At 57.6% G+C, this 57,243-nt stretch carries 52 protein-coding genes and 5 pseudogenes (1 of these 57 only partly in view); 29 read left to right on the top strand and 28 right to left on the bottom strand.

The genetic code is table 11. From position 1 onward, the window contains the following. On the top strand, positions 1-504 hold the end of the coding sequence (locus RGR602_RS21240; RefSeq protein WP_040114121.1) for an NACHT domain-containing protein. It extends 687 nt beyond the left edge of the window; 504 of the gene's 1,191 nt are visible here — the last part of the coding sequence; its start codon lies beyond the left edge, outside the window; the stop codon is at positions 502-504. Between the two features lie 68 nt (positions 505-572). On the opposite strand, the gene RGR602_RS37425 is transcribed toward RGR602_RS21240, so the two are convergent. Beyond that, positions 573-989 carry a hypothetical protein gene (locus tag RGR602_RS37425; RefSeq protein ID WP_133938057.1) on the bottom strand — a complete coding sequence of 139 codons (417 nt, stop codon included), beginning with the start codon at positions 987-989 and terminating at the stop codon, positions 573-575. Positions 990-1,098: 109 nt separating this feature from the next. Here RGR602_RS37425 and RGR602_RS37420 point away from each other — a divergent pair, with 109 nt between their 5' ends. The 3 genes and pseudogenes from RGR602_RS37420 to RGR602_RS21230 all read left to right on the top strand — a co-directional run. After that, positions 1,099-1,236: a hypothetical protein gene (locus tag RGR602_RS37420; RefSeq protein ID WP_166677343.1), complete on the top strand. Its 138-nt coding sequence runs from the start codon at positions 1,099-1,101 to the stop codon at positions 1,234-1,236. 99 nt (positions 1,237-1,335) lie between these two features. Further along, complete coding sequence (locus RGR602_RS37415) at positions 1,336-1,497, top strand: hypothetical protein (protein WP_166677342.1); 162 nt, start codon at positions 1,336-1,338, stop codon at positions 1,495-1,497. Between the two features lie 349 nt (positions 1,498-1,846). Then, positions 1,847-2,759: pseudogene (locus RGR602_RS21230) on the top strand (transposase); the annotation flags it as partial. Between the two features lie 27 nt (positions 2,760-2,786). Here the strand turns inward: RGR602_RS21230 and RGR602_RS36015 are convergent. Further along, a complete protein-coding gene (locus RGR602_RS36015) occupies positions 2,787-3,311 on the bottom strand; it encodes a winged helix-turn-helix domain-containing protein (RefSeq protein WP_223844057.1) in 525 nt (174 codons plus the stop codon). 154 nt (positions 3,312-3,465) lie between these two features. Continuing rightward, entirely contained in the window at positions 3,466-3,633 is a 168-nt protein-coding gene (locus RGR602_RS37410) for a hypothetical protein (RefSeq protein ID WP_166677340.1), read from the bottom strand. A gap of 553 nt (positions 3,634-4,186) precedes the next feature. Between RGR602_RS37410 and RGR602_RS39780 the strand changes: the two genes are divergently transcribed. The 7 genes and pseudogenes from RGR602_RS39780 (at position 4,187) to RGR602_RS36000 (ending at position 11,038) form a co-directional block, all read left to right on the top strand. Further along, entirely contained in the window at positions 4,187-4,459 is a 273-nt protein-coding gene (locus RGR602_RS39780; protein ID WP_040114119.1) for a transglycosylase SLT domain-containing protein, read from the top strand. A gap of 127 nt (positions 4,460-4,586) precedes the next feature. After that, a complete protein-coding gene (locus tag RGR602_RS21215) occupies positions 4,587-5,420 on the top strand; it encodes a hypothetical protein (RefSeq protein WP_133938055.1) in 834 nt (277 codons plus the stop codon). A 50-nt stretch (positions 5,421-5,470) separates the two neighbouring features. Then, positions 5,471-6,545 (top strand): annotated as a pseudogene (locus tag RGR602_RS38570) (DUF3616 domain-containing protein). A 217-nt stretch (positions 6,546-6,762) separates the two neighbouring features. Further along, positions 6,763-7,386: a hypothetical protein gene (locus RGR602_RS21205; RefSeq protein WP_040114116.1), complete on the top strand. Its 624-nt coding sequence runs from the start codon at positions 6,763-6,765 to the stop codon at positions 7,384-7,386. A gap of 63 nt (positions 7,387-7,449) precedes the next feature. Further along, positions 7,450-9,327 carry a gluzincin family metallopeptidase gene (locus tag RGR602_RS21200; RefSeq protein WP_052451683.1) on the top strand — a complete coding sequence of 626 codons (1,878 nt, stop codon included), beginning with the start codon at positions 7,450-7,452 and terminating at the stop codon, positions 9,325-9,327. Between the two features lie 42 nt (positions 9,328-9,369). Further along, complete coding sequence (locus RGR602_RS21195; protein ID WP_133938053.1) at positions 9,370-10,602, top strand: ComEC/Rec2 family competence protein; 1,233 nt, start codon at positions 9,370-9,372, stop codon at positions 10,600-10,602. A gap of 130 nt (positions 10,603-10,732) precedes the next feature. Next, the gene (locus RGR602_RS36000) at positions 10,733-11,038 is read left to right on the top strand and encodes an NADAR family protein (RefSeq protein WP_082046628.1); all 306 of its coding nucleotides are present in this window, start codon (positions 10,733-10,735) and stop codon (positions 11,036-11,038) included. A gap of 219 nt (positions 11,039-11,257) precedes the next feature. Here RGR602_RS36000 and RGR602_RS35995 read toward each other — a convergent pair whose 3' ends face one another. From RGR602_RS35995 to RGR602_RS21185, 4 genes are all read right to left on the bottom strand, one after another. Beyond that, a complete protein-coding gene (locus RGR602_RS35995; protein ID WP_082046627.1) occupies positions 11,258-11,620 on the bottom strand; it encodes a hypothetical protein in 363 nt (120 codons plus the stop codon). Between the two features lie 33 nt (positions 11,621-11,653). Beyond that, the gene (locus tag RGR602_RS39775; protein WP_223844056.1) at positions 11,654-11,935 is read right to left on the bottom strand and encodes a helix-turn-helix domain-containing protein; all 282 of its coding nucleotides are present in this window, start codon (positions 11,933-11,935) and stop codon (positions 11,654-11,656) included. A 714-nt stretch (positions 11,936-12,649) separates the two neighbouring features. After that, positions 12,650-16,432, bottom strand: coding sequence for a hypothetical protein (locus tag RGR602_RS21190; RefSeq protein ID WP_170250969.1), 3,783 nt, complete (start codon positions 16,430-16,432; stop codon positions 12,650-12,652). 113 nt (positions 16,433-16,545) lie between these two features. Further along, the gene (locus RGR602_RS21185; protein ID WP_203226217.1) at positions 16,546-18,126 is read right to left on the bottom strand and encodes a hypothetical protein; all 1,581 of its coding nucleotides are present in this window, start codon (positions 18,124-18,126) and stop codon (positions 16,546-16,548) included. Positions 18,127-18,189: 63 nt separating this feature from the next. Here RGR602_RS21185 and RGR602_RS39770 point away from each other — a divergent pair. The 6 genes and pseudogenes from RGR602_RS39770 to RGR602_RS21160 form a co-directional block, all read left to right on the top strand. Next, positions 18,190-18,600, top strand: a pseudogene (locus RGR602_RS39770) (tyrosine-type recombinase/integrase); the annotation flags it as partial. A gap of 19 nt (positions 18,601-18,619) precedes the next feature. Further along, on the top strand, positions 18,620-18,760 hold the full coding sequence (locus RGR602_RS38560) for a hypothetical protein (protein ID WP_170251188.1): 141 nt from the start codon (positions 18,620-18,622) through the stop codon (positions 18,758-18,760). A 156-nt stretch (positions 18,761-18,916) separates the two neighbouring features. After that, the gene (locus tag RGR602_RS21175; protein WP_052451681.1) at positions 18,917-19,165 is read left to right on the top strand and encodes a helix-turn-helix transcriptional regulator; all 249 of its coding nucleotides are present in this window, start codon (positions 18,917-18,919) and stop codon (positions 19,163-19,165) included. Positions 19,166-19,339: 174 nt separating this feature from the next. Next, a complete protein-coding gene (locus RGR602_RS21170) occupies positions 19,340-19,600 on the top strand; it encodes a hypothetical protein (protein WP_133938049.1) in 261 nt (86 codons plus the stop codon). A 189-nt stretch (positions 19,601-19,789) separates the two neighbouring features. Continuing rightward, complete coding sequence (locus RGR602_RS21165; protein ID WP_052451680.1) at positions 19,790-20,677, top strand: hypothetical protein; 888 nt, start codon at positions 19,790-19,792, stop codon at positions 20,675-20,677. Between the two features lie 89 nt (positions 20,678-20,766). Further along, positions 20,767-21,213, top strand: coding sequence for a hypothetical protein (locus RGR602_RS21160; protein ID WP_133938047.1), 447 nt, complete (start codon positions 20,767-20,769; stop codon positions 21,211-21,213). Positions 21,214-21,230: 17 nt separating this feature from the next. Here the strand turns inward: RGR602_RS21160 and RGR602_RS21155 are convergent, their stop codons facing one another. Then, a complete protein-coding gene (locus RGR602_RS21155; protein ID WP_040114110.1) occupies positions 21,231-21,677 on the bottom strand; it encodes a very short patch repair endonuclease in 447 nt (148 codons plus the stop codon). A 59-nt stretch (positions 21,678-21,736) separates the two neighbouring features. On the opposite strand from RGR602_RS21155, the gene RGR602_RS21150 reads away from it, so the two are divergent. Continuing rightward, the gene (locus RGR602_RS21150; RefSeq protein WP_082046625.1) at positions 21,737-23,866 is read left to right on the top strand and encodes a Z1 domain-containing protein; all 2,130 of its coding nucleotides are present in this window, start codon (positions 21,737-21,739) and stop codon (positions 23,864-23,866) included. A 31-nt stretch (positions 23,867-23,897) separates the two neighbouring features. Here RGR602_RS21150 and RGR602_RS21145 read toward each other — a convergent pair whose 3' ends face one another. After that, entirely contained in the window at positions 23,898-24,953 is a 1,056-nt protein-coding gene (locus tag RGR602_RS21145) for a DNA cytosine methyltransferase (protein WP_040114108.1), read from the bottom strand. A gap of 269 nt (positions 24,954-25,222) precedes the next feature. Here RGR602_RS21145 and RGR602_RS21140 point away from each other — a divergent pair, with 269 nt between their 5' ends. The 3 genes from RGR602_RS21140 (at position 25,223) to RGR602_RS21130 (ending at position 27,411) form a co-directional block, all read left to right on the top strand. Further along, positions 25,223-25,879 carry a hypothetical protein gene (locus RGR602_RS21140; protein WP_133938045.1) on the top strand — a complete coding sequence of 219 codons (657 nt, stop codon included), beginning with the start codon at positions 25,223-25,225 and terminating at the stop codon, positions 25,877-25,879. Between the two features lie 152 nt (positions 25,880-26,031). Beyond that, the gene (locus RGR602_RS21135; RefSeq protein ID WP_207647049.1) at positions 26,032-26,793 is read left to right on the top strand and encodes a hypothetical protein; all 762 of its coding nucleotides are present in this window, start codon (positions 26,032-26,034) and stop codon (positions 26,791-26,793) included. 9 nt (positions 26,794-26,802) lie between these two features. Next, entirely contained in the window at positions 26,803-27,411 is a 609-nt protein-coding gene (locus RGR602_RS21130) for a hypothetical protein (RefSeq protein ID WP_040114105.1), read from the top strand. Positions 27,412-27,697: 286 nt separating this feature from the next. Here the strand turns inward: RGR602_RS21130 and RGR602_RS38555 are convergent, their stop codons facing one another. The 3 genes from RGR602_RS38555 to RGR602_RS21115 all read right to left on the bottom strand — a co-directional run bounded on the left by RGR602_RS38555 (position 27,698) and on the right by RGR602_RS21115 (position 32,307). Further along, a complete protein-coding gene (locus RGR602_RS38555; RefSeq protein WP_223844055.1) occupies positions 27,698-27,865 on the bottom strand; it encodes a hypothetical protein in 168 nt (55 codons plus the stop codon). A gap of 509 nt (positions 27,866-28,374) precedes the next feature. Next, the gene (locus RGR602_RS21120) at positions 28,375-31,401 is read right to left on the bottom strand and encodes a DEAD/DEAH box helicase (RefSeq protein WP_082046624.1); all 3,027 of its coding nucleotides are present in this window, start codon (positions 31,399-31,401) and stop codon (positions 28,375-28,377) included. 609 nt (positions 31,402-32,010) lie between these two features. Next, complete coding sequence (locus RGR602_RS21115; protein WP_040114103.1) at positions 32,011-32,307, bottom strand: hypothetical protein; 297 nt, start codon at positions 32,305-32,307, stop codon at positions 32,011-32,013. Here RGR602_RS21115 and RGR602_RS34965 point away from each other — a divergent pair. The 3 genes from RGR602_RS34965 to RGR602_RS21100 are packed head-to-tail and all read left to right on the top strand — an operon-like array spanning position 32,306 to position 35,644. Continuing rightward, a complete protein-coding gene (locus RGR602_RS34965) occupies positions 32,306-33,559 on the top strand; it encodes a tyrosinase family protein (protein ID WP_052451679.1) in 1,254 nt (417 codons plus the stop codon). The genes RGR602_RS21115 and RGR602_RS34965 overlap by 2 nt on opposite strands. 7 nt (positions 33,560-33,566) lie before the next feature. Beyond that, positions 33,567-34,442, top strand: a complete 876-nt coding sequence (locus RGR602_RS21105; RefSeq protein WP_166677336.1) for a HEAT repeat domain-containing protein — start codon at positions 33,567-33,569, stop codon at positions 34,440-34,442. 5 nt (positions 34,443-34,447) lie between these two features. Beyond that, on the top strand, positions 34,448-35,644 hold the full coding sequence (locus tag RGR602_RS21100; RefSeq protein ID WP_040114101.1) for an SCO family protein: 1,197 nt from the start codon (positions 34,448-34,450) through the stop codon (positions 35,642-35,644). Positions 35,645-36,314: 670 nt separating this feature from the next. Here RGR602_RS21100 and RGR602_RS21095 read toward each other — a convergent pair. From RGR602_RS21095 to RGR602_RS21045, 12 genes are all read right to left on the bottom strand, one after another. Continuing rightward, a complete protein-coding gene (locus RGR602_RS21095; RefSeq protein WP_040114100.1) occupies positions 36,315-37,442 on the bottom strand; it encodes a hypothetical protein in 1,128 nt (375 codons plus the stop codon). Positions 37,443-37,869: 427 nt separating this feature from the next. Further along, positions 37,870-38,172 (bottom strand): phospholipase C/P1 nuclease family protein, encoded by a 303-nt coding sequence (locus RGR602_RS37400; protein WP_133938043.1) that lies wholly within the window; start codon positions 38,170-38,172, stop codon positions 37,870-37,872. 379 nt (positions 38,173-38,551) lie between these two features. After that, positions 38,552-39,763, bottom strand: coding sequence for a T6SS phospholipase effector Tle1-like catalytic domain-containing protein (locus tag RGR602_RS21085; RefSeq protein ID WP_052451678.1), 1,212 nt, complete (start codon positions 39,761-39,763; stop codon positions 38,552-38,554). Positions 39,764-39,827: 64 nt separating this feature from the next. Then, positions 39,828-41,420, bottom strand: a complete 1,593-nt coding sequence (locus RGR602_RS21080; RefSeq protein WP_040114098.1) for an MBL fold metallo-hydrolase — start codon at positions 41,418-41,420, stop codon at positions 39,828-39,830. A 1-nt stretch (position 41,421) separates the two neighbouring features. Further along, on the bottom strand, positions 41,422-43,347 hold the full coding sequence (locus RGR602_RS21075; protein WP_040114097.1) for a gluzincin family metallopeptidase: 1,926 nt from the start codon (positions 43,345-43,347) through the stop codon (positions 41,422-41,424). A 41-nt stretch (positions 43,348-43,388) separates the two neighbouring features. Further along, positions 43,389-43,727 (bottom strand): hypothetical protein, encoded by a 339-nt coding sequence (locus RGR602_RS21070; protein ID WP_040114096.1) that lies wholly within the window; start codon positions 43,725-43,727, stop codon positions 43,389-43,391. 9 nt (positions 43,728-43,736) lie between these two features. Next, entirely contained in the window at positions 43,737-44,792 is a 1,056-nt protein-coding gene (locus RGR602_RS21065) for a hypothetical protein (protein ID WP_052451677.1), read from the bottom strand. 490 nt (positions 44,793-45,282) lie between these two features. After that, positions 45,283-45,489 (bottom strand): hypothetical protein, encoded by a 207-nt coding sequence (locus tag RGR602_RS21060; RefSeq protein WP_133938041.1) that lies wholly within the window; start codon positions 45,487-45,489, stop codon positions 45,283-45,285. A gap of 331 nt (positions 45,490-45,820) precedes the next feature. Continuing rightward, a complete protein-coding gene (locus tag RGR602_RS34955) occupies positions 45,821-46,381 on the bottom strand; it encodes an SDH family Clp fold serine proteinase (protein ID WP_166677335.1) in 561 nt (186 codons plus the stop codon). 81 nt (positions 46,382-46,462) lie between these two features. Further along, positions 46,463-46,642 carry a DUF6527 family protein gene (locus tag RGR602_RS39450; protein WP_237362010.1) on the bottom strand — a complete coding sequence of 60 codons (180 nt, stop codon included), beginning with the start codon at positions 46,640-46,642 and terminating at the stop codon, positions 46,463-46,465. A 158-nt stretch (positions 46,643-46,800) separates the two neighbouring features. Next, complete coding sequence (locus RGR602_RS21050) at positions 46,801-48,192, bottom strand: ThiF family adenylyltransferase (RefSeq protein WP_040114094.1); 1,392 nt, start codon at positions 48,190-48,192, stop codon at positions 46,801-46,803. After that, positions 48,189-49,307 carry a multiubiquitin domain-containing protein gene (locus RGR602_RS21045; RefSeq protein WP_223844054.1) on the bottom strand — a complete coding sequence of 373 codons (1,119 nt, stop codon included), beginning with the start codon at positions 49,305-49,307 and terminating at the stop codon, positions 48,189-48,191. Before RGR602_RS21045 ends, RGR602_RS21050 begins: the two co-directional genes overlap by 4 nt. Positions 49,308-49,384: 77 nt before the next feature. Here RGR602_RS21045 and RGR602_RS21040 point away from each other — a divergent pair, with 77 nt between their 5' ends. The 3 genes from RGR602_RS21040 to RGR602_RS21035 are packed head-to-tail and all read left to right on the top strand — an operon-like array spanning position 49,385 to position 50,582. After that, positions 49,385-49,750, top strand: a complete 366-nt coding sequence (locus tag RGR602_RS21040) for a helix-turn-helix domain-containing protein (protein WP_040114093.1) — start codon at positions 49,385-49,387, stop codon at positions 49,748-49,750. A gap of 14 nt (positions 49,751-49,764) precedes the next feature. Then, on the top strand, positions 49,765-49,938 hold the full coding sequence (locus RGR602_RS37395; RefSeq protein ID WP_166677334.1) for a hypothetical protein: 174 nt from the start codon (positions 49,765-49,767) through the stop codon (positions 49,936-49,938). Beyond that, on the top strand, positions 49,935-50,582 hold the full coding sequence (locus tag RGR602_RS21035) for a hypothetical protein (RefSeq protein ID WP_040114092.1): 648 nt from the start codon (positions 49,935-49,937) through the stop codon (positions 50,580-50,582). The genes RGR602_RS37395 and RGR602_RS21035 overlap by 4 nt, the downstream gene beginning before the upstream one ends. A gap of 153 nt (positions 50,583-50,735) precedes the next feature. Here the strand turns inward: RGR602_RS21035 and RGR602_RS21030 are convergent, their stop codons facing one another. Further along, a complete protein-coding gene (locus tag RGR602_RS21030) occupies positions 50,736-51,977 on the bottom strand; it encodes a hypothetical protein (RefSeq protein WP_040114091.1) in 1,242 nt (413 codons plus the stop codon). A gap of 208 nt (positions 51,978-52,185) precedes the next feature. Then, positions 52,186-53,205, bottom strand: a pseudogene (locus tag RGR602_RS21025) (RHE_PE00001 family protein); the annotation flags it as partial. A 499-nt stretch (positions 53,206-53,704) separates the two neighbouring features. Between RGR602_RS21025 and RGR602_RS21020 the strand changes: the two are divergent. Continuing rightward, a complete protein-coding gene (locus tag RGR602_RS21020; RefSeq protein WP_040114090.1) occupies positions 53,705-54,622 on the top strand; it encodes a recombinase family protein in 918 nt (305 codons plus the stop codon). Between the two features lie 230 nt (positions 54,623-54,852). Then, positions 54,853-55,323, top strand: coding sequence for a ProQ/FINO family protein (locus RGR602_RS21015; RefSeq protein ID WP_040114089.1), 471 nt, complete (start codon positions 54,853-54,855; stop codon positions 55,321-55,323). Positions 55,324-55,647: 324 nt separating this feature from the next. Here the strand turns inward: RGR602_RS21015 and repC are convergent. Continuing rightward, positions 55,648-55,972: pseudogene (gene repC, locus RGR602_RS35980) on the bottom strand (replication initiation protein RepC); the annotation flags it as partial. 74 nt (positions 55,973-56,046) lie between these two features. After that, positions 56,047-56,781 carry an NYN domain-containing protein gene (locus RGR602_RS21010; RefSeq protein ID WP_040114088.1) on the bottom strand — a complete coding sequence of 245 codons (735 nt, stop codon included), beginning with the start codon at positions 56,779-56,781 and terminating at the stop codon, positions 56,047-56,049. Positions 56,782-57,243 lie beyond the last annotated feature (462 nt).

Below are 57,243 nucleotides of genomic sequence, written 5' to 3'. Positions count from 1 at the left end.
TTGCTCAAGATGATAGTCATCCTGATCATCAAGGGTGGGCTCAACGTGAACTCCGACAAGAAGCATGTCGGCCCGGCAACGCTTTATTCAGCCTATACCTGGATGTGTGCCAAACGGGATACGCGCAAGGGTGAAGCTGACGAGCGCAGCTTGCAGCTTTTGACCGACAGCGAAAGGCTGAGCAATTGCCGCGAGCTCGCCATGACCATGCTCGAAAAAGGGTCAATCGAGCTCGGACATGCCGATATCGTCGAGGCGGTGACGGACTTTGCCCAGGCGAAAGCCAAAGGGAAAAAGCCGGCCGAACGCACTCTGTTGCTCAACCGCATTGTCACCGACACCCGCGTCTGCTCCTTTATCTCCAATACCGATGAAAGCACCTTCCGGTTCACGCACAAGTCCTTCTTCGAGTTCTTTGTGGCCCACGCCATCATCCGAAACCTGACGAAGTATAGAAGTTTCCGGCGGTCGCAGAACAGCGAAAACTTACCCGAGAAATCATGATCTTCCTGGGGAGCTTCGTCCGAGATTATCCGGAGCATATTTCCAGGATGGAACTCTGCTTTCGCAATTCAAACATATCGGGCCCAACGCGTGGCAGCCTCGCAGGCATCTGCCTTGCGTCCGGCGTCCTCCTCGAAACCCTGCAGCTGGCCGCGACCCAGATCTACGACGTCGAGCTCAAGCGTTACCGTGGCGAACACGCTTACTTCAACAACGTCAAATTCAGTCGCGTCAATATTGAAGATGTGCATGCTAACGATTGGCACCTGACGAGCTGCGAAGCGACTTCGTCGAGCTTTAAAGCCTGCAGCTTCCGGCAATCCAAATTCGATCTCGACCTGACCGAGACGACGTTGGAACGATGCAGCTTCGATGCCTGCGACGGCAAGCTTTCCGCCTCCAAATCGAATATCGACCAGCTTTCGCTCACGAGCGGCACGATCTTGATGACCGAGGGTGGCCACTATCGCGACACGAAATTCCATGCCGTTCGAGATGTCCACTTTGCCGGCGACGCGACGGAATTCGTAATGGACGGCAATAGCCGCTTGTCGCAGTGCAAGGTTCGTTCGGCGGAGCTCAGGAGATGGTATCATGACCGAAGCAGAATATCCTTTGATGACTGCATCTTCCTCGGGCTCTACGTCGATTACTATGATCTTTCAAAGCTCGCTGGCCTGCATCAATCAAACAAGCGTGGCCCGCTGCAAATCCGGACGTGTTCAGGCGTGATCTTTACGGACGATCCATCGCGAACCCTGTCCGAGGAGGAAGACGGTGCCGTGAAACAGCGCCTGCCGGATATATTTATCGCAGTTGGGTCTCGTCAGGATGGCGCTCGGCGAAGCTGCAGGCGATGTCACGCCAAGCGCCTCTGACCTCGAGGCGGCGAAAAAATTGATCAAGGATCTGGCGCTGTTCGTCTCGTCAAGACCGTCGATGGCGGCCGTTGAGAACAGCATACTTGCAAAAATACTGAAGCTTTCACGATAGGACGGGCGGGGTCAAGGCAAAGCGAGGGAAGCTCCAGCGGACGACGCGGCCAGCCTTCCGGATCGTACGGGACTTTCAGAAGAATTGATCTCACCGCCAGGTCCTTGAGAGCGGACGAAGACAGGCGAAATGTTCGCATTGGCCGCCCCTCGGTTTTGCTGCGGTCTGAACCGCCAGTCGTGCCTTGATTGGCACGAGTTGATCCTAGCTAGTGCCCGTCCATAAACGGTAAATCACTGAAATTATTGGAGGAATCGCGATATTGCCGCAGGTAAAGCCCGGCGGTTTCAGGTATACTTTAGATCAAGCTACTGCTTCTAAAGACAAACCGTAACCGCCGGAGCCGACAATGCGCCAAGAACGCACCGTCCAATCCAGTATATTCGATCTTTTTGCCGGACACGAGATCGGCCGTGAACTGAAAGCCATGTCTGAGTGGCTGGATGAGCATGGCGATCTGCTCGGGCTGGTGGCGCGCGACCTTGCGCCGGCATGGTCTCAGACAGACCGGCCGCGAGGGGCTACCAGCCGAGGCTGTGCTGCGCTGCGCGCTGCTCAAGCAACATCGCCAGTTGAGTTACCAGGAACTGGCCTTCCATCTCGAAGACTCCGCCTCGTTCCGCGCCTTTGCTCGGCTGCCGTGGGGATGGAATCCGAAGAAGTCGGTCTTGCACAAGACGATCAGCGCGATCCGGGCGCAAACCTTTGAAGAGATCAACCGGGTGCTGCTGGCGAGCGCCCGGCAGGAGAAGCTGGAAAGTGGCAAGGTCGTGCGCGTGGACAGACCGTCACCGCCGCACTGATCCATGAGCCGAGCGACAGCAGCCTGTTATGGGACCCTGTCCGGGTGACGGTGCGGCTGTTGCAGCAGGCCGGCGGTTGAACTCTAGCAGGCGCAGCTCCGCCACTACCGGCCGCTGATCGGGCAGATCATCGCCCAGACCGAACGGCGGGTCCTGGCCGGGGAGCCGGTCCCGGCCGGCGAGAAGCTGGTGAGCCTCTTCGAGCCGCATGCCGACATCATCGTCAAGGGCAGCCGCGACGTCGACTACGGCCACAAACTCAATCTGACCACCGGCAGAAGTGGACTGATCCTCGACCTCGTCATCGAAGCCGGCAACCCGACCGACAGCGAGCGCTTCTTGCCGATGCTGGAACGCCACATCGCATTTTACGGCGAGCCGCCGCGTCAGGCCGCGGCCGACGGCGGCTATGCCAGCCGCGACAATCTGAGTGGAGCCAAAGCCTGCGGCATTGCAGAAAAACAGGCGTTTATGGACGGGCACTAGCTAAAAAGTTGCAGGATTAAAGAAAGGCACGCTTAAACTCCGCATGGAATCTACTTTCCCGTGCGTTGCTGTGCGCAAACTGGATAGATGTTCGCGAATTGTATCTCCCCGACCGATGAAGTAGTGTCGCACGAGGGCATGACAATGCCTGCACCCTTTCCCTTCTTCGGGCAGATCGCCCGAATATGTAGGTCCATAGCGTTCGCTGATCGTGGGGGCCGATGGTCGCGTTCCCCTTTGCGCCCATTGCCGCGTCATCTTGTTCTTTTGCCCGATGCGGGCTTTTCTTGCTATCACAGCTCTATTTCTGTGCCCGGAGTGAAGGTCTTGCTGATCGCGCGGATCTCTTCCGGGAAACTTTTTAAAATCCTCCACCGCCAATTCGTTCTGGGCATAGTGGCGAGGATGGGCAGACAGCTTGGCAAAGCCCATGGCCTTCAACTCACGTCCCACGCTGCTTTCCTCCAGCGATATCCGATAGTCCTCGAATATCAACCGTGCCAGGTCCTTCAACCGCCAGCGCACAACGCCGTCGATCGCCGGGATGGCCCCTTCTTCACAAGACGACGAAGCTCCCGGCGTTGATCGTCGTTGAGTTTCGGACGCTTGCCCGGAGCCTTCACGTTTAAAAGCCCCTCAAAGCCTTGCGCGTTAAAGCGCTCGACCCGTCCCGCACAATCTACACGGTCACGCCGCCAACTCTGGCGGCCTCGTCGCGCGTCGCTCCATCATAAATCTGCGCAAGAGCCAGAAGTCGCCGCGTCTGGGCGGCACCTTTCGATAGCCGCGCCGCCTTGCGTAGGTCATCGCCAACGTAATCCGTCCGAAGCCGAAGTGCTGATCCCATCGCAAACCTCCCGTTTGCACGATGGATTCAGATTCATCGCGCTTTGTGAACCCTCAAGAGTCAGCAGCAATACCGATTGGTATGACATCTTCAAAAGGCTGAAGCTGGACAGCTGCAGGACGGCCGAACACGAAAATGTCCAGTGAACGCATGGGTCTGCGAACCTCGTCTGCGCCGAGTATCTCGTTAAGGATGATTTTATCGCCCAGCACGCAGTGGCCCTCAGCTCGGTTTCCCGATAGGCGGGAGTGGCGCTTCTTTCTTCAACGTTTGTAAAGGTGTTGATATGGAACGATGGTATCCACCACCTTGGCTAAAGCAACCGTGCTCGCCCGATGATTGCATCGGCCTTTTCCCACTTCGCTCCGGCAGAGCTGACGTGTGATGCGCAGTTTCCCACTCAACCCACGCTATAATTTCCATTGTGGTACGCATAAAAATCGTTAGTGTGTAAGCCGGGGACAAACTTCATCGATGTATTGGAGGGCTTGGCGTGCGTTTGCGTGTCTTGTGGCGATGACCGCCTTTCAACGGCACATATTCGGCGGGTCCAATGCAATGCCTTGCCACTTCCGTGCGTGAGCTTATCGTCAAGAAAGGACAAACAGGTCTTGCTTCCGATGCGTTCACGATCGCGCCGGCCATCAAAACCAAGCCCAGTACCTCTCCCGCGTCACATCCCCTCTACGATCCGACGACGTCAATTGATATCGGAGCGGCCGAAATCAGGTGGCGCTGGTCGCAGACTGGCGACGATCCAATTCTTGTCGCCGCCGCCTACAATGCAGGCGGTTTCTATGAAACGACCCACTCCCCGTGCTTATGACGACCACCTCGACCGGGCCGCCAAATGGTACGGCGACGCTTGCGTCGTCCTTTCGGAAGCCGGCGTTCTCTAGCGGGAGCCGCCTGAAAAGAAAACAAGTAATCGATCGTTACGAGGGAGCACCATCTTGGTTAAATTGCCCACGCTCAAGTGCATCCTTCTTACCGCGCTTTTCGCGCTGGCCTTTTCTCAAGGCGCCTTCGCGCAAACCGATACACGGCCTGTCGGTATCTCGGACTTCGTGTACTCGGCTTCCGGCAAATCGCTAACGATTCTTTTCGTCACTGCAGTCGTTCTCGAAAGCGCGTTCGCCATCATCTTTAACTGGCGAGTGTTTTTGGCCTACTTCGCTGCGAAAGGCGTCAAGACAATCATCATGATCGGCGTGTCGTTGCTGGTCGTTTGGATTTTCAATCTCGACGTAGTGGCAAGTCTAGTCGCGGCATACACGCTTCCAGCCACCGGTGCAGACCAGACAGCACTTGCGGCGGAAGTCGCCAAGACCACAGGCCCCATTTCGAAATTGATAACGGCCTTTGTATTGGCTGGAGGCAGCAGTGGCATTCACAACATGATGTATGCTCTCGGTTTCCGCTCGAGCCGCGACGCTGACGTGACCCCAAAGCCGCCGCAAGATGAGGCATGGGTATCCGTCAGAGTGAAGCGGGTAAATGCAGTCGCACCAGTCCAGGTGGCACTGTCGAAAGTGGATGCGGCCCCAGAAAATGTCATTCCGCCGGCGTTGGCCGGGACAATCCGTTTTCGACGGCCAGCCCTTGCAGAGCTGCTGTTTCGCAATGTGGACCGCTTTCCGCAGAACGGCGGTTATGTGGTCGAGCCAAACCAGATCTATCGGATCCAGATCGAGGCGCGCGACGCGAAAGGCACGCTGCTTGACAGGTTTGATCGATATTACAAATTTGCGCCTCGCGCGATCGTTGACTTCGACGTGGAGATCTAAATTTTTCTTGCGGCGCACGTCAGCCGACAAGGGTAGTGGAGGATGGCGGCATGAAAACAGGCACAAATGCTCGCGCTCGCGGGATTCAAAAAGTGGTCGGAACATCCTGCCGAGCTCGTCTTTCTGGAACCATTGGCCTGATCATCCTTGGTCTCGCCGATTCCCATGGCCATCAGGCCCAGGCGGGTGATTTGACGCTCAAGCCGACACAATTCCTGCAGATCAGTCCCGACCTTTCTGTGGACGGCAAGGAAGCGACCAACGTGACCGGCGCTGCCTGTGCCGACGTGGATGGAAATAGGATGTCGTGTTTGCTCGTCGGCGATGAGGTGAAATACGCTCGGTCCTTTTCCCTCTCGGATCAACATCTGATCCCGGGCCGGCAGCTTTACCTGTTGCCGAAGCGCAACCAAACGGGGGAGAAGTTTGACGAAACGGATGCCGAAGGAGTTGCGTTCTACAAAGGAGCCTATTTTCTTGCTGGCTCCCATAGCCTCAACAAAGGTAGTCAAAAACAACAGTCTCGTTATTTCATATATCGCGTTGCGATCGATGGTTCGACGGGACAGGTTGCGGATTTCGGCACGAAGGACACAGCCTCCTCTCAGGTCGAAAAAAATGCAAATTTCGAAAAAATACTTGCCGCCGATCCGAAGCTAGGGCCGCACATGGCGCAAATACCGGACGATGGCGGTGTCAACATCGAGGGCATCGCGATCTCTGGTGATGCTCTATGTCGGGTTTCGAGGCCCCTTGCTGGATGGTCAAGCCGTCATAGCCTCGATACCGCTTCAAGCCGCCTTCGACGACCCCAACGCTGGGCTGACGCTCTACCCGGTTGATCTAGGAGCCGGCCAAGGTATCCGCGATCTCGCAGCGGTTGACGGCGGGCTGCTTGTCCTTTCGGGACCTCAAAAGGACATGACCGGAGCGGCGAACGTATCATTTTGGAAGCCGGGAATGAACAAACCATCGTCCTACAACATCGAAAAGGCAGGACTCGCAGACAGCAAGCCCGAGGCTTTAACTGTCCTCAAGGCAGCGGATGATCGTTACTCGGTGCTGGTCGTGTCAGACGGCCCGCAAAACGGGGCTCCCGCGCTATACGACATTCCGCGTCAATAATTCGTTTTGCCGCTTTCACCTCACTCGTTTCATTTGTCCGCGTTGGTAAAAAGTTGGAAAAGTCGCACTACATACAACCAGAATGAGGCTGTTTGCGTATGTTGAAGACGGCGTAAGCGCCAAGCATATTTATGGGATAGGACGATATGTGGAAGTTTGACAGGGCTCTGGAACCTCCGCCAGAAGCTCTGCGCGGCCAAGCCGCAATCACTTTCGCATGAGACTGCGCGAGTTCCTCTTGGTTGAAGCTTCCCGGCGCTCGCAATCCAGCGCGCCGGTCGAAGTCTCGCATATTCACGATACATCCGTCTCGGATGCCCTCGCACACCTCTTCCATGGCAAATGCGCTTTTTGCGAAAGTCGCGTAGCGTGCCGGCCCTACCAGTTCCGGCCGGCCGCCGAGGCGATCCCACCCGCCGCCGTCGATCCCCACCTCTTTTACACTTGGTTAGCGGATGCGTGGGAGAACCTTTACCCGATCTGCGACCGTTGCCAACCGCGTGAACCAGCCTACTTTCCCATCGCGGGCCAACGCATGCGGGTTCCGAGCCGAGCTCTTCTCAATCGCTTCGCGCGGAACTCGAGCGGATTGTCCTGGCGTGGCGATCGTCCGCAGGAAAAACAACTGCTGCTCGATCCATGCGAGAAAAGTGACCTAACCCAACACCTCGTGGTGCAGTTGGATGGAGTACTCAAGGCCAAGTCCAGGCGGGCGGCCGAGACGATTGAACATTTTTCCCTCAATCGAAGCGAGTTGATAGAAATAAGGAGGCGGTTCTTCTCTGATCGTGTCAGGATGCTTCGAATCGGCATCGCTAACCTGTGGGACGACGCAGATTGACTTAGCGCCAGCAAATGTCATTATCGCGCGAGCAGTCCGTTGGTCAGTCTTCTGGGGGATCGCATGAAGCGCTTCGTGAGTGATTACGCGACGAGGGCTGCGGAGAAGCGAAAACTTCGGATCTATGCCACCGATCCGATGAGCGGCCGGCGGGCTCCCTACAGGATAACAGTCGAGGTTGATAATGAACCGGAGCTTTCCCCAGGCCCTGTCGGGGAGATCGTCGAGGTTATAGACTACGATGGTTGGAACAAGAAATTCTACGGCGCTGTCGATCTCAATGATCCCGCGTTGCTGATGGAGTCGGGGTTAGCGCCCAGCGAATCCGATCCGAGATTTCATCAGCAGATGGTCTATGCGGTGGCCATGAAGGTCGTCGAAAGTGCGAGACGCGCGCTCGGCAGGCCGATCAACTTCAGGAAAAGCTCCACGCGAACGAAGCTTCGTCTCGTCCCCCATGCATTTTGCGGAAAGAACGCCTTTTTCGATCCCGACCTCAACGCGATCATGTTTGGCTATTTCCAGGCGGACGCCGTCTCGCCCGGTCCGAATATACCAAGCCAGACTGTCTTCACTTGTCTGTCGCACGACATCATCGCGCATGAGATGACCCATGCCATCGTCCACCGCCTTCGACCCTATTTCATCGAGCCGAGCAACATCGACGTCCTGGCGTTTCATGAGGCTTTTTCGGACATCGTCGCCCTCTTCCAGCGCTTTTCATATCGAGAGCTTCTCGCTGAGCACATTCAAACGTCGCAAGGGATGTTGCAGAAGTCCGAGATGCTTGTCGAACTCGCCCAGCAGTTCGGTTATGCGGCCGGCAGGGGCAAGGCCCTGCGGTCTGCCATCGGCAAAAGCCCGAAACTGGCAGAAACGCACGAGCCGCACGACCGTGGCGCAATCCTGGTCAGCGCGGTGTTTGGAGGATATTTCGATGCTTATCAGAAGCGTATCGCCGACCTGCTTCGTATCGCGACAGGCGGGTCCGGACAGTTACCAACCGGCAGGTTGCACCCCGATCTCGTGAATCGCCTTGCAGGTGAAGCGTCGCAACTTGCGGAACGCTTTTTGCGGATGTGCTTTAGAGCCTTCGACTATATGCCGCCCGTCGATGTGACCTTCGGGGATTTCCTTCGAGCCCTGGTGACGTCCGACTTCGAACTCAATCCCCAAGACAGCGACGAGGTGCGGTTTTCCATCATCGAGGCCTTTCGCGAACGCGGTATCTATCCCGCAGGCGTGGTCTCGCTCGCGGAGGAATCGCTGCTTTGGCCGAGCCAGATCAACGGCCAGCCACCGCCCGTCGACGCTGGACTGCTCGAGGATGCTCGACGGTTCCTCAACTATTCAGCAACGGCCCTGGACCAGGGTCGTATTGCGCGCCGAAGCAGGTCGCGTAACAAAAGTGAAAGCGCGACCTCCGCTTACGAGAGTACCGTGATCGAGACGGATGAGGCCGAGGCAGAGGTCGGAGGCGACCGACTGTTGCGCGACGGGCTTTTTAGCGCTTTGACGCACTATGCACGGTTCAATCTGGACATTTTCGGGCTTGACCCAAATCTCAAGGTCGCAGTCGTCGGGTTTCACGCGGTCCACCGCATTACATCGGATCAGCGGTTGGTGATCGAGTTCGTCGCGCAGTTCATGCAGATCGATGAACAGACCAGGGAGCGGTTTAGAGGCATTCCGTTCAGAGGCGGCGCAACAGTTATTTTCGGCAGCGAAGGCGAGGTTCGTTATATAGCGTCTAAGCCGATGAAAAGTGAAAACCTGCCGCCGGAATTTCGAAAGGCCGCAACCGCCCGTCTTCACGCCACTGACCTCTGTCTCGAAGAGCTCGATCGGCGGGATCCTATGATGGCTTTCGCTGACGAGGAGTACCTGGAAAATCGTATGAAGCTGCGCGCGCAGTTCCGCGCCCTCCACGGCGAAGGATGAACGCGCATGGCTAAGCTGAAAATCACGAAACCCAAGCCCAAAGTGGACGAGCCGGTTGGCGAGCCCCAGCAGGCAAAGATCCGTGTGCGCATGTACAATGTAGGCTTCGGTGACTGTTTCCTTCTGCAGATCCCTGGCGATCCGCGTCCGAAGCGAGTGGTAATCGACTGCGGTTCGCTGAAAAACAAGCACTATAACATCCAGCAAATTTCCGATCAGCTTATCGCCGATGTCACAGATGACGACGGCGTTGCTCGGATAGACCTGCTTGTCATGTCCCATCGGCATGCTGATCATATTTCCGGATTTGCGAACAAGAAATGGGCGGCGGTCGAGGTTGGCGAAGTTTGGATGCCCTGGATCGAATCGCCTACCGATCCCGAAGCAAAGAAGCTCTGGAAAAAGCAGAAGGAGCGCGCAAAAGCGCTGCAATTTGCAGTTGAGAAGCAGGCGACTTTGGGCTTGGCACTTGACCCGCTCCTCGCCGACGTCGCCGCGGCCGCCCTGTCGAACGAGGACTGTCTTGCCGTATTGCATGACGGCTTTGCAAAGAAGGTCGTGCCGAAATTTTACCCTCAGGGAGACAAGGTCGTCGAAAAGATCGAATGCGTGGTTCTACCCGGTGTCGATATCTTCGTTCTCGGTCCTCCTCGATCGCGGGGTGCCCTGAACCAAGCCGACCCGCCAACCAATCAAATCCTCCTTGATGGTTTCAATATCGATATAGATGGCAACAGGGAGAAGGTCCGCCCGTTCGGAGAAGACTGGGTGGATGAGAGCGCCTTCTGGCCCGGCTTTGACCACCAGGCCATTGACGAAGCGGCTTCGCAGAAGCGGCTTTATGAGGCGGTTGCTGCTGAGCTCGATGCCGAATTGAACAACACGAGCCTAATCCTGATCTTTAAGATCGGCGAGGATTATCTTCTGTTTCCGGGCGATGCCCAATGGGGGCCATGGGAACGCGTATTCGCCGACGAACAGGCTGTGAGCCTGCTGAGCAAGGTCACCTTCCTCAAGATTGGACATCATGCCAGCCACAATGCGACCCCGGCAACATTGCTGCGAGATCTGGTGGGCAAGGAGAACAGACACGACGGTAAGGTTCGTGCGATGATCTCAATGACCCCCTACTCTCGTTGGAAAGGTATCCCGCATCCTGCTCTTTTGGCAGAGCTGATAAAACGCGAGGATCCGTTCGTCATCAGCGACGCTCCAACCCCGGTCGACGGGGTTACTCAACAAGGCGACTACTGGCTGGAGTTCGAAATTGGTTAATGACAACCAGTCTCATCTATCCGCCTGAACGGCCATTATATCTGATGAACGTAGCAGCTGGTGTCGTGAGTTCGGGAAAGTTGATGCTGCGCCCTGCTGGAGCCGTCACGTCTTTATCCGATCCTTGGGCATGCGCGCTCGAGTAGTCACGAGGGGCAATAATGGCGAAGCGGCCTGGATCTCTTTCAAAAGAGCGGGGAACCGAAGGCGGTCAGATCATCGAGCGGACAGATGTTGGTGCCTACGCGTGAAGTTAGTTCAGAACCGAGGGAAATTTTCCAATCTGCTGCTCGCAACGGGAGATCGACCGATTGTCGAAGATTCCCGAAAAGATGAGTATTGGGGTGCAAGGGTCAATGACACAGGTGAGTTTTTTGGCAAAAACATTCTCGGTCGCTTGTTAGGAGCTACGCCAGCAACTGCGCGACCAACCTGAAATGTTCGAGGAGGTGCATCCACTGCGGTTTGAAAATTTCACACTTTATGGTCGTCAATCCCTGTCGTATCTAAGGATCAGCTCGCGTTCTTCCAAAGAAAATGCAATTGACCGAATTGCGGATGAAGATGGAGCGCCATTGTTTGCGCGCCTGTGAGAGGCTCACACCTTCGTCGATTTTGGAAAACAAGAGCAAGGCGGCCTGAAACGATGGGGCGGCTAAAACACCGCTCTCTTTTTGCTGCGTCTTGGCAAGTCATCCTCCGGGTTACCGCTTTCGTATTCGAGAAGCAGCCGATCCGCGCGTCCTTGATCGTCTATAGAGACGCGGCGGCGTATAACCTTGCTCCTAAAGGCCGCATCGATGATCTCGGCCTCTGACATTCCCAGATGAGCAACGAGATGAAGTAGTGTCCGGTGGCCCTGATCTCCAACGGGGCGTTCTTCACGAAGATGATTTTCGAGGCGCAGCCGTCTTTGGCGCTGTACCCATAAATAGCGACCGTATGCCCATACCGCGACGATTGCCGTGAGAATGGCGGCAACATTAGCGAAAACCTCAAGCGGGTTTTCTACATTCATTACGACACCATGCTGAATTTGAGCTCAATGCGATCAGCCGTAGTATGGAGGACGCGGGCCAATTCGGCTTTTGCAGAGTTCAGCACCTCGTCCACAGTCATGCCCATTGAAACACCCCCCTTCGCCCTCTTCCAGAAACCGCTGCGTGACCCCTAAAGCCGTTGCTAGAGCCACCATATTGGCAGGCCGTGGATAGGTATTATCATTTTCCCAATTGTGGATACACGTTTGCGATGTCCCAACGGCATGGGCAAGATCGGTCTGCGACAAATCCCTAGACTGCCTGGAAACACGGACTCTAGCCCCAAAACTCACAGCTTCCTTCCTCCGTATGAGATCAACAGGAAAAATTGGATATTCTTAAAAAAATAAATTACAACAAAATTATCATTCTCTATTTTCAACGGGCTTCTTTAGATAATCCCAAACAGCTCAGCGAACTCGGTAAACCGGAAAGTTTGGCTGGCATCGGCTACTACTGATTTGGAGATATTAGCCAAAAGGCCGGGATATTCAAAATACTGACTACTATTGCTCCGTTTCTCTGAACAAGAGCGCCGAATGTTCCGTCCTATCAATATCATACCGAAGACTTATTCGGACGCTACGCGGCCCGAGGGCCTCCGTCCTCTGGAGGCTTTCTATTCTGCGGCTTTTCAGTTAACCAACGCCGGCGCCATGCATCCGAAATGGCGGCGGCGGATTCGCTCTGAACCTTGTCGGTGTAAGAGTGTTCGGGATCTTGAAGGGACTCGAACCAGTGATCCTGAGGAAAAAAGCTAAGCTATTCAAATCCATCTTTTCGTTAAGAAGGCGCATTTAGAGTCAAGTCATTGATATATAACCTCTATTCCCGCAGGATGTAATTGCAACTATCTATCTAATTTAGTCGAGCGAACGACGCGTGCTCCATGCCAGCGTTACATCACATCGCCGACATATGATTAGAAACCCGAGCTCCACTGTGATTCTGTGAACACCTAGCCCTAAAAGATGCCGCGGACGCGGCAATCAGAGGCAGACCATGTTCTATAGCCCGATCTCGCGGTCGTGCTGAGCTTCGCGCTCGATCCTGCTCTCGAGACGACGATGCTGGTCTTTTGCCCAGGTCGCAAGCGCTTGGATTTTATGTTTTGACCAACTTGCGAGGGGATCCAAATAAACTTCAAGAAGAGGAACGATAGATCCGGACCAGGATTTGGGTCGGATCCTGTCGGCCACGGCCGCTCGGAATTCCCTCGCCTTACCATAGCGCGCTGCAAGTTCCTCGAAAGCCGGATCCCATGCCGAACCATCCTCCCCGATCGTGAGAGTCGGAAAAAATTCCACGAGGAAAGCCTGGTGGTCTGGAACTCCATCCGCCCAACTGAAGAGACGATCCTTGGATATGCCGTAAAGAGGTCCGGCCTCCGTGTGAGCTGACTTTTCGAACCGATCAGAATTCGGCCCGATCAAACGATGAAGCCGGTCGCGCTCTATCGGCGTCGCGTTGTCATAAAAGCGTATTATGTGAGCCCAGAGGACGTCCGGTTGATCTTCGCGCAAAACAGAGACGAGATCGCGCATTGGCGCGCTCAGCGTCGAAAATATCTCCCACTCCTCCGAGCCAGCAAGTCGCTCGATCTGCTGGGCCAGTCCGTCGGCGAGCTCGGCGTCGACACCGATCGCATTGCGAACTTGCTTGGTCAGATCTTCGAAAAGATGCGCATCGCGATTGCTGTCGCGATTTCCAGCTATCAATGCTGGATTGCATAACAGTTTTCCAATTTCAGCAGCAAATTCAGGAAAGAGTGGTTGGCCATGACGATACATCATTGCAATCTCAAGGGCAGTCCACGCACCGTCGCTTCCATGATTGACGAGCTCATCCAGCAATCGCGAGACGCTGGAAGCGGAACGTTCGTCCAAGCCGCGCCCGTATGACAGATACGCGCATTCGACGGGCTTGATCCTCCCCGCCTGAAGTTCCGCAACCACCCTGTCGATGCGAGAATCATCAATCGTCAGGGCGGAATAAAAATCAATCAGCGGAACGGTTACAGGGAGCGTTTCGACAGCTTTCTTCAGGCACTCATCAGCAAGGGAGTGATCCTCAAGATCAATCCCACGCAGAATGCCTCGCAACATCCTCATCCCGGTGCCGCCTTCATCGACAAGTTCCAGAGCTGTATCGAAAACATTCTTGCGCTGGCGAGCCCGCCTGGACAGCCTTTCTGCGAAAGGACCAACCGTCTTCAGGTCGAGTGGCATCATCCGGCCGATTGCCTCGAGTGTCATCTCATCATTCTGAGCGATTTCATCGGCCAACGCCTCTGCTGCCCGTTCGGAGTACCGGAAATCGTTGTCGCTCTCCCTGTAGATCGCATCGGGGTCTCGAATGTCGGCGCTCCAGAACTTGGTAAAAAGTATCGCCTTGTCGATCGGGTCTTCTGGAAAAAGCCGTGTGTAGAGATCCCGTATATAACGCGAACGTTTGGCCTTAGCGCCTTTTCTGTCGAAATACAGCCAGTGACCAACGCTTTCGATTGCTTCGGGCCAACCACCTTTTTCCTTGGCGATCTCGACGAGCGCCTCGCCGTGCTGGCGATAAATCCCTGTGTTCAGCACCCGGCGTGTGGCGCGGGTGATGATGGTTTCACATCGATCCGCTAGTTCGGGACGGCCTTTCCGGATCTCCAGCAGACGTTTCAGTCCCTCGACATGGAACTCGTCGACCTCGTCCCACGTGGTAGGGGACCAATCCTTCAGGGGCTCGCCCGATCCAATCTCATCCGTCGCCCCGAATCTCGAAAAATGACTTGTAAATACGCTTCCCAGGGCGTCGACGCAGAGCGCGACCGTTGCCTCATCTTCGCTATCGAGACCCTCGTCAAGAATGGCGAAACGCTCAGCCGGCGATACTTCCGTACCGCTGAGCTGAAGTTGGTAGAGCTGTTTGAAGAGACCTGTGGCGTTGTTGGCCCACTCCTCGGTTTCGGCTGCGGCAAGTTTCATGAGCAGACGCGCGGCGGTATTGAACGACCGCGACCGAAACATCAACTTTGAAAGCGCCTCCACGATTGAGCGCCGCGCTTCCTTTGCATCCGCCAGGACCTGGTTCGAGCAGGGCAAAATCAGGTGGTGAAGGCGATCTGCCACCTTGTCCGGAATGATATGGACCAGGGCATCGAGGATCGCCGAGCCTCTAGCTGTCAACACGGCGCCGGGGGTCGACAGATGCCCATCGGCAATTGCGGAAGCAGCGTCACGGATAAGTTGTGATGCGTCCATGAAGCGCCAACGCCGAAGCAACGAAAGAACAAGCTCGTCCGGGGCGCCCAGCACGAATTTTTCCAGCAGCGACGGTCTTACCAGCTTTAAACGGCGATGAGCCAAGTGTTCCGCAATCGGTCGGGGCTGTGCTGCAAACTGATCGCGGTAGCGCCCAACGAGATCGTGATCCTGAGCTTTTGAGAGGTGTTCATACATCTCATCGCCAGACATCCGGGCGAAATCTTTAGCGACCAGATCGAGCGGATTGCCTTCACCTTCGATCGACAGTCGGTCAAACATTGCCAAGCATTCAAGAGCCCTGATCTCTTCGGTCCCAGTGACTGACGACCCTCTCAACACACGGTTGACGATATCGTCAATCGTCTCAAACGCGACGGTGGAAAGATCCCAGGTGGCGGCGACGAGAACAGCGAACTTTGGGTAACCACCGCAGACATCGCGCAAGCGGGAGATGGTTGCTTCAGTTACATCCGGGTTCTTCGAGCGGATAATTGCGCCGATCAAATCCCCATCACTCGGCAATACCGAAAGATGCAGGGTAGCCTTGTCCAGCGGGCGATCATCGGTATCGATGGTAATGACTCGAAGCCGACTTGGGCCAGCTCCCGCAAGTTGTCCGAGCTCGATTGCGGCTTCCCTTGGGCACTCATCGACGACAAGGAGGATGTCATGGTGTCCATCCGCCAGTTGCGCCGCGATTGGAAGCAGAGTGTTAGAGACCACGCGATAATCGGCGAAGATCGTGCTATTGCTGACGATGTCAGCCACAATCGACGAACTCGATCTGAGCGACTCGTAGACAAATCGGCTTTTGCCCAATCCAGATGCACCGGAGATCCGCACCGACTGACCCGGGAACGTCACGTGCTCTAAAACCTTGGCCCAGGCGGCCTTCGCGGATGTGCTGTTGTCCGAGCCGTTGAGTTCGCGGGTTCGCGTCGTACCGATAATGTAGCGGTTGTCGCCATCGTCGGCATAGGGCTGGTCAACAAAGTCACCGCGTTGGCCCCAGGCCTCAACCGTTCTAAAACCGCCGAGTGTCTGGCGATGCGCAATCTCTCCGAGCCAGATCGCGACGGAAGGGTGCGACGTCGCCCAGGCAGCAATTTCGTTGCTGCCATAGAGCTTTATCGACCCGAGCCTATTCGGATCTCCACCGGCCTCGGTGATCCCCTCTTCGATCGCGGCGGCATAATCGTCGATCTTTTGACCCGTCAGCGCTTCGGTCGTGAAGCCGACATAGTGCCCATTCACTGCCGAGATGGATTTCAGGGCCGGTGCGAGGACACGCGTTGTGCCTCTACGTCTACTCGACTTGGTCCAGCACTCCTTTTTCCATCCGTCCCTTCCGAAATTGCTCGCCTTGCATTGAAAAAAGTTCTGACGCCCTGGAAGATAGTTGGTCGAGTCACGTCCGTTCTTCCAAACGATTCTCCCGTCCTCACCACCGTCAGGGATGGTAATCTGCAGAGGAACATTGATGTTTCCCAACGGCACGTCAGCGGCCTGCGCTTCGGCATGAAGCAGGCGGCCGAGCAATTGGACGAGTTGCAGACTGGTAAGGCTATCTATTTGTCCTGGATTGACGTCAAACATCATAAACTCGCCGAAATGAAAGTTCTAAAGCAATGTGTGCCGGCAAGAACGGAAGCTTATCCTCCCCAATCCAGCCGTTCGGCTTGTTCGTCCTCGCGTCTGGCGTCTTGCTCGTAATAGTCAGCAAGCCGGATCAAAGCGTTGGCTGCGCGGGGATAATCAAAAATGATCGCATCAGCCGAGTTACGATAGCGCGCTTCTTCCCGTCGCTCCAGCAATCCTCCGTCGCGAGGCATACGGGTCGTCACGCCGCGGCGGTTCATCTTGCCCACGACAACGCCGTCGATCATTTCCTTGCTGTGGAACAGATCAATCACCTCTCGAACGGCCTCGGCTGGCCAATTTCCATCCTTGCCGTCTGGTGAAGAGGAGAGCATGTGCCCAATGCGGCTATCGCCGATATCCAGGCGGCCCGCCTCGCGGGCAAGCTTCCTCGCCTCTTTGATCCATTCGGTCAGTCTGACCGGATCGATTGAGCCATCGTTCTGTGTCCCGGGAATTCTGTTCCAGTGTCCGAGCAATGCATAAGCCCGGCTCGCCACTGCTTTCGCCATTTCCGGTGTTCCGGGCACAGGGTCGTCCGCGTCACTGTCTTCATCATCACTTTTTCGATAGACCGCTTTCAGGAGATCGACAAAAAGCTTTGGTTGCTCCGACAGCTCGGCGAGAAGCGCTTTTGCTGGTCGCTGGGAATGCTCCAGGACTTCAAGATAGTTCCATTCAAGAGTCGCGAGCGCGTCCCGTTCGACATCATCGCGATTGTCCAGGATCTGCATGAGCTCCGCAACATGATGGCGGAACATGCCGAGTTCATTATGGTCTACATCGCCAGTGAAGGGTTGCTTTGCTGCCTCGCGCAGTACCTCGATGACAAGGTCCGAAGGAAGATCGGACTTCCGCATCCGGCCAGCGAGCCCGACCGCTCGCAGCGGCACGCCCATCTGAATGAGCTTGCGGACCGCATAGACGATGTCATCCTCGCGATCATCAATCCACATGACCCGCGCAGTCCGCCAGTATGTCGTCTCGATAGAGCCGCCGATTTCGGAGACGCGCTCCCAGACCCAGCGCTCGGCAGGCATGGCGCGAAGCAATGTGAGAAGCGCCTCCTCGTTCCAGTTCTCAGCAACTGCTTTTTCGATCAGGCCCTCGAACCATTCTTTCTCGCGTTCACGAGACGCGGTGACCACAATACCGTGCGCGACATCCCGCTCCGAGGGATCCTCGGCTTTGAGGAAAAACTCAAGCAGGCTATCGAACTCGGTTGAAGGCAGACCTGCATCGTAGAGCGCTTTGCCAATATAACCTGCAGCTTCTGCTCGTCGTGCGAGCTTTTGGATCGCCAGAATTCCTCCTGCTTCGTATACTGCCGCCGCTGCTCGCTTGCGCGCTTCCTCAATATCGCGCGCCTCCGTTTCCCAGCCGGCAGAAGCGCGGTCAGGGAGTTCCACAGTCTGGTCGAAAAGCCATGCCACCCGCTCGATCGGATCGGCAGGAGCAAACCGATGGTAGAGTTCTTCCAAGGTGATCAAAACAGGCTCGTCCAGCGACCAATCTGCATCGGGGAATTGCCGATGTCTGTGAAGCGTTGAACGAAGCTTGCGCCACAGAACAGAGCGGGAGTCCTCGTCAGTCATCTTCGCCTCGGCGACGGCAAGATTCACGACCTGCCGCCGAACCCCGTCTCGCGGGCCGTGCGGATGAACAAGGAGCGCCCGCGCCAGTGGGCCCTTGGACCCGAGGGCCTGCCCGAGACTTGGCGGCGCCTGGACGCTATGGAGGACCGCATCCGGGCGACCTGCTGGATGCTGATGCTCCTGACGGGGCTCCGCTCTCACGACGCCCGCTCGATGCGTTGGGAGCATTTGGACGACGACGGCGTGCTGCTGGTCCCTTCGCCCAAGGGCGGGAAGGACAGGGCGTTCAAGCTGCCCCTGCCGCGCTACCTCCTCCAGAACCTTGAGATGGTGCGGCAGCAGACCAAGGGCCTCGCTAGCCCGTTCGCCTTCCCGTCGCTGAACAGCGAGTCCGGCCACGTCGAGGAGATGCGGCGGACGAACGAGTTTCCCTACGCCCCGCATCAGATGCGGCACACTTACAGGACGGCGGCTTTGGAGGCAGGGGGTGGACATGCAGACTATCACGCTCCTGATGAACCACAGGCCCGCGGGCGTGACCTGGGGCTACATCACCCGCGCCCACCTCGTCGGAACGATGCGGGAGTCTCAGGAGCTGATCTGCTCGGCCATGCCCCGATTTCGCGGTCAATAGCCCAGCAAGGCTCAGCGAGAATAGGCTATTTTCTCTTTTCGCTGAGTTACCTTTTGTCCGTTGAGGCGCCCGCAGGCTGAAAACGCCTGCGGATACAGCGAGCAAGAGAGAGATTGCGCCCCGACACCCATCTTCAACGATAGGAGTGCCGACGGCATGGAAAGCTTGTTTACAGAGGTGATCGATCGCCTCGCCCGCATCGAGGCAACGCTCGCTTCCCCGCGGAAAGAATACCTGACGGTCGAAGACGCGGCAGACTTCATCAGCATCTCGAAGGTGCTACTGGACGAATGGCGCTGCAAGGGCGGCGGCCCCGCCTATCACAAGATCGGACGCCGCGTCGTCTATTCCGTCGCTGACCTGCGTGCGTTCGCGTCCGCCTCAAGAGTTGAGGCCCTGCGATGAGCGATTTCTCAGAAAGAAACGGGCGCACCGTGGACATCGATGCGCCCGAGAGCAGCTCAGGGACAAGGACCGGACATTTGCATTCCAGTACTGAAGTGAACTCTGCCGCGCGCACCGCGCCCAAGGTGCCATCGCTTGAGGCAAGCGCGCTTGCTCTTCATCTCAAGGGCGGTCATGAACTCATCCCGCTTCACTCTCCAGACGACTTCGACCCGAAAGGTCGACCTCAAGATTGCCGCAGCTCTACTCGCCGTCTTGGAAGAGATCGAGATTTACCACCAGTCCTTGGCGGATTTCGTCGGCGCCCTGATCATGAAGGCCGGCGACGGCAATTCGTGGAGCAAGAGCATCGAGGAGCACGTTCGACAAAAGTGGAAGGAAAACTCGCCGCCTCGAAAGAAGACGACGAAGGCGCCGCTTGCGGCTAACGCATAGCCACGCGGCCGGTCACTCCGCCGTCGCACCTTCTGTGCTGGTTCGTTCTGCGAACCCACCGCGGCAGGATGTGACGGTCTTGGGCATACTGGTGCCCTTCACCTCGCTGGAGGAGACGACCGCCCTTTGCCGGGTTCCGTGGTCACCTCCAGTGGGCTTCTCTTCTCCTTAGCTCCCCGGAGGTTTTCCATGAGCAACATTAATCCACTCAGCAACGACTACTTCTCGACGGTCTCCAATAAGTGGATGGCCATCAACGATCTGCGCGCGTCGTTGCAGCGCGCCAAGTCGCTCTCCACGCAGCACAGCAATCTCCTCGCCAAGCTCGAAGGCCAGATCAAGAGCCATGCAGACTCCATCGAGGCGTCAGCGAAGTATCTCAATGCGGCCGAGCGCTCGACCGTCATAACTCGCGCAGTCGCCGCAAAGCGTCACGAGTTGGTCAACGGCAGCTCGCCCGAGCGTATCGACCTCCTTCGGAAGATCGACGCCGAGGATGCGGCGATCATGGCGGCCAGCATCCACTACGATTCAGCCGTCCAGATACTTATGCGGTCTTCCATCGGCTCCGAGAAGCGCACGCTCATCGCCGGCCAGATCGCACAGGCCGGCAACGCGGAGCTGCTTTCACTCGCCCACCTGGCGGCTGCGACGAATGACCAGGCGATGGGTGCAGCCCTGGTCTCGCGGGTGTCGACCATTCCCCCCGGCAAACGTCCCTTCAGCTCGCAGTCCTTGGCGAACGTGCTCGTCGGCGAGACGCTCGCGGAAGCCCAGCTGATCTTCGGTGAGATGGAGGCACTGCTCGTCGGCGCGCTGGCCACCGGCAAGGCCTTCGAGACCGGACAGATCGACACGCTTGGCAAGATCAAGGCTGCACTTCTCAAGCGCAACAACGCCGAGAAGCAGGCCCGACTGGCCGTCGCCCGAGGCGTTGAACCTGACCCGGTCGAGCGGATAAGCGTCCAGCTCGACAAGGACAAGCCGACCAGCTTCAAGATCCAGGGCACGACGCTTCCGGACGGGAAGGGCGTGCCGGAGACCCCGGCAGGCGCCGAAGCGAGAGGGAACGGTTGAACATGGCCCGTGAACCTTCCGAAGACCTTCGCCGGCTGGAGACGAGGCCCATGCTGGTTTTGCGTGGGCGAATGCGGCAGAATCGCCCCATGACCCAGCACCTCGTAGACCTGTTCAATTCTCGCCTCGAAGCATACAACGCTCTGCTGGACGCGAAGATCGCGGCCACCAGCGTCGGCGCGGATCGGCGCGCCTTCGCCAGCAAAAAATTCGAGCCGATAGTCGTCGGCGAAGTCAGCGAGGACGAGCTCCGCCGCCGACTCAGGATGCAGCGGCTGCGCCTAGGAAGCGTCCTTAAGGCAAGGGCAGTCGAGCTGCTCCGGTACATCGAGCCGGGGGAGCTTCTCCTCGGGCGCTACACGCGGGAGTTCCCGGAGACCCAAGTCTCATCGGCATGCCTCCGGTGGTACATCAGCCGGATCAACGAAGAAGCTCGCGACCTCGGACTGGCCGAAACCGGCCTTCCCCAGTATCGACCAAGGTCGAGAGATACCGCGTATTCAAAAGTCAAACAGCCATGGCCCGGCGAGCACTAGAGAATACGCTATTTTGATCACAAGGAAACGTTCTGCTTAATCCCCGCGGTTTTTGCACTCTGCAAGAATTCGCTAATCACCTGCGCAATCCTGACGGTGTCGTGCGCCTCGCATTCCCAGATCGTCAGTACGCCCCAGCCGGCGCTCTTAAGCAGCACCTCTTTCTGGCGGTCACGAGCAACATTTCTCTGAAATTTTGCGTTCCAGAACTCCACGTTTGTACTTGGCGTGGAAGCCCGGCGGCATCCCGCGTGACGATGCCAAAAGCAACCATGAACAAAGATCACTTTCCTTCGTGACGGAAAGACGAGATCTGGACTTCCTGGAAGGCCCTTTACGTGAAGGCGGTACCTATAGCCAAGGCGATGCGCGGTGCTTCGCACGGTCATTTCAGGCCGCGTATTCTTCGCTTTTACCTTGCGCATCAATACCGATCGATGCTGGGGATTTAGCTGGTCGGCCATTTGACTCTATACCTCATTTATCGCCTGATGGTTGTGGTGCGAATCATCAGAGAGAAAACATGCCAATCAAGCGTAATGGGCCCGTTACCACTGGAACGAAGCAAAATCTTGTCGAAGGAGTACAGTCCTCTCCGATGAGTCCGTCAGCCGTTGACGCGGTGATGGATCAGGTCGTGGTCTTCGCCGATCAGCTTGTTGATACCTATTCGATACAAGTTGCTGCCGGAGAGGTTGGATCGGACGGATCTGGTACAGCTTCGGAGGAGCCGATCATTGGTGCACGAGCTCCCCGAGCATTACTTTACGGTCGGATCCAGAGCGGCAAGACCGTTTCGATGATTTTGACCTCCGCGCTCGCCCTGGATAACGGGTTTCGCGTCGTTGTTGTTCTCACGACCGACAACGTCGCCCTGGTGAGGCAAACAGCAAGCCGCTTTAAAGACCTTGATGGCCCCCGTGTTTTTGCAGCGGTCAAAGAAGGGTCCTCGTATGAGTGGCAGGGCCAGGAAGGAGAGCTTCGGGACACCGTGTCGGCGGAAGGCCTAGTCCTCGTTTGCGCAAAAAACCACATCAATCTTCCTGAAGTGATCAGGTTCCTCCAGCAACTCGATGCCTCGAACTATCCGGTTCTTGTATTAGACGACGAAGCTGACGCCGCGACTCCCGATACCACTCTTGCCGCTCGCTCCACTGGGAAAGCGAACGCCCCGCAGTATAGGAGCAAAATGAATCGCCTTGTTGTCGCAAATGACCGGCCGGAAGAAGCTGGTTTCTCCCTGGGTGAAGAGCTGCCACACAGCCTTTATGTTCAGGTGACTGCAACACCTTACGTTCTCTTCTTGCAGAAAGAATATGCGGACCTCCGCCCGAGCACGACGTTTTTGCTTGAGCCAGGTGCGGGGTATACTGGAGGAGAGGTTTTCTTCAGCCAGTATGATCCAGATGCGGCAGAGGATGAACGGCCAAGAAATCTCGTGTTCGTTGGAGCCACCGAAGCTATTTTGATGAGACGAACGGCGCCACCTGGCTTGGCGAGATCGATTAATTTCTTCGTGCTATCAGCGTGCGCTCTTTCGGTTTCAAAAGGATGGCCCACTCAAGGTTTCAAGCATCTCTCGCACACAAGCCATAAAATGGATGAGCACGAGACGGTATCCGGATACATCGAAGCTCATCTAAACCTCGTAAGAAGGCGCCTGCGGGCAAGTGTTGACGAGACTCGCGAGTTTTTTAGAGAGGCATACAACGAGCTGACAAGAACGGTTCAAGAGTGCCCGGCGCTCGACGATTTGATTGCGTCCGCCAGATCGGCCATCAGGCATGCGGAAGTCATTCGGATCAATTCGAAGGCCGACGTGCCTGTTTACGGCCCTCGATTGAACTTCCTCGTGGGAGGGAACATCCTCGGACGCGGCCTAACCATCGATGCTCTCCTAACTACGTACTACATTCGGGAAGCGAAGACTTCTCAGATGGACACGGTGTGGCAACACGCACGCATGTTTGGCTATCGCCAGTCGTACCTTGATCACGTGCGGATCTATCTGCCTCATCGACTAGCCGCCCGTTTCCGCGAGATCCATGAAGCTGAGGAAGCGCTGCGATTGACCGTCGAGGGGGAGAACAACGGCAATACCGTGTTAATACGGGTTCCGCTCGCCTCTCGTCCTACACGGCCGAACGCTTTGGAAGCGGGTGCAGTTCGCACCGTGCAAGCTGGTCGAGATCAGATACATCCCCACTTCTATGCGGAAGATTCCGATGCGGCTGCGCTCGTGCTCGATATCCTTAGAGGGAACGGCGTTCCAATTACAGAAGCTGATCGCCAGAGGCGCGCGACGACCGTCCCGCTGGAGGCCATCAATGCTTTGATCGAGAGCGTTGCAATTTTGGATGATGATCCGGGTCTGTGGGACCTTGAGACAATTGAGGCGCTTCTTCGATCATTCTCGGATCATATGCAGGGCGGAGGCACCGTATATGTTCGCGAGGTGGAAGACACGCTAACGGAGCGCGGATGGTGGCGCGGCCGCCTGAGCGGTCAAGAGATCGCACTCCTCAGAAGAGTATCGCCTCAGGCACCGTCGCTCGCCTTGCTCTATGTCGGTGATCCAGACGAACCAATCGCCTGGTTCCCAACAGTTGTGATGCCGCAAGGCAGCCCGACCTACGTTTTCACGGGCGAGTAAAAAAGGGGCGCTCGGCGCCCCTCCATTTTTTCTAAGCTTGCACGTGGTTTTCAAGGTGTCGTTTGATTGAGCGAGCAACCGCCTCTCCTAATCGGACCGGCACCGCGTTTCCTATCTGCCGCGCTAGTCGGAGCTGGTTCACTCGCTCGCCCGGTGCGACAAATTCAAAGTCCGCAGGAAAAGACTGAAGGATGGCAGCTTCACGGATCGAAATTGCGCGGTCCTGCTCTGGATGACCAAACCGTCCATTGCCAATTCCCAAGCACTGCGTCGTGATGACGGGCGAGGGTTCGTCCCACCTCATTCTGCCGTAAACAGCTCTGAACGATTTCCCTTCAGGCTTCCGGTGGCACGCGAGCTGGAGACTTTTGTCCCAATCCTTCCAGCTTCCGCCCTCGCGAGTTGCCCTTATGCGCCGCAGGTTCGTTTCCTTGAGATTGCGGGATTGGTGCAGCCGGTCCACGGTATCAGCTTCGCCCGCCTTGATTGGAGGAAGAGAGCCAATTGCCTCCCTGACGGTCATCGGGGAGTCTAGGTGGGTAGGTTCGATAAGCTTCACTTCACCGAATTTAGATGCAAAAAGCACCAGTCTGGTTCGCCTCTGCGGCACTCCGTAATTTTGTGCCCGCACTTTTTGATAGGTCACCTGATAGCCAGCTACCTTCAAGCGATCCACAAAGCTGTTGAACGCCGGATGGATTGCAACACGCGGGACATTCTCCATCGAGACGATATCGGGTTGAACCTCCTCAATGATCCGCGCGAATTCTCGAAGCAAATTCCATCGCTTGTCGGTATCTTCCGGGGTCTCATTCTGCCGATATCGGCCCGTATACATTGAGAATGGCTGGCACGGCGCGCATCCAACTAGCACCTTCGTCGCACCGGGAGAATACAGCCTATCTATGTCGCTACCAGACAATTCTGCAACGTTGGCCGGCAGGAATTCAGCTTTGATGTTCTTCTCATAGGCGTATTTGCAGCTAGCATCGAAGTCTATGCCAGCCAGCACGCTGATGCCAGCTTTACGGAAACCCGCGCTCAGCCCTCCGACACCACAAAATAAATCCACAACTTCGATTTTCATGACTACCAGTATCAAGCTCAAAGATAAACGTCGACGGTCAAAACCTCAATTTTACAGCTTTATCGCGATTCATGGGAATATGACATCTGAAGCTGGTGGCCGCTGCGGGAATCGAACCCGCACGGGCGAAGCCCGAGGCACCGGCCTCGTCGCGGCTGCAAGACTTCTTTTGCCGTTCTCCAGTTACGACACAGCATTTGGCGAGGCGTTGACCGCGACATTGGCCTCCGCAGCGTCCAGCACGCCGCTGGTCCGCCCAAGCGATCCGAATGCTGAGAGTTTCCGCTCAAACCGTGGCGATTTCCGGCAAGGCATACGGTGATATCCTGGACGGTGTCGATCGAGAGGACAAAGAAGACGACCGCGATCGCCGAAAATCGACGCCCCCTTCTTTGAAAATGCCGAACGGCGTTGTCCTCGATCAGGATAGGGTCCAATCACTTGCAGATGATGCAACGGAGTTTGCCAAAATCCTCTCCCGGGCGGTGAGTACCGGAGGTCTCGACTGGTCGCCTATCGGCCGAGCCCTATTCGCCAAAGGCGGCGGTCCGAGCGTCAGGGAAGCAGCGAATCTCGTTCTTCAACAAACCTTGACGTCACCAAGTCTGGAAGTGCTCGTCCATGCGGCGAATGCGGCGGGCGAGGTCGAAATCGCTGACGCGGCGATAACACGTCTCATTGAGAACGGCCGCCCTTACGGATGGGCGCGCTTCCACGATGGCGGATCCCATTACGCCGTTTCTCGCGCACTTCGAATTGCTTATCCCACCGATGGACGAGCCCGTGCGCTCAAACTTTTTGTTGCCGACTATACGGGACATGGTCTGCGGGCCAGGGAGCAAATTGGCTATTTGGACGAATTGCTCGGTGAATTTCTTGATGAACTGCCGCTCCGGAGCTATGGCGGGACATCGAAGAGCACGTGACACAACTTGTAGACTGGAAATCAAGTTCCTACCGGCCACCATCCCTCGATCTTAAACCGCGAGCGCACGATTGCGATATCAGCGTTCGTCTGCTGACCCGCGACATCGACCAGCCGGCTCTCTCTTTGGCATGGCAGGCCCGGCACGGCCTGTTGGACGTCTTCGAGCTCGGCGACAGGTCTGGCGCCGCTCGCGCGGCGTTGAGCAAGGCTATCGCAGACGACTATCAGGCACAGACTGCCGGGCTTTCGATCCTTGAGTGTCTTGCTGTCAGCAACCCAGCCATCGCCATACGCTATGTGGAGGATCTCAACGATCTGGCCTGGCAGGGTTCCTCCGTCATCCGGTACGCCGCACAAAACGTTCTCCAGCAACTCGAACTTGAGATCCCGTCGGCGCCGGCAAAAGTCCCCTTGCCCGCATTTTACCGCCTTCACTTTCCAGAAACTCCAAAACCGGAAATCAGTCTTTCCGGTGACGTTACCCCGCCCGGGGAACCACTGCCGGATACGGAAGATCCCTTCGACCTTACGCGGATGTACCACCACGTCCTGAAAAGGCTGGCTTCCGATGTGGAACTATCCTTCGACAATCTGGTACGCCGGATGGCGCAGCTCATGCGCATCGTCGCACCACCAGAAACCTGGTCCGCTAAAATCGAGCGGGAAATTTATCGGCACAATGAGCGTATCGGGCTCAAGCTGACATACCGGCGACCCCGCAGTCTTGTTGCTCAACATGCTTTCGGGCTCCTGGTCTCTGAGCTTTGCGATGCAGAGGTGGTGGAATGGATTCCGACGTACGTCAGGGAAATCTTGGTAGTAGCCGATCCTCCCGGAAATCTGGTCAACATTCTACCCCGGCCCGACTGGCTCTATATCCCCGCGGCAGAGGAACTCGGCAAATATCCTTAGGACGAATGGATGGCAGCCGTTGCCGAGGCGCTGCCGACGGCCTACCATACTCCCGCCGGCGACGTTGTTTTGGCCGAGTTAACCAGGATTGCGCGACAGGATAATGACCGCTCTGAAGAAAGTCGGCTCAGTGTCATCGGTCACCGCGCGCTGAAGTTCGACGACGATAGCGAACCCTCAGTTCACGATTTTTGGCATAAGGAACGATATTTCGCCCGCGACTATCCCATGCTTTGGCGCCTACAGCCGGTTCCAGTCACCGCTATCGCAGGGGGCTCCATCATGTCCGACGCCCGTTTCCTGGCCCTGAACCCCTCGGTCGCCTTCCTCCTTGGATGGCGACTGTCTGCGACGGGATTGTTCCGATGGGAGAATGCAGACGGAGAGATGATGGCGGAATCCATGAGGTGGGCGCAGGGCAATATCGAGGCCTATGACACCGGATATCAAAACCGGGCGGCGGAGGGCTGGCTTGTGCTGGCAACTCCTGCCGGGTGGGAGGCCATGCGGCAAGTGATCACGGATTCTGTACGCCATCGACGTGCTGCAAGGATGACCGGCTATAAGCGATCGGGGGATCGCGATATCTCGACAGCGGCAGACCATATCCCAATCTGAGTGCGGATTTTTCAACGCGTGCACTCAGCGGTTCGAAGGTGTATGCCAAATGGCGAGTATCGGCCCACGCCCATAGGGCATGATGTTGAACCCAGCTCAGGGCGAAATATGTCAACGGCACAGGAGTTCTGGCCATCGCGCAAGTAGCTGATGCCAATGATCTCAGTGGCAGCTGTCAAGCGAAGCGAAGAATTGACCCCTCCTATTGCCTCATGGAAGAATGCTACCGAACGATTTGGCGAGTGGAAGAGCCGGCGTGATCGTCATCCAGTCACCATTGAGGATCTCAAGGGCCGACTCCTGACGCCAGGCTTTCACCGCCATCTGCACCGTCCGCAGGCTTTTGTTCGTGAACCGGATCGACGTTCATCAGCCGCTGCAGCACGACGGCTGCCGAGAGGGTCGGCTCAGCCTCCAGCCATGCCCGAATCTGAGCTTCATACGGCTCAAGCATGGTCGGCCTCTTCGGATAGAGTTTGGTCCGCCGATATGACCTTTTATGGTAGGTCGCACCTCGCCATTCTGCCAAGCCGTCTTCAGATTAGCGGTGAAGCGCTGCAGGTCGATGACGACAGGTTCCTCAGGCGTTACTTGCTCTCCACGCCGATCGACGCGTCTTCCCAAATCCTCCTGCGCCGCACGGATGCCAGTGAAGAGCATTACCGGGTCGGCCGCTGCGGCCGGTGACGAATGGCAGCGCCTGCGGCTCAAGGCTCGGCCCACGCGTCAATAATCGCCATCGCAGCGGCCGAGACGCTGCGGCGGATCGGCCGCGTGCCGCCTGCGATGGGCTTATCGGCTCGCCTTGCCGATCCTGAACGTCATGTATCCTTTCGCGATTTATTACCTGTTCCTGGTCGCCGCACCCGTCTGGACCGCAGCGAGCATCGATTCGTCACCGTCCACGACTGGTGCAGACAGCTTGGAACACGATGAGCGCCCGGCTCGCTCCCTAAGATCGCGTCAAGGACTGGCTATATACTCGAATCTGTTCAATCCACCGTATTCGATCAGATGTGCGGCCGCTGCAACGATCTGTTTGATGTCGGCCGACACTTTTGAAATCGACGTTCCCGGCTGGACGACCTTGATGCGATAGAGATACTTCTGCATCGCATCGCCGGAGAGAAGCAGACGCATCATGTCGATGTCGCCCGCCAGAAACTTATGGTCGCCGCCCTTCTGATGGCGGCGATCGATGTGCGCCCGTACCGCGGAATAGGTCAGGCGACGTCCACTCTTGATGGCTTGACCGAGCACCTCGTACTGATCCTGCAGTCGCCGCCCGGGATCGTCAGAACCGGAGTATTTGGCGTGCCAAAGGGTGATCTCGGTATCCTGTAGCAAACCCTCCGATGCGATCTGGCGGACTGTTATCAGGTCGGCCAATTCACCGCTTCCATCGTCATGAAAGACGACATCGAACCCATCAACGATGAGCTCGCGCGCGATTTCGTCCTGTATGCTCTCGATTCTGTGCGGGAACTCGTCGGACAAACGTTCCTTCCTGATATCGACCGTTGCGGGCCAGATTTTCTCGACGAAGGTTTCTTCAGAGGGAACGAGTGGCAATTCCGCCAGCGGCTCGGTCCCTTCCGCCCCCACAATGATTGCCCCATCAATGGAATAGAGGGTTGGCGGTTGCGCGTTGATGAAGTCCAGGAATTTTTCGTAATTGCCACCACGCCTCACCAGCAGCTGATCCGTTGGGACAAACCCTGTTCCGCTCTTTCGCTCTGTGGGGCGAAAAACCGGGCGCGCACCCGGCTGATAGCTAACCGTGGTATAGCCGCTTGCCCACCGGATCCGCAGGCTCATCTGATCGCTCGGCTGCGGGCGTGACGCAATTTCGATTGCGCAATCAAGCAGGAGCGACAGCGGAGAAGGGACCGACGAAACCTCATCTGGCGAATCCTGAAACCTAGTCGACGCAACTGAAACCTCGGAAACACGAACGAGCGTGAGCGGTTTCGAATATACATCGAGAGGCCAATCGGCGGCCACGACCCTCGCGGGAATTTCGCGCAGCGGAACGACAAAGGGCACGCCGAAATAGCCTCGCCTGCCCCTCGGATCGCTATCGGAGCGGATGGCGGCTCCGAGCCGTTCGCACCATTTAGCGAATTCTTGCACGGAGACATTTTGCCCGCCCCACAGCTTTGACGATTCGCTCATCCCCAATATTTCATCATCGTCGATTTTCGCTGCGAGATGGCCGCGCACATAGCGAACCGCTTCCATTGCGCCAAATGCATCTCCCGCAGCTCGGCCTGCGGAGGAGCGATAACTCTCGGCGCCGTCGCCATATTGCCTTGTGCGCAAGCCGACATTGAAGGGGGCAAGGAGCTTTGTGCCCGAAAACACACGGGCAAGATCGCGAAACAGAACGCCTGGCAATGATTTACCTGCCACCGCGCGGATGCAGTTATCGCGCAAGGTAACATCGTCGGCGGATGCATGGAAAAAAAGCAGATCACAGTTCTTGCTGTAATACGCCATGTGAAGATGGACGCTTTCTGTCGCAATGGCATCGCCGACCAGCCAGCTGGGTGTGCCGGGCTTCTCGGTCACCAGGATTGCCGTGTCTTCGTTTTCGAGTGCATAATGCAAGTAGAGACGGTCGAATGCGGTTTTCATCTTCGACATGTCGATCTGCACACCCCTGCAATCGAACACGTCGGCTTTCTGCCGCGGTCGAAGCTGCTCCCAAAAGGCCTCGCTCAGCGGTTCTCTGGCTGCAACCCTTCCGGTCGATCGGATCCGGTCCGCATAGTCTTCATGCGCCTGTTCACCGATGATTGCGCCATCTGCCTGGGAGGCGACAATCTCATTCCAGATCGAATCGCGCCGATAGAGCGCTCTTAGGTCATCAACCACATGGGTGACTTCCGGGACCGAAAGAAAGCTCGCCTGACCTATGTTCTTCTCAGTGGTTCGGGCGAACCGACCGATGAACTGCAAGGTGATCGGCAGGGATTTGTCAGGATCGTGCAGGGCGGCAATCTTGAGTCTCGGCTCGTCAAAACCTTCACCCAGCATTCGCACGCAGATCAGACCATCAAGCTCCCCCGCTCTTAGCCTTTCGACTGCCCGGTCATTCGTCTTCTTGGCGTAGGAACTCGTGACCACCGCAATGCGCGCGCCTTCTGCTTCGTAAAGTTCCTTCAATTGTTGCGCGCGCCGCCTGGTCGACGCCTTCACCATGTATCGGTGATCGAGACCTTTCTTCCTGTCGTCCTTGAATCGGGCCAAGGTGGCGCGACAGATGGCTTGGTCCGGCGTCTCGCCCTCTCCTGGAGCGACGGCGTGATAGACGATTTTTCCAAAGACACCGTCCTTGTAGGCCGCCCGCGCCGAATAGGTATGAATGATCGGGCCTGGCATCCTGCGCCGATCAAGCCGGTAGGGTGTTGCGGAAAACAGGATCTTCGGTATCGGCCCGAGATCCTCGATCAATTTGCGCCAGGTTTCCGCCGGCGCATGGTGTCCCTCGTCGATCAAAGCCAGGTCGAAGAAGCCGCTCGGTGGCGGGCAAACGCCCTTGTAGGCGGGGCTCAAGGTTTGTGGCAGCCCGACAACGACATCGGCCTCATCAAGCGCCCGCCAGCCGGCCTCGTCTGTGATGCGATTATAGACCCGTCTCACCCTGGGCGCGATCTTGCTCTTCAGCATCTCCAGCCTGCGAAACGGATCGACTTCGCTGAATTTTTCCGCGAGCTCTTCGCGAAGGCGTGCGGACGCAACGATAACGAGGACACGTCGCGCCTTGACGAGCGCCGAAACCAGAATCATAACCGCTGACTTGCCCGTGCCGGTCGGCATGGCGATCGTCGCAGCCTCTTGAGAATGAAGGGCGTGCGCGGCCCCCGCATATGCCGCCGCCAACTGCGTCTTCCTCAGACCGGCGTGGCTGACCTTTCCCGTCTCGTCGCGGTGCTCAAGACGGATCGACATCGCCTCCGACATCGCTTCAAAACATGATTGCGTCATCCAGGAGCCTCAGAAGGGTTGGGAACCCGTGATGCCAAAAGGGTTCAGAAAGACGAGAGCCTTTTCGAACCCCTATATGCGACGGTTTTCCCGACCGATTAGGAACTACAATACTAAAACCTCAGGATGCTTAACGATATGATCAACAACCTGCATTCTTATGCATTCTTCTTGAAAATAAGTGCTTGCGCATGATGACTGCACACGTCAGCGAATGGAAGGGGAACGCGCGATCAAACTCTGAGCTAGAACGAAAGGCGGGCGCGATCAATGCGCTGCTCGTCCGGCCGATCGGTGTGCTGCCGGAAAAGCGGGCGACCAGATCCGCCCTTTCGCCCTCAGTCTCTTCAACGACATGGGTCCCTTGCTGAAACTGGACACCCCCCCGATGAAGCTGCGGCGCGCAATTCGATTTTTGATGCGCAAATATATGTTTTTGCTCTTGAACCGATTCGAGCCAACGACGCCTCGAAATGCGCTGGCTTGGTCGGTTGCGGTCGTTGCGCTACCTTTTCAGGCTGCCCAGGCCGGGCAGCGTCCAAGCGGTCGTCCGTCTGCGACAGCCAAACCGGCCGCGTTTGACTGCCATCATTACTTCAGGCACGCGGATCAGAGCGCGATGTCGACCTCGTGGTACAGCTTGTCCGACGGCAGGGCCTCGGTCGTGAAAAAGTTCGAGTTCTTTTCGAGCTCCTGGACAAGCGTGCGTCGCGGCACCTCCGTTTCCTTCGCGACGCTCCCGTGCTTGCCGAGCTTGGTGGACGTATCCGTCCTGCATATCGCTTGCCGTTCGCCGCGACGCTCGCCCGACATTTTTCCGATTTTACGCGATCGGCCGTTGGCAGCTAGGGAAAGCTGTGCGATGGTGGCGCTTTCAACTTTACCGTGATCAGGGCGGCGCGCCATGATTGTAGACGTCGAGTTTTCATCCGTACATCCGAATGGCATAGCCTATCTTGACTGGACCCCGCGCAAGCTTTCCATCCGGCTGGCCGATGCCGAGGGAGCAAATCCGGCGCGTGTGCGTTTTGCAAGCCGCACCGCGGTCGAGCTTCGCTTCTCAGAGGCGCGAGCCGATCCGATGCAGCAGGTGCTGGAGATCGACCTGCCTCAGGACGGCAGCCCGATCGGCATCTGGATCGCCGGCCTGTTTGGAACGGCAAGCATCCAGGACGGAGATAGCGGCTACACGATCTCAGATGTCCCAGGCGGCATCCAACTGATCAGCCAGGCGGCCATGGTGCGCGTTCGCAAGAACGCCAATGGGCTTACCGACGATGAACGCGACCGTTTTCTGGCGGCGATGGGTACACTCAATGCCGCCGGCAGCGGACGATTCCGCGACTTTCGCGACATGCATGTCGACCGTCCTGCTTCCGATGAGGCGCATTTTGATGTCGGTTTTCTCCCTTGGCACCGCTGCTACCTGCTCGATCTGGAGCGCGAGTTGCAGGCCATCGACCCGTCCGTGGCGCTGCCGTACTGGCGCTTCGACGAACCGGCTCCAAACGTCTTCACCAGGGCCTTCATGGGCCTTCCAAACGCCAACGGCCGCCTCGTCTTCACGGCGGGCCATCCGCTGGAGAGCTGGATCACCGACGGCCAGCTCGGCATTCTGCGCAGCATGGGTTTTTTGCCCAATGCCCGCCCGTCCTCGGTGCTGAGCGAGGCGGATACGCTTGCGCTCGCGCCGTTCCCGGCTGCCACGCAATATCGCAATTTCGCCGATATGGAAGGCAACCCGCATGGCATGGCCCATACCAGCTTTCAGGGGTCAAGCTTCATCCGGCGTATCCCGCTCGCCGCCCGCGATCCGTTGTTCTTCATGCTGCATTGCAATGTCGACCGGATCTGGGCCAAGTGGCAATGGTTGAACGCGCTTTATGATCCGGCCGAAACCGAAGCTTTCAGCCCCTCCGACACCGGACGGATTGGCCATCAGCTCGGCGACACGATGTGGCCATGGAACCAGGTCACCGGCTTGCCGCGACCTTCCACCGCGCCGGGCGGGACGCTGGCAGCCTCGCCGGTCATCGTTCGTCCTGGACCTTCGCCAACGGTGCGGGACATGCTAGACTATCAAGGAATATCGGGGGCAGAACCGTTGGGTTTCGACTATGACGATGTGCCCTTCGATCCGCCCGCCGGAACCGCGTGAGGCTGCCATGGATATCAAGGACTATCGCCAAGAGCAGCAGGACCATGTCGTCAGGGCGAAGGAAGCCGGCTACAGCCATACCGTCCCGCAAGACATTCCGGCCAAAGGTGCGGCCGACTCCGATGCGCGCGCCCAGGCCATTTGCCGGCTCGAACTCAACTCCCGCAATCTCGGTGAACGCATCCCTTATCTGCTCGATCTGCTCGGCCGCAAGACCGAGACTGTCGCGGTACGCAGGGCCGCTCTCGACATGCTGACAACCGCGGAATTCGTCGGGGGCGCCTTTCTCGATTTTCGGCCTCAGGTGATCGAAGCAATGCGCGCGCTGGCGGAGGACAAATCGCCGGTGCTGCGCCAGAAGGCGCTCGAATATCTGGCGCAGGAGAACGACGACTACGCCCGCGACATCCTTACCGAGGCACTGAACACGCCGGAGAACGCACCTGTCGGCCAGGCAAAGGCGGTCCAGCTTCTCGGCCTCGACGACCATGCCAACGCGGCCGATCTGGTGCGCAACCAGTTCGAGCAGTTGTCGCCGGCCGCTCGCGAGGAAGCCGTTCATCTGCTCGGAACCGATCCGAAAAGCGTGCCGCTTCTGTCCAATCTGGTAAAGGACAAGACGGTCGGCGAGAAACTGCGGCGGGTGACTGCCGCCGGTCTGAAAGCGATTGACTCCGAACGGTTCGCCCAGACGGCACGCGACGTGCTGGCCGATCGCAGCGACAGCGCGACCTTCAAGGCCGCCATCGTCGGCATGGCGCAGACGATGAGCCCGGTGCACGCACTCGACACGGTCATCGATGCTGCCCAGCGGCATACGAAATCGAAGACGTTGAAAGACGCAGCACGGCGCTATTTCGCAGCGCCGCGCAAGCCGGAGTAACCTTCATGGCGGCGCTTTCGGGCCTGCAGGCGCGAGCCGGCGAGATCGACCGCGCCGCGGCGAGCGCCGATCCCGAGACGGAGCTGAGCCGGTTTTTTCGCGACAGCGATCCGGTCTATGCCGGACTGGGGTCGGCAGACGTCGATCGGGTCAGGGCCTATGCACTTGCAGTGGTCGCCCGCACTGCGCCAAGATCGGGCATCGCTGCGGCGCGCGAAGAGATCGATGCCGGGATTGTGGCGGGACCGCTCGCAGCGGCTGGGCGGCTCGTCGCGGCACTCGACAGGCCGAGCCGCGACTGGCTTGGGCCGCTTGCCGCGGCCGCTACGCGTATTCGCGGACGTGACCAGAAAGTCTGGCTCGACCAGATCGAGGCCCGCATCCCCTCCAGCGTCACCGATACGGCGACGACCGAACTTGCGCTTGCCTTCCGGGCGGTGGTGCGGAGAAACGGTCTTGGCGCGGCCGATTTCGCGCAGCTCCTCGCCGATGCTCCTTTGGGATTTGCCCGCGCCGTTGAAGGCGTGCTCGATACGATCGCTGCGGCCGAGGGCCCCGTGGCGACGATGCCTTCCTGTTGTTGCGATGGGACAAGCGAAGCGACGCCGAAAGGCGAAAGGGCTTTGGCCGGACGTGACCCGGTCCCAGTCGGGTTTAGTACATGCTGCTGCCATGCAGAAGAAACTCTTCCTGTGCCGAACAAAGTTCTTCCAGCCTCGATCTGGGACGTGCAGGTGGAGGATCATGACGGCGAAAAGGCAATGCTCGGCGCGCGCTTGCTCGGGCGCCCCGCGATTCTTGCTTTCTTCTACACGCGCTGCATGAATCCATTGAAATGCTCTCGCACGGTCACGATCCTCGCCGAAACGGCAAAGCGGGCCGCGGCGGAAGGCTTGGCGGTGGGTGTCTTCGGCATGTCCTACGACCCGGCATGGGACACGCCGGCGCGGCTCAGCCGCTACGGTCTCGACCGGGGAATGCAGTTTACGCCGGATGTGGCGCTGTTGCGAGCGACCGGCGATTGGGACGGGCTACGCATGACCCTCGAGCTTGCAGTCGGCTACGGTCCGTCAACCGTCAACCGCCACCGGATCGAAGTCCTTGTCCTGGACGCCAACGGCCGTCCCGTGTTCGAAAGCGATGGCCGCCCGCCGGAAGCCGGCGAGCTCCTTGCGGTATTGAAACAGGCAGCCGCGCGCTAGGCGCGCCGAGGGAATGCGGATCGGTCATCGGTCCCGATCATGATGGTACGCATCGCGTGCAAGACTGGGGAAGACCATTGAAACTCAAAAAGCGGCGGTTTTCGGCGGCGGAGCGGTGGGCCGTACACGGTTCATGACGACAGCTGCTGCCTGGGGGGAGAGGCGATCGCCATGATGGAGATTGACCATATCTTTCCGGAGAGCCTTGCTGCCGACGAGGCAAGACTTGCAGAGGCCCTTCGGATTGCAGGATGACTTCGATTTGAACAGCGATTAAAACTGGCTTCCGTCTTGTAGTCCTGCAATCTTAGGAAGCGCAATACGGTCTTCGCCTGCACGCCGATCGTTCAGCTTCAGCTGGAGCGCGCAAGAGAGAAGGCTAGCCGGCGCCTTTGAGCGTAGCTCGCGTTCGAGGATGTCGACGATTAACTATCTCAGGGGCTTCGCGCCATTTTTCAAAGCTGACGATCAAATAATGGGAGCCGAACCCAAGCGTCACTTTGAAACATGAGCCGCTTCTCCTTCCACCTCCTGGTGAGAAAAAACTGAACCAGCGATTAGTCGGACGCAAACACCTCGCTGGATATTTGTCACCGCCGGCCCCGCCACTCGGCGCCGCTCCACCATGACCAAGCCCACCGTCGCCGCGGTTGACACTCCTTGCCGCCCGTCATCGCAAGGGCGTATTCGGCGGAAGATCGAAGCGCGTGATCTGGCCGTTGCCGGGGTTCCACGTCACCTCGTGGGTTTCGAAGGTCGCATCGCGGCGAAGCATGGCAAATCCGTCCGGTGACATGATGAAAGGCGGCGGCTTTTCACCTCCCCCGCGCACGAGCTGCTGAACCGGCACGGCACGGGAAAATCCCTGGTTGAAGGCGTTAGCGAGTTGATGGAGAAATTTCTCCGCAGGACCAAGCGCGACCGCAAAGACCCAGCCAGAAAGATGCGGGCGGAGCGCGTCGATTGAGGGGAACGTCGGGTCGATACCGATCAGGAAACTGCGGTCACCGCAGACGACCTGAACGAAACTCTGGATGCCCGGACTGATATCACTCTTGAGCAGGACGGCGTCGATCTTAGCGACGACGGACGGTGCGTTGGCAAGCAGGAAAACCGCACGATAGTTGCCGAGCCGCAAATCGAAACTCTGGGGTTCATGCGTCCTGGCCGGCGGCGGCGGCGGCGGGATTTGTACCGACAGCGCGGTCCCCGTGCCGGGACCGGCTCCTGCGGTCGGAGCGATGGCCGTAGGGTCCGTCTCGGCAACCGCGAGGAAGGCATCGGCTGCAATTGCCGGCGGGGGTGGCGCCGTCGGTCCGGGGGCGTGCCCGGGACGTGCGGCAAAGGCCAACGCATATCCATGTTCGATGAAGCCGACCGACGGGCCGCCTTTCGGGCCGGGCGGAGACAGATAGACATAGGGCTGAACCTGCCGGAGATAGGCATTGTGCGCCGTCGAGTCTGCGCCGCCTTGTGTCGCCGCGCTGGTGATCGAGCCCTTGGCTTCCGCAAGCACGAGCGCACCGGTTGCAGATTCATAGACATAGTCGGCGAGCGCTACGGAGCTGCCGATCAGCTGCTCTGCGACGTCGCGCCAGACAAACCCCAACATTTCCATCGTCTGATCGGTGATGCCGGCCCCCACCCTTCCCGACAGCGCGGTTCTTTCAGAATCGGAGAGGTCGGTGATATCCTCAAGGAAGGCAACGACGGTGGTCGTGTCGTCCACCAGTATCTCCAAAAGTGCCCGGCTGCTTGCGATCAATGCGGCAACGACGCCAGGTGAGGCGCGTGCCATCGCCGTGCACCGCGCAATGCTTTTGAAGAGGTCGAGGGGGCTACATCGACCCTGCCAAGCGGAGGCGGCGTGAGCCTGCCTGAAGGCGTCCGCGGTGGCGGCGGCTCGGCCTGGCGAACGGGTGCGAGCTGCTTGATGCTGGCTGTCCACGGAATGCTCATCTGGCACCTCGACCCTGCTGCCTGCCATGCGGCGTCAAGCAGACTAGTCGAGCTGAGGCGATGATGCAATCTGAGCGGGAATGGCGCACGCAAAAGAACATGATGCCGACGTTGTCATCGGCGACTTGGTCACGGCAGCTGCTGCTCGACTCCGACGGCGGGGCGACCGGTCACGGCGAAACGGAGCTCAGCATTGCTGTGAAACCGGCTTCGATCTCGCCCGGAGCCTGCAATAATAGGTGCGCCGCACAGCGTGCCGGTCGTGATCAGGTGCCCTCGCCTTCAGCGATGTCTCCGGCCGGCGGTGGTCGTTCACATAGTCGATGACCAGATCCGGGTGTCGTCCTTCGGGTGTTTTGCAGGGCCGTCCCGTTGCGCTTGGCAAGATCGAAATTTTCTTGCGCCCAATCCTCTGGGTCGGAAACGGCCGCCAGAGTGTCGGACGCCCAGAAGACCTTGAGGATGGCGCGCCCGCTTTTGTCGCGACGAGTTTTAAATATGTCCTGGATCGTGCCATCGACGGTGGCGTAGGCACCGAACATCCCGTCCCAATAGGCGTGAAGATTCATCGCCTGACCATCGCCGGACTGACCATGATTCCGTAGCCGCCACGATCGCCCGTATCGGCCTCGTCATCTGGTGCTTCAGGCTGAGCGGCTTCGAGAACATCCGCTGGCATCGCGATAGACTTTGAAGGTCTTGATATCATCTGCCCAGACAGAGGCGCGAATGAAGGTGTAGCGGTCGACTTCTTTCGCCCGGCTGGCGGGGTTGGCACCGCCGCTGCCCATTCAGCATAATGCGGTTCAAGCGGATCAGACGGTTCGCCTCTGCCTTGGCATTCGGCGTCAAAAGCTCATAGGCGATGGCCGCGACCCCGCATATGGCCCTCGTCCCATCATGCATGCGCCGAGCTTACACACAATGACAAGGCCGCCGCTAGCCTGTTTAGGTAGCCTGCCCGGGCGGTTCGCTGTCAGGCGGATCCAGTTGTCGAGCACTTAGGCTATTGGCGACTATACTTGCCGTGGGTGACGTCTGCTTCGGCCAAACGTCCGACGCCCGGCGAACACCATCAGGCACCAGATACCCCGGCAAGGTCCAAACGCTGTCGTGAACAATCGGCGCCTCGCCTGGATCACGAGCCCGAAAGAAATTCCATCGCCGGCTGGTCCTTCCGGTGGCAGCATCATACCGTCGTTTCGGCACGAACTCCGCCGCCCACCATTTCCATGTCAGTGAGCGGTGGATCTTGCGGTTTTTGTTCTCTGGATCGAGAGCGATCTGCTGCACGAGCCCGCTTCTGGCGATGTCGTCGACCACGAGTCCATTTGCTTCGGCCTCCTCCAGCATCCAGGCGAGCGCGAGACGCGACAGGCCGCTTTCCGTTTCCCTATAACCGCCACCGACATCGCAGTGGTCGCCAGCAAACCAGATTTGCCGGATATCCCTTCCCTCGACAATTGCCGCCTTGTTGGTGCGGAAGAAGGCGCGCTTTTCGTCAAGCGCGATCGCATGCCTTAAGACGGCAATGTCCGGATTGTCGTAGGTGTGTGGCAGCGCCGCCGGAGACCCGACCCAGCCGACGGAACTTACTGTATCCCAGACGCCGACGAAGTGCGGCTTGCACTCGTCTGTCGAAAGCGTTGCCTTGAACTCGGCGGCAAGCCGAAAATAGGCCATCTTTCGCTGCTCGCTGTTGCGTGCCCGATCGATCGCCCAGAACATGTCGACTAAGTAAGACACGAGGGCGTCATTTCCGGGCATCAGCAGTCCATACATCTTGATCAGTCCCGCCAGGGCGCGCGCCGTGTAAGCACCCCGGCTGAAGCCGAAGATGAACAGGCGATCGCCCGGCCTGAAATGCGTCATCACAAAAACGTACGCGTCGACAATGTCGCGCTTCAGACCATAACCGAACGCAAGGCCCGCGAGCTTGGCGAGGCGCGTTCCGATGCCTGTGACGAAGCCCGGGGGCGCTTTGGTGCCTACCCCAGGATGGTAATAGACGAGCTGCCGATCGCGATCCTTGACGATAAGCTCGCAGAGCTTGACAACGTTCGTGCGGTCGGCGGTGAACTGGTTGGACGTACCATCGCAGCAAACGACCAGATTGCGGCTGGGCGGTCCTGCAGCATCCATTTTCGCGGTCTGGTTCATGTTTTCCCTCCAAGTTCATTCTGCTCCAGCGCGGAGCCCATGCAGGTCAACCCCCGTTCCTGCCTCATCCGTCCATTTCGAACCGATAGGTCAACTCGACCCAGAGATCGTCATGCGTGACGCTGACGGGGTTCTTAGTATCTGTTGGGTTCGTAGTGAAGGCGAGGCATTCTGCCGCCGGATCTCCATCGCCTTGGACGATGCGGCCGCGAGTGCGGGCCTTTAGATCTTCGTACATCTTGGCGTAGGGCATCTTCCAGCCTTTTCCGGCTTCTGTCCTGCCCTTCCCCTGAATTGCGGCGACCGCCTCGACGACCGGAATGGCGGCCGTCAATCGCGGATCGGACATCCGTTCCAAGCCGAGCGTCTTGAGCGTCGCATTGTGGCTTCCATGATGACCTGCTTTGTAGAACGTCACCCTCTGTAGCAGATCTTCGGCGCTTATCGGCGCAGGATCGCTGTCGCTTTTCCTTTCGCGCGGATACGTCTGGTTGTTCCAGGATAGCCAGTTGCCGACCTGCGCGTCGCCCGGGAAAAGCAGGACTTGCCCGTCGGCCGTTTCGAAGGCCAGGGCGAGACTGGTATTGTTAGTGTCCGAATCCATTTTGAGGGCGAGTGCCTCGATCGATCCAGTCCAATCGGTGTCGATCTTGCGCCATGTCGATGCGGGTTCGTCGTAAAGATCGGCAACTGCGTGGCGGGGCATTTCTTCCTTGCGCTTGGTCCGGCCCTTCTTCGCCGGTACCTTGAGAGGACGGTGGTGGATACGGGCGAAGGGCGTGACGTCGTCCGCGATCGGCGCAGCGCCGCCATTTGCCTCCAGTGCGAGCTGCGCCATGATCGTGCTTTGCGCTGCTGCCGCCATGTCCTGTTGCGTCACGTAGACCTCCTTTTCCGGGCCCGCCGAAGGACTGTCCTTTTTCAACAGCTTTTCCAGACGAGGCGGTCCCAGAACATAGGCCTTGAGGCCGAATTCGGTCAGGTCAATCACCTGACCCGGTTCGAGATAGGACGTGGCGGCTGCCCCCGCCTTCCCTTTCAGCATCGCGACAATGTCGGCAGTCGATTGCTGGCCGTTTGCGGCCAGCCCGGGAAGCTCAAGCGGTCCTGAAAAGGCTGCGAGCGCTGCAGCATTCTGCAGCGGCGCTGGCGCATCTGCGCCAAGCCTGACTGTCAGGGATACCGCTGCCGCCAGTGCCTGCTTGGCCTGGCGAAAGCGTGTTCGCAGATCGATCGCCTGCTGGTCCTTCGGGTCTTCGGTCCAGGCAAACCAGAGCCGACCGATCGTCAGTCCCTTGTCCAGAAAGCCGGCCTTTTCGGCCGAAAAGCCAGAGAGGTGATCAAAGTGCTCGTGGGTTATGACAAGAAGATCGATCCGGCCGTCGACCTCTTTCAGCACATCCTTTGCAACGGCCGAGATTTGCTTCGGCCCGGCGACAACGGCCGCTAGCCTGTCCTTGCCTGCGCCTTTGATCACGGCTGCATTGAGTTTGGCAAGCATGTCAGCGCCAGCGGCGACATTTTGGAGAACGCCGCAATCGATGAGGATCGTCTTGACCGTTTCGCGGCCATCGGCGACGACCGTCGGACGGACGAGGAAGCAGTCGCCGAGGATGCCGCGGTACATCCTGATCGTGAGCGATTTGAGCTGAGCCATGTCAGCACCCCCTGTGAACAAAGGCGAACGGTTCCTCGCTGTCGGCGCGATCGGAGGCGTCGTGAAGGCCGTAAGCGAAGGCGAGCCCACCGAAGCGGTGGGTTTCGAGGAAGCTGCGCTGCAGCTTTAGGCGATTGTCATCGGCGATGCGCTTGCGGATCGCATAACGCAGATGGCCTTCGCGCAGATCGAAAATCAAGGTCGCGCCGCCTCGGAACGCAAACTCTCCGGACTTTGGCCGCCCCGACTGCTGCCGATCCTGTTGATCCTGTGTCGCCTCGTCATAGAAGCCGCGTCTCTGCTGCGCAATTTCGATGATCAACTGTCGGAGGTCCTGGCCATCCGGACCTGTCCTGCGGGTCGTTCTTACGGAATGGATTTCGACTGGCGGATAGTCAGTGTTCTCGTTGCGCGGGCGCCGCAAAATCGTTTCCAGGTCCTCCGCCGGCCGCAACCCTCTCCGGAACACGACGCCGCACACGTCCTGCCATGGCCCGTCCTCGCTGTCACGGAAGCTGTCCGAACCAATGATCCAGATGTGGACCCGTTCGGCATTTTCATTTGCCGTTTCGATTGCGTCGGCCCGGTTGAACTTCGGTTCCAAATCAAGATCGAGATCGTCGTAATCGGCGGTTAGGCGATGGTCCGGCGCCTCCCAGAGCAGGCTGTCAGGGGCCAGCGACAGGCAGCCATCCGGGACGATGCCGCGACGCCTGAACCCCTCGATAACAGCCAGCCGGTAGCCGAGGACGTCATCAGGCACTAGGTCGTGGTCAGCAGTGATGATCGCCCGGAGAAAATCACCAAAACGAACGTCTACAGGAGGAAGGTAGTCGAGCGCCCGGATACACATGCGCATCACATGCTCGGCAGCTTTGCTTGCTTCGCGCGAAACCCGAGCGATGAGGTCCGGATGAAGGTCGTGCGCCGGCTGGATTCCCGGGCGGATACCTGCGATCCGGAAGAGATCCGCCGTCCGCTTCTCGTAGATGGAAAGAAAGGCGTCGAATACGGCGGCAACGAGAATCGCACCGCGCTCATGTGGTTCCGCCATCTCGTTGCTGAGCATTTCCGGCTGCCGACTTTCGGGGGCATCGATAGCCTCTCTCAGCGCACCGTCGCGGCCGGTTGCGGTTCCAAATTGGTGAGCGAGACCGCTGAGAAGTGAGCGGCTGTCGAGCTTGCCACCCTCTCTGGCGATCTGTGCTCGAACCGCTTCCTCCAGCGTGAAATGCGAAAACAAGGCAATGATGTCGGCGAATGCCTCATGGAAAGCGAGGCTGTCGACGCTTGTCGGCTCAGCGAACCGCCTGTGGAGGCCGTCGAGGATCGCATGGGTCACTTCATGGACGATGATGTCGTGCGACAAAGCGGTAAAGACCCAGCTGGCGCCAGCACTCTGTGCCGTCGTCTGGAAGTATCCAAAAAGGAGAGCCTTCTTCTCGCGGCTATAATAGGCATTGGGCTCCCGCAGCGCGTGCGGATATATTCTCAGCTTCTGCACCGTCTCATAAGGTCCGGAACCTTTGGCACGTTCGGCCGGAGGGATGCGGCGCGGTGCCCAGAACACCCGCCTGCCAAGCGCACGTTCGAACGTACGGATGGTCTTCATCGCGACGGCGAATACCATCTGCTGATGAAAGCGGGGGTCGCCTTCGGATGGCGCTAGACCGTCCTGTGCCAGAAGATGGGGATGGTTTAGATCAACAGGTTCATAGAACTGGCCGCTGACCGGATCGATGTCGATCACCTCCAGATAGTCGTTGACTGGGCCCGGCTGGAGCTGATCTTCCCAACTTTGCTCCCACGGGAGCTTGATCGTCGCCACATTGACGCCGGCCGTATCCAACCGTGTTGATGCTTGCGGATCGAATGCGTAGACGCGCAGCCGCCGCATCGGCGGTGCCGGATACTGACCGTCCCTCATACCTGCCTCCCTTACGATAAAGAAACCGATGCGTCCTGACCCTAGTGAGGCGCGACCAGGAAGTTGATGCACCACGGGTCAGTGCGCGGGTCGCAATTGTCGTTGTTGCTCATCGGGAGAACATCATCCCCAGCCCTCACCTTTTCCGAGACAAAAGCCTGGATCTTTCTCGCTGTCTGGACGTCGAGGTGGACAAGGAGGTCGGAAGGGCGAAGCATCTCTTCGAATTCCTTCTGCCTGTCGGCTCGTCTCACCGCTTCAAGAATCCTCCCGAGACCATGCAAGCCAATGATTGCTTGCGAGCCCGGCGCTTCAACCGCGGCGGATGCCGTTTGCCCTTTGCGAGATTTCCGCTTCACCGATGTGACCTGTTTCGACATCCTTGCCTCCTAGTACTGGATGGTGATGTTGGTCTGATTGAGCTTCTGTTCCAGGAATTGATCGACCGCCCGGGCTGCACCCCGTTCCGCAGCCGATCCCGTAGCGGTGATCAAACCCAGGAAGATCCCGGGCTTGGCTTCCACGAGAAGCTTTTCGCCGGCCGCGAGGAGATAAAGGCCCGTCGTCAATTTATGCGTATCGGTGCGTGATGCGGAAAGTCCCAGCGAAGCGTCAGCTATATGGACCCCTGAGCCTACCGGTACGAACGTGACTTTGGGTGTCGTAGATCCACCGACGGTGGTCGTGAATTGCAATTGCTCGACCATAGAAGGCGGACCCTTCGAGGACGTGATGTCCTTGCTCGCATCACCCGAAAGATTGCCGAAAAGAGTCAGGACCAGAAAATCCTGGACCACACGCTCCATGCCGACCTTGCCGGCGATCGGGTACGTGATGTTGGCTTCGACGATCTGGTTTCTGCAATAAGCCGGGTGCAGCTTGCCGACGAGATCGCCGAAATTGTCGGTGATGGTGAATTGACGCTCGTTCTGGCGTTGTCGATCGAAAGTCCCCTTGAGCCCGACTGAAAGCGTCGAACGGGTCCAAGACCCAAGAAAATTGACCTCCGGGTCGAAATCGTTCTTTTCCATCATCGTCAGATCGAAATTGTAGGCGACGCCAGTGTTCCAGAGGAGAGAGACGATGAGTTTCGCATTTCCGGACAGCAGGTCTGGATTGAACCGCAGCATCGAAACCGGGCCTTCGAAATCATATGGAGCCGCCTTGAAGGCCTGTCGGAACCGTTGTCCCACGGCCCTCGCGCGATCGTCCACTTTTTTGGCGTCGTGATTGGCGTCATCGGTCAAGAAACCCAAAACGGAGTCGATGACCGCCTTGCGTGTCTCGCATCTCACCTGACGTACGATGTTGTAGGTCGACAGATGGACCACATCGTCCGGAAGCGGGTGGATATTCACACAGCTTTGAAGAAAGAAAGTCGGGCCGAGGATCCCTACGACCACACGCACGACGGACTTAAGAAAACGCTCTGCTTTCGCAGCCATGGCACCCTCGTCGCAAATCTGTGATATTACGAGCCGGGCAAAAAGAGTCGATCAGCCAGAAGCTACTTACAGAATCGTTATGGCTTCGGCTTAAGCGCCGGCCATTACTAAGCCATGGAGTATTTCCTAGTAAGATCCTCAAATCCCTCGCCCGCTATACAAATACGCGCGAGAGTTTTAGTCAAGCGATTTAGACACGCGAGCAACTGGTCTTGCTTTCCGCTGCTTTCGTTCAGGATGACTTCGTGAGCTTCAATGGCAAATTTGAGCGGGTGCGTTTTAGCTCGTCACCCAGATCTCTGCGCTGACCGCGAGACCAGCGAGACTGCGGTCCGCCGACACGCTGGCAACGGTCAAGGAGACCTTCCTGAACAAGGCTGGTAATTGCAAATAGTGCTCACCCGCATCGGGTCGCGGTTCGGCCGATTAAAGCCCACGGCCGTGCCACCACCATCAGCCAGCCCAATCATACGCAACCAAATGTAACTAATCAGCGAGAGTAAGTCGTCCTCAACTCCGAAGTGCCTAGTCTCTGTCCCGAAGAGGTCTTTCCTCCGAAGGACGGGGCGAGGTCGTATCCGCCAGACCCGAAACCAGCATTGCGCAACTGCTCGACTAACTCAAAGGCTTCGCGGATCGTATCAGCATCGCGTTCAGCCTTTGGGTTTGCTTTCATGTGAGCTTCGAACTGGTCCATCTTCTCGTCCTTCACATTGCCACGAAGCGTTCGCGTGTCTGCAGCGCAACCGTGACCCCTATTCCGGTCATGTGATCCTGCAGCAGTCGATAGTACGAACGTACCTTCCTATTCAACTCCGTATTCGCACCAAAATTCTCGACTAGGAGATTTAGATCACCTTTTAGGACATCCATTGACAGCCCGCGTCCATGCGACCGCCACCGTTTCGTATCATTCAGCTTTTTGGCAATCTCCGATGCACGCATCTCACGCATTTTACCGGTGACTTGCTTCCGGCCGGTTTCAGTAACGGCCCAATTTTTGAATTTGTATTGCACAAGCCACTTTTTCAGAAGGTCGACCGAGTGGTCACGAGCCTGTTCGAAGCGATGGATCTGAGCAGGGTCGAATTTCTGAATGAGAAACGCGAGTTCTGCGGACGATAAGTTCCCTTGCTGGACCGCTTCATCAATTCGTCATACTTTTCCAGATAGCCCAAGGCTGGCACAAACTGGCCATCACGATTGCGCACCTGCGGATCGATTGGCCCCAAAATCGAATAATAGTCCATGTAGATGTTGTCGCCCGACATAACCAAGACCGTGCCGGCCGACATCGCGAAGTTCGGGACTAGAAAGTTCACTTCACCAGGGTAGTGATAGCGGAATACGTCAGCTATCCGCTCAGCTGTCTCAATCGATCCCCCATTGGTCTCGATGATAACTAGGAGCTTCTTGCGCTTCTCCTGTATGTCTTCGATGTAATCGCGGATCAGATCGTCCATGGGCTGGCTGATCGGATGAATGCACGTAATTATATCACAATCTAATTCGTCTTCGATGGATTTAAGACGTCTGGTCAGCTCAGACTCAACGTATTTTGTTGTATGCGTAAGTTCGTCGACTTCCACCATCGCCCCCGAATGGCATTGATTCGACAATCATAAGATGAATTATACGCTCATGCTATAGTTGTTGCGGTTATAAAATGCTCAGCACCAATGTATTTTTCCATTACGCAACCAAAAATGCGAGCGACAGCCCTCGGCAACCCATACAGATGGATGTAGAGAAGGGAGGCCGGACTTGTCGACTGAGAGGTCCCACCGCGGTTTGACGTCTTTGAGCAACATAACCTCGAGTCTGCGTCCACACCCACATGGGCATACCATGCCCGCGCTCCACAACTCTCCATCCTCACGCGCAACGTAAAGGTTTCGGGAGACAAGTTCCCCGGGAAGCTCGTCGGATTCGACATATTCGACGCGTCGCGGCCTTTCGGAGAAAAGGCCACGTACCCAAAAGATAAACTTGCGAAAGAAAGCCATTCTTAAACTCCGAGATCCGGCAGGCCAAGCAAAGGCTCTTGAGCACCCATAGCGACGCCTAAAATTTCACTCCTGGAGAAATCGGACTCGCTAAAATGATCCTCATCACCATCCGCCAACGCAAATATACTCCGGGCCATAGTCGCATTGCCGTCATGGCGAAACGGAAAGACACGAGCGACGAATTCGAGAACGGCGGCGCTGGCTGCGCGCATATTGAGGGCGATGACAGAGGGCGCTTCCTCGACCGCACCCTTGATGTAACCGGCATCTAGCTCGGATGCATAAGTCTCAGGTGCCACCCGGGCGAGATATTCGGCGCGCAACGATGCCGCCGTGTAGACGCCCCGATCGCCTAATGTCGAGCCGCCCGGCTGGATATAGTCGATCCGGCCGATAACCTCGGCAATCGCCGGCGCGCCATTTGAGCGCGTGCGGGTCGGTATCGAGACACCCATGTCGATCAGTGGGATCATGAACGCCTGCGCGATCCGGTCGACAATGTGTCGGCCCTCCGATGAATCGACGCAGCTGAAGATGATATCGGCGGTGGCGGCCGCTAGCACGGCTTGTCTCGACGCAACCGTCTCGGCGATCGTCACGACATCCAGATTAACGCGGTAGCGAGCCATGGCGACAGCGAACATCTCAACCTTGCAAGCCCTGGAGTCAGCGTCCGACAAGGTGGAATTCAGAATCCGGTTTAGGTTCTTTGCCTCTATACGGTCATGATCAATGAGCGTTATCTTGCCAAAGCCCATCCTGGCCAGCTGCTCGGCAACGATCGACCCCGTACCGGACACACCAACAATGCAGGCATGCAGTTTGCCGAGTTCGCGGGTCATGCCGGCGCCGAACGCCATAGTCGGCTCGCTGCTGTCGCAACCGCTGCGCCAGATCCTGATATCGTCGCCGATGACGGTGATCATGTCGACAGGGCGGCAGTTCAGTTGTTCGTCATAGACACGAGCAATCACTTCACCATCAGGCATCATGATCGCGGAGCCATGCCCCCCCGGTGCAGCGTCACCACTCCAGCCTGCGAAAATCGAGCCGATGACCTCTGCGTCACTTTCGTTGTCGAGGTCGGAAAACTCCCTGAAGCCGCCAGGGTGTGAATGCAAGAGGATGATCGAGATACGGTCGTCTTCGGCGACGTCGATGGCATCGGCGATGAACTGGCCTGGCCAGACAAGCAGATAAGGCGATCTAGTGCATTGATCGTAGGGCACCAATGTCAAACCGATCACCATCAGCTTGCGGTCGCTTAGACCTGCATCTCGACATAGAAGGACGGCGGCCGCCTCCAGGCCGTCTCCGGGAAAGAGATGCGAATGGAGCCGGCGATGCTGCTTCCCACTCATCGTCAGCTTCACGTGCTGATGGGTCGTCATGCTTCCACCTCACGCAGCAGCGCAGCCTCGACCAGAGCAAGATGGGTGATCACATTATCAAGACCTGCCCGCCAAGGCGCAATGCTACCGCGATGGCGCGACCAGCGTTGAAAGCCCCGTCCCTCGATCATCTCTGTGACCTGGGTCTGCGGAATGACTATGCCATCGCGACGAGCGAGCTGGGGATAACAGTAGAACATGTCGAGTTCGGCGGTGGGGTAGCCATTAGGTACCTCAATCGCGATGCAGGTGTTTTCCACGAGATAGCCTACCGGCAGGCCCACATCCTGCAAGAGCAGCCAGCGCCGACCCGAAGATACAATCGTCTCCCAGCGCAGCCCGCGAACCGTCAGCCCCTCCTCGTCCTGAGGAAGCAAGCGAAACTGCCGGCGCGATGCCGGCAGTTCGCCATTGTTGATCTCGCGCGGCGTAAGACGCAGCTTTTCAATTCCAGGTGAGCGCAAATCGATCGTGTCCTCGATGGTGACCTGACGTTTGCTGTCGCGGCTCTTCAAAACAATAATCCAGCCCTGATCCGGATTGAAGCCGGCTTTGACCAGTGCCTCGCGGACGAGCACATCCGGCATGTCGAATTTCACGGTCACTCCTTGGACGTTTAATTCCCATTGCGCCAGCCGAGAATAGACATTCTCGACACCCATATCTGCCAGCGACAGGCTACCCCCGACGGCGATTGGATGATCTTGGCCGCTTTCGCGACGTACATAGAGTAGCTCAGTAGCCGGGATTTTCCCGAGGATTCGCAGCGCAACCTCGGAGATGCTTCGCTCCGTCCAGCTCAGCGAACGATCGTTAAGATACAGTCGGAACAGGCGATCAGCCTTTGCAACGATGAACTTTGCCGCCGTCTGACGCTCAAGGTTGACGGTCTCGTCCGAGCGCAGCTCCTCGATATCGCCTTCCGGCAGCCATTGCAAAACGACATAGTCCTCGCGAGGAGAGACATCGCAATAACCGAGGATCTGCCGGCCTGTGGGCGAGCGATCGGCGACGCTTACAGGACGGAACTGAAGATCAGTCCCCGCGACCTCGATGAAGAGGCCTTTTGATTTCTCAGATGTTATCTCGGTGCTCATAAAGGCCTCCTGTTTCATATGTAGATTTCAATTGCATTCTTGCAATCGAGGTGCAATATGAGGGCAACGAAACACAATTGCAAGAGTGAAATTAAATGTCGAAGTCGGAATTTCGAGGGAGCGCGTTTTACCAGGCTCTTGACAGTGCCCGTGCATCGAGAAAATTGAACTGGAAGCAGGTGGCCGAAGAGTCCGGCGTCAGCGCGTCGACGCTAACAAGGATGGCACAAGGCAAGCGTCCCGACGTTGATAGCCTCACGGCACTTGTTCGATGGGCTGGCCTTAGCGCCGATGCTTTCGTCAGGGACCCGTCCGAGATGAATTATGCGGCTGAACCATTGACCCAAATCACAGCCGTTTTACAGGCTGATCCAAGCCTACCGGATGATGGTCGGGACGCAATGATTGATATGATCACCGCCGCCTATACGCGGTTGCGAAAGAATTCCGACCGGAAATAATTAGGAGCGTTCAGATGAATGAAGCGGAAAGAAAAGCAATTCGCGCCATGCTTCAACGGCGGGTGGAAGAGAAGACGCAGACACCGGAAATGGCGCGGCAGTGGCTGATTGAGGAAGGCCTATATGATGGCGATGGCGATCTGAAACCGCAATATGGCGGGCAACCGGACAAGCGTAGACCGAAGTGACATCATTCCATACCAGCTTTATTTTGGGTTTTCATGGATGTGACGAGGATACTGCAGTCGATCTCCTCAATGGAAAACCGTTTCGTCAAAGTAGCGAAGATTTCGATTGGCTTGGATCTGGAGCCTATTTTTGGGAAGGCGACCCTGGTCGAGCGCTGGAATGGGCGATCGAAAAGCAGAACCGTGGATCATACAAGAAAGCTGCAGTCGTCGGCGCGGTCATTGACCTAGGTAACTGCCTAGACCTTACGGTCCGGGAAAATCTCGATCTGCTTTCGGATGCCTATCGGAGCTTTGAGACGGCCCGGGTAAAGGCGGGTCTCGCTCTGCCCGTTAACAAAGACGTCAAAGGCTCAAAGGAGGGGGACAAGCTACTTCGCTATCTCGATTGCGCGGTGATCCGGCATTTGCACGAGAATATCGAAGACGAGGTTCGCAAAGCAAGAGATAGCGGCACGTCCCCTCTGATTCAGCCATTTGATACGGTGCGCGGGTTATTCGTAGAAGGCGAAAACGTCTACCCAGGCGGCGGGTTTTATCAAAAAACCCACACGCAGATTGCCGTGCGATCCGAGACGCGAATCATAGGCGTTTTCCGTCCTCGGAATCTCCAGAGTGCCGAGGAGCCGATCGGCCCTTCTTAAGGATCTCTGACAAACGCAGCGCAAAGGCGTCGTTCACCTGGCGCACGATCTCATCAGTCGAGTCGCCTTCAATGTAGGACCGCAGGTCGTCGTCTTCCGTCTGCGGCTGATTAACTGAGCGTCGGATTCGGTGATTGTCCATCTGTCAATTCCTCATCTTTTGCGCTTTGCATCATATCGTGGATTGAGGGCTATGTCGAAATAGTGTTTACGGCGCACCCAAATGAAACCTTCGTTCTTCGTCAAAATGGCGACATCTATCGGTCCGCCAACGGTTTCCAAGTCATTCGAATAACGACGCTTGCGCGAGGTGAGTTCCACGAGAGAGTACGCCACTTCCCCGAGTTCCTTCTTGGAGAGATGATTGACCACAGATAAAAGATCGTCGGAGTTCTTCTTTTTGAGGCGTTGGAGGCCAATCTTGAACTCTTCTGCAGCTGCCGCTTTAACAAGTTCGGCCTTGCCGTTGCGGAATGCGCGCTTGTTTTGGTCAACGAGTTGGCCGACCATATCCAGGCAGATTTTTTCCATCGCGCCTTCGAACTCACCATCGATCCCCAGCATGAAGCGCTCGGGCATATCTTGTTGGGCGAAAGGCACGATTGCTGCGGTCTCGCCGCGCCGATCGATATCGATCAGGTTGGTCGATAAAATTCGGAACTGATTGAAGTACACGCCATCAATCTCGACCGAGCAAAGAGTTGGAAATATCTCATCCGATCCGAACCCAGTAAAAACGAGCCCGGTGAAAGCACCTGATTTCTGCTCAGATTTGATAACCGCGAACATCATATCGCACAAAGCGTCTTCGATATCCGGGGACATCTCGAGCTTAATTCCATTTGCGACGTCGACAACGGTGGCCCGGTAAATATCGTTGAACTGTTCCAGAGTTACGCCAGAGAGAAAATCTTTCAATGGTACGACTTCAGCTTCGGACTTTCTCTCCTTGCACTGCCTTACAACGAAGTCGGGAACCGATTCCCTAGCCGATCGCCCCCGGCGACCGATCGACGCAAAAACGTGCGTCATAACTTTCGACCGGATTTCCTTGACTTCTGCAAGCACCATCCCTCGAAAGTGATCTAACTCGTCCTCTTCGCTCCGCTTGAACGCCAGGAGATATTTCTCGAACTCGGGCCAAACCTGCACCAATGACTTAAAAGTGTTGGACGTCAGTTGCTCACGATATTCTCTTATGATGATTTCAAACGGCGCATTCATAAATTGCGCATTGTTGTAGATCATCAAAGCAATGGGTTGAAATCGCGAAAACTCGAAAATCTTCTCTGCAGAATCGTAAGTTTTATGACGGCGCCCATCGCTGAGAGTCACGACGCTGTCGGCTGCGAGCGCGACCGCGGTCCGATTGAGGATCGCAATCTCGGCAGTCATGACACTTTGTCAATGATGGATTGGCGCATGATCGGACCCCCTGTTGTCAAAACAACCATTGCGAATGTGTATCTCGTAGGCAAGCGCCGATTCGCAATTACGCACGCTTTTCAGGCTCTTTATTGCGGCGAAGGTTAAACGCCCAAGCGCGCGCGAACCTTGCCATAGAACAAAAGTTTGACGAGCGAACCTCAGCGCACTCCCCATGCCCGAAACCGGTCAGCTCCCTGAGCCCAAGCTCCTCGACGATCCTGAGCGCCGTCCGCGGAGTCACTTTCAGCGTTTGGGCGATCATGCCGGCCGAGACCAGCGGCCGCGAAATCACGAGCTCGAACAGATCAGGCAGATTTGAGGACGATCGTCGGCCGACCAGGCGCCGCTCCATCATCTGTTTTGCGAGCACCAGCCGGTCGTGCTCCCGGAGGCCAAGCTCGGCGGCCGCAATGATGCCATTGACGATCGCCAGCAGGCGGGTGTCGCGCGCGCGATGCCGGCGCTCGACGGGGATGGATTTGAAGCCGAGATTGACGGCGGCCAGATGCGCCGCGGTCGTCGAGCCCGCTTGCCGCAGCCGAGCCAGGGCGCATGTTGCCGGACCTGCAGATCGTTCCAGGCATCAAGCAACAGCCCGGCCCGCAATACCGGCGGCAGACCCTCGGTCTCCTTCAGCACGACCAGCCATTCGTCAAGCCGCTCGTCTTCGTCCCAGTCGAGATCGTAGACCAGCGGATCCTTGGCCCGAGCTGCGCCGGGCGTCTTTGCTTTTGCAATGGCGGCGACCGACAGGGCCAGCACCGCATCGATGGCGGCGAGCTCGGCCTCGAATGGGCTGGTGACGTCAGAACCCTCCGCTCCCTCCCCTTCCGGCACCGCATTGTCACCATGCTCGGCTCCGATCTTTCCCACAGCGCCGTCGTCACCAAAAGATGGTACAGGCCAAGCCTGCCCGCGCAGGGCGGCGATGCGCCGGGGCTTTCAGCACGTCGCGGGTAATCGTCAGTTCGTGGGTCGGCGCTCGGACATCGGCGCCAGCGTCGTGAAGGACCAGGTCTTCGAGATGCACGAGTTCGCCATCGATCCACTGCGAGGCGAAGTGGGTGCGCTCGAGGAAGCCGGCGCCGACTGTCGAGCGGGCAATGCGCTCATCCAGGCGAGCGATAGCGGACGAGGCGTCGAAATCGGCCGCAACAGGCCCTGTGATGTGCAACTTGGCTAAATCACAACGCATTGAAAACACAGTAAATAATTTGTTAAACGGATGCTATCGCGTAATTAGCATCCGTTACCGGATGGACTGCTTCAGGCCACGCCTGGCTTCCGATAAGTAATGCGTATCGGATTGAACAAGCGCCATTGTTCCAGGATCGGGGGATCCGCCGGAAAACCCGGGCTTTTTTGGCCAATTTTCTACCAGGATCGGTGGATTTTTCTGCCCTGCTTGAGTTGACTGCCTGCCGTCACGAAGCCCCGCCCCTCATTTCTCAGCGCCGAAGCTCGCATGCGGCGACAAGGCGTGGTCGCTCTGCTTCAAAACATCTGGTTTTGCGTGTTTCGGCCACAGCAGGCTGCTGGCGCGATTTCTCGAACTCCGACGACCCGGCGGTCGTCGAAGGTAAGATTTCAGGCTCTACGGCCTCTAATTCAGCTGGTAAAACACGCTTGCAAAGGAACGTTTACTGATACATTCTTTATTTGTACAAAACGCCTTTAAAAGACCGCGAGATTCCATGGCGAGAGCTGCAACCTCCAATCCCCTCCCCCCGCCGCAGAGGTTGATTGGATACGCGCGCGTCTCGACGGACGACCAACTCAACGATGCCCAGGTCGACGAGTTGCGAGCGGCCGGTTGTCATCGCATCCATCAGGAGCACGGATCCGGCGCATCACGGGCCAGGCCGATCCTGACGAAGCTTCTCCGGGAACTTGTCGCGGGCGACGCCCTCGTCGTCGTCCGCCTGGACCGGCTGGCGCGTTCCGTTAGCCACTTGCTTGACGTCATCGAAGACCTCGAGAAACGAGGCGTTCACTTCCGTTCCCTTCGCGATCCAATCGACACCGCGACGCCGCAAGGCATGTTTTCTCTCCAAGTGCTAGGTGCCGTAGCCCAGCTCGAGCGTGCGCTGATCGCGGAGCGAACCAAAGCCGGCATGGCGGCAGCTAAGGCACGCGGTCGGCTCGCTGGTAACCCTGGACTTCGCGAGCGCCGACCGGAAGCGGTCCGCGCTATCTCAGCCGCCCGCAATCGGGCTTATCTGGACGAAGTGATCTCATCGGCGCAGACATGGCTGCCAACCGTACGCCAGCTGCGACCGCAACACAGTTGGGATAATGTCGTGCGGATACTCAATCGCAAAGGTCACGACTGGACGGTCGAACGCTTGCGTCGGGCAATCCACCGGATGGTGCGCGAGAGACTCGCCGAGCCAGAATTGCTCGGCCGCTCTCCTCGCCGGCCGCCGGAGGACAATCTGATGAAGCTGGTCGCTGCGATCGCGATCGCCGATCCTGATCTATCGCTGCGCGAAATTGCTGCGCAATTGGACCAGATGCATGAGCGGCCGCCGCGTGGTGGCCGGAAATGGCAACCGTCTTCTGTCAGGGCACTGTTGGATGAAGCGCGCCGCTTCGGTCTCTTTCGCCCATAAGAGCCAGTTCAGAAGGCTACCGAGTCGGGCGGGTGCCTCCGCTTGGTAAAAATCTTAATCCACGCCGGGCTTGCCGCGAATTGCTTATTTCCGGCATTTCCGTAACTTTTCAAGTGCGCTGGAACTATGTCGAAAACGCCTATATCGCCGGGGATCGCTAGAAGATAGAGCTGCTGTCAACGTCCCTTCACAATCGATCCGTAGTGACAAGAAGCGCAAGGTAGGAGCTCATGGACAAACCCTGGACCGTCAGCCACGGACCCATTATTGCAACAGAGTTCGATGTTCAAAAGGCAGAGGCGATCAGCGTACTGCTCATCCGTCCGATCGACATTCTTCCCAGTAAACCAGGCGATCAGATCCGTCCCTTCGCGCTTGGCCTCTTCAACGATATCCGCGCGCTGGTAAAGCCTGATGTCGGGGCCACGGCATTGCGTCGAGCCGTTGGCTCATTTGTCCATTCGAAACGGTACTATTTCGCGAGTGGCCAACCAGACTCGATGCGCCATGACATCAACGGAAAACCCGTGGAACCACTTTCGATCGCCGACCGACTTGTTGCGCAGCGACGCTTTCTCAACCTGAAACGAAATAACGACGAGAATAGCGCCTCTGGTATCGAATCGGCCCCATCCCCAGCTCCCCCAAGTAAGACTGAGCAGATCCGCACCGCCCTTCTCAGACGGGATACACAGACCTAACGAGAGCCACCCAAATCGGCTTGGTAGGCAGATTTCCCCGTTCTGCACGTGGAGAATCTTGTCGATGAAGAGCCGGAAGGCGGAGCGGTTTTGTGAGGGCCGGTAGTGTGCGTTGGCGAATCCACGCAAGGAAAAGACGTTGATTGGCTTTTCTCCCGGCGGATGCGCGCGGCTCGGTTTCGGCATCGAAATCTGCTTTGCCGGCACCTAGCTCGGAGGCCCAGCGCTTCCGTCTTTAGGTTGCCAAGAATGGGGCGTGGCTTTGAGGATACCAAAACCCTGACAGCTGTCAGGTCTGACAGCTGTCAGGGTTTTCATCGATCCTCAACCGATTTTCTGACCAGTGCCTCCGTTCGCTCTTAGCAGCGCCTTGAGGACCGGGCCTGAGGGAAAATTCGCGCGCTTCGTCTTCGAAGCTAGATCTCGCAGATATCCACCAGCCGCCCTGCCCGCTCAAGAATGCGGGCGATCGTGGTGGCCCCATTGCCTCACAAGCTTCCTGATAGGCGGATCGGCTAACGCCAAGCATCGATCGCACGATGACGGCCGCCGCCATCAGATCCCGCCACCTCTCTACCGCTCCGCCAGGCCCTTATGCCGCGATTACGGGGCACGCCCTCAACACACTACTCAGCGGAAATGCCTTCAGCTGCACCTTCATCCGTTCGTGGGCGTCGCCGGGAATTTCCACGCGCTACCCTTGGCTCATCCGTCTCAGTTTCCCTATTTTTTTCCTCGTTGCTTCAGACGAATGCTGACGGGACGCCCCTCGGCCTGCTGAACGTCGAACTGGTTCGTCTTACGGATAAGGTCGCTGAGTTTTCGGAAACCGAAGGTGCGGGGATCGAAGTCCGGCGCAAGGTTCAGAAGCTGCTTGCCGACGGTGCCGAGATTGACCCAGCCGTCCTCGGTATCCTCCTGCGACAGCACCTTCTTGATCAACGGCACGGCGGTGGTCGCCGGCTGCAGTGGCTTGTCGGGGGACGCGGTATTCTGCTCATCCTTGACCGTCCCGGGAACGAGGTTTTCGGTATAGACGAACCGCCGGCAGGCTTGGCGAAAACTCTCAGGCGTCTTCTGCTCGCCGAAACCGAAAACGTCGACCCCTTGCTCGCGTATACGAGCGGCCAGCCGTGTGAAATCGCTGTCGGAGGAGACCAAACAGAACCCATCGAAGCGGCCGCTGTGCAGCAAATCCATGGCATCGATCACCAGAGTGATATCGGAGGCATTTTTCCCAGTTGTGTAAGCGAACTGCTGCTGCGGTATGATCGCATGCTTTGCCAGAACGTCCGCCCACCCCTTGGAGCGCGTGCCGGAGAAATCGCCATAGATGCGACGCACGCTCGCCTCACCGATCTTGGCGACCTCTTCGAACAGCCCGTCGGCGATCTTGGCCGAAGTGTTGTCGGCATCAATCAGGACCGCCAGGCGCGGCGACCGAGTTTCAGACGGCATTGCGTTTCCTCATATTCCAAACGGGCTGAAATCTACCAGCAGGACACGATTCAAACCAGCCAAACACCTTCGTCAAGCCCCGGCCCTGACGCAAAGGCTGGTCGGACATATCGGTGCTTTCGACGGAGAGACCAACATCAATAATGTCCGCAAGCGACGAATTGCGAGCGGGCGACGCAATAGTAATATAACCGCATCGACGTCACTTAGTTTGAAAATAGTCTGGCTTGCCAGGTGACATTCAGGCGAGGCGGTTTTGTGGTGACCGGTAGTGTGCGTTGGCGAACCCACGCTAGGAAAAGGCGTTGATTGGTTTTTCTCCCGGCGGAGGACTCGGCTCGGTTTTCGGTAATCGAAATCTGTTTGCCGGCACCTAGCTCAGGTGGCCCCAGCTTCCGTCTTTTGGTTGCCAAGAATGGCATGGCTTGGAGAATTCCGAAACCCTGACAGCTGTCAGGGTTT

Origin of the sequence: Rhizobium gallicum bv. gallicum R602sp (genome assembly GCF_000816845.1) — a bacterium.
In the GTDB taxonomy this organism is placed as follows: Bacteria; Pseudomonadota; Alphaproteobacteria; order Rhizobiales; family Rhizobiaceae; genus Rhizobium; species Rhizobium gallicum.
Note: the sequence above shows the minus strand (reverse complement) of the source record. Positions and strands in the feature narration are given on the sequence as shown.

Bases quoted from the DNA above. Each gene is read 5' to 3' on its own strand.
- RGR602_RS37425 (WP_133938057.1), bottom strand. From the start codon at position 989: ATGGAATTTCGTGTCGCGATAGTGGCCACCCTCGGTCATCAAGATCGT.
- RGR602_RS37420 (WP_166677343.1), top strand. From the start codon at position 1,099: ATGACCGAAGCAGAATATCCTTTGATGACTGCATCTTCCTCGGGCTCT.
- RGR602_RS37415 (WP_166677342.1), top strand. From the start codon at position 1,336: ATGGCGCTCGGCGAAGCTGCAGGCGATGTCACGCCAAGCGCCTCTGAC.
- RGR602_RS37410 (WP_166677340.1), bottom strand. From the start codon at position 3,633: ATGGGATCAGCACTTCGGCTTCGGACGGATTACGTTGGCGATGACCTA.
- RGR602_RS39780 (WP_040114119.1), top strand. From the start codon at position 4,187: ATGCAATGCCTTGCCACTTCCGTGCGTGAGCTTATCGTCAAGAAAGGA.
- RGR602_RS21205 (WP_040114116.1), top strand. From the start codon at position 6,763: ATGAGACTGCGCGAGTTCCTCTTGGTTGAAGCTTCCCGGCGCTCGCAA.
- RGR602_RS21200 (WP_052451683.1), top strand. From the start codon at position 7,450: ATGAAGCGCTTCGTGAGTGATTACGCGACGAGGGCTGCGGAGAAGCGA.
- RGR602_RS36000 (WP_082046628.1), top strand. From the start codon at position 10,733: ATGCGCGCTCGAGTAGTCACGAGGGGCAATAATGGCGAAGCGGCCTGG.
- RGR602_RS35995 (WP_082046627.1), bottom strand. From the start codon at position 11,620: ATGAATGTAGAAAACCCGCTTGAGGTTTTCGCTAATGTTGCCGCCATT.
- RGR602_RS21185 (WP_203226217.1), bottom strand. From the start codon at position 18,126: ATGACTGACGAGGACTCCCGCTCTGTTCTGTGGCGCAAGCTTCGTTCA.
- RGR602_RS38560 (WP_170251188.1), top strand. From the start codon at position 18,620: ATGCAGACTATCACGCTCCTGATGAACCACAGGCCCGCGGGCGTGACC.
- RGR602_RS21175 (WP_052451681.1), top strand. From the start codon at position 18,917: ATGGAAAGCTTGTTTACAGAGGTGATCGATCGCCTCGCCCGCATCGAG.
- RGR602_RS21170 (WP_133938049.1), top strand. From the start codon at position 19,340: ATGAACTCATCCCGCTTCACTCTCCAGACGACTTCGACCCGAAAGGTC.
- RGR602_RS21165 (WP_052451680.1), top strand. From the start codon at position 19,790: ATGAGCAACATTAATCCACTCAGCAACGACTACTTCTCGACGGTCTCC.
- RGR602_RS21160 (WP_133938047.1), top strand. From the start codon at position 20,767: ATGACCCAGCACCTCGTAGACCTGTTCAATTCTCGCCTCGAAGCATAC.
- RGR602_RS21155 (WP_040114110.1), bottom strand. From the start codon at position 21,677: ATGGCCGACCAGCTAAATCCCCAGCATCGATCGGTATTGATGCGCAAG.
- RGR602_RS21150 (WP_082046625.1), top strand. From the start codon at position 21,737: ATGCCAATCAAGCGTAATGGGCCCGTTACCACTGGAACGAAGCAAAAT.
- RGR602_RS21145 (WP_040114108.1), bottom strand. From the start codon at position 24,953: ATGAAAATCGAAGTTGTGGATTTATTTTGTGGTGTCGGAGGGCTGAGC.
- RGR602_RS21140 (WP_133938045.1), top strand. From the start codon at position 25,223: ATGCTGAGAGTTTCCGCTCAAACCGTGGCGATTTCCGGCAAGGCATAC.
- RGR602_RS21130 (WP_040114105.1), top strand. From the start codon at position 26,803: ATGGCAGCCGTTGCCGAGGCGCTGCCGACGGCCTACCATACTCCCGCC.
- RGR602_RS38555 (WP_223844055.1), bottom strand. From the start codon at position 27,865: ATGCTTGAGCCGTATGAAGCTCAGATTCGGGCATGGCTGGAGGCTGAG.
- RGR602_RS21120 (WP_082046624.1), bottom strand. From the start codon at position 31,401: ATGACGCAATCATGTTTTGAAGCGATGTCGGAGGCGATGTCGATCCGT.
- RGR602_RS34965 (WP_052451679.1), top strand. From the start codon at position 32,306: ATGATTGTAGACGTCGAGTTTTCATCCGTACATCCGAATGGCATAGCC.
- RGR602_RS21115 (WP_040114103.1), bottom strand. From the start codon at position 32,307: ATGGCGCGCCGCCCTGATCACGGTAAAGTTGAAAGCGCCACCATCGCA.
- RGR602_RS21105 (WP_166677336.1), top strand. From the start codon at position 33,567: ATGGATATCAAGGACTATCGCCAAGAGCAGCAGGACCATGTCGTCAGG.
- RGR602_RS21100 (WP_040114101.1), top strand. From the start codon at position 34,448: ATGGCGGCGCTTTCGGGCCTGCAGGCGCGAGCCGGCGAGATCGACCGC.
- RGR602_RS21095 (WP_040114100.1), bottom strand. From the start codon at position 37,442: ATGGCACGCGCCTCACCTGGCGTCGTTGCCGCATTGATCGCAAGCAGC.
- RGR602_RS37400 (WP_133938043.1), bottom strand. From the start codon at position 38,172: ATGAATCTTCACGCCTATTGGGACGGGATGTTCGGTGCCTACGCCACC.
- RGR602_RS21085 (WP_052451678.1), bottom strand. From the start codon at position 39,763: ATGAACCAGACCGCGAAAATGGATGCTGCAGGACCGCCCAGCCGCAAT.
- RGR602_RS21080 (WP_040114098.1), bottom strand. From the start codon at position 41,420: ATGGCTCAGCTCAAATCGCTCACGATCAGGATGTACCGCGGCATCCTC.
- RGR602_RS21075 (WP_040114097.1), bottom strand. From the start codon at position 43,347: ATGAGGGACGGTCAGTATCCGGCACCGCCGATGCGGCGGCTGCGCGTC.
- RGR602_RS21070 (WP_040114096.1), bottom strand. From the start codon at position 43,727: ATGTCGAAACAGGTCACATCGGTGAAGCGGAAATCTCGCAAAGGGCAA.
- RGR602_RS21065 (WP_052451677.1), bottom strand. From the start codon at position 44,792: ATGGCTGCGAAAGCAGAGCGTTTTCTTAAGTCCGTCGTGCGTGTGGTC.
- RGR602_RS21060 (WP_133938041.1), bottom strand. From the start codon at position 45,489: ATGGACCAGTTCGAAGCTCACATGAAAGCAAACCCAAAGGCTGAACGC.
- RGR602_RS39450 (WP_237362010.1), bottom strand. From the start codon at position 46,642: ATGGTATGCCCATGTGGGTGTGGACGCAGACTCGAGGTTATGTTGCTC.
- RGR602_RS21050 (WP_040114094.1), bottom strand. From the start codon at position 48,192: ATGACGACCCATCAGCACGTGAAGCTGACGATGAGTGGGAAGCAGCAT.
- RGR602_RS21045 (WP_223844054.1), bottom strand. From the start codon at position 49,307: ATGAAACAGGAGGCCTTTATGAGCACCGAGATAACATCTGAGAAATCA.
- RGR602_RS21040 (WP_040114093.1), top strand. From the start codon at position 49,385: ATGTCGAAGTCGGAATTTCGAGGGAGCGCGTTTTACCAGGCTCTTGAC.
- RGR602_RS37395 (WP_166677334.1), top strand. From the start codon at position 49,765: ATGAATGAAGCGGAAAGAAAAGCAATTCGCGCCATGCTTCAACGGCGG.
- RGR602_RS21030 (WP_040114091.1), bottom strand. From the start codon at position 51,977: ATGACTGCCGAGATTGCGATCCTCAATCGGACCGCGGTCGCGCTCGCA.
- RGR602_RS21020 (WP_040114090.1), top strand. From the start codon at position 53,705: ATGGCGAGAGCTGCAACCTCCAATCCCCTCCCCCCGCCGCAGAGGTTG.
- RGR602_RS21015 (WP_040114089.1), top strand. From the start codon at position 54,853: ATGGACAAACCCTGGACCGTCAGCCACGGACCCATTATTGCAACAGAG.
- RGR602_RS21010 (WP_040114088.1), bottom strand. From the start codon at position 56,781: ATGCCGTCTGAAACTCGGTCGCCGCGCCTGGCGGTCCTGATTGATGCC.